The sequence below is a fragment of the Paenibacillus sp. Soil787 genome, assembly GCF_001429545.1.
In the GTDB taxonomy this organism is placed as follows: domain Bacteria; phylum Bacillota; class Bacilli; order Paenibacillales; family NBRC-103111; genus Paenibacillus_E.
In genome coordinates this window covers 228663-283081 of record NZ_LMSP01000046.1, presented here as the reverse complement: position 1 = coordinate 283081, position 54419 = coordinate 228663, and the positions used below count along the sequence as shown (strand labels likewise).

The 54419-nt window shown below is 45.9% G+C and carries 51 protein-coding genes, 1 pseudogene and 1 other annotated feature (1 of these 53 only partly in view); of the genes and pseudogenes, 3 read left to right on the top strand and 49 right to left on the bottom strand.

The features are described from left to right. Window positions 1-733 precede the first annotated feature (733 nt). Entirely contained in the window at window positions 734-2104 is a 1371-nt protein-coding gene (locus tag ASG93_RS31290; protein WP_056838692.1) for a class I SAM-dependent rRNA methyltransferase, read from the bottom strand. A 125-nt stretch (window positions 2105-2229) separates the two neighbouring features. Here ASG93_RS31290 and ASG93_RS31285 point away from each other — a divergent pair, with 125 nt between their 5' ends. Further along, window positions 2230-3258, top strand: a complete 1029-nt coding sequence (locus tag ASG93_RS31285; protein WP_056838658.1) for a Na/Pi cotransporter family protein — start codon at window positions 2230-2232, stop codon at window positions 3256-3258. Here ASG93_RS31285 and deoC read toward each other — a convergent pair. The 23 genes from deoC to gpr all read right to left on the bottom strand — a co-directional run bounded on the left by deoC (window position 3221) and on the right by gpr (window position 28527). Then, entirely contained in the window at window positions 3221-3904 is a 684-nt protein-coding gene (gene deoC, locus ASG93_RS31280) for a deoxyribose-phosphate aldolase (RefSeq protein WP_056838656.1), read from the bottom strand. The genes ASG93_RS31285 and deoC overlap by 38 nt on opposite strands. 131 nt (window positions 3905-4035) lie before the next feature. Further along, a complete protein-coding gene (gene mtaB, locus ASG93_RS31275; protein ID WP_056838655.1) occupies window positions 4036-5376 on the bottom strand; it encodes a tRNA (N(6)-L-threonylcarbamoyladenosine(37)-C(2))-methylthiotransferase MtaB in 1341 nt (446 codons plus the stop codon). A 5-nt stretch (window positions 5377-5381) separates the two neighbouring features. Next, window positions 5382-6149, bottom strand: coding sequence for a 16S rRNA (uracil(1498)-N(3))-methyltransferase (locus tag ASG93_RS31270; protein ID WP_056838652.1), 768 nt, complete (start codon window positions 6147-6149; stop codon window positions 5382-5384). Between the two features lie 108 nt (window positions 6150-6257). Then, entirely contained in the window at window positions 6258-6929 is a 672-nt protein-coding gene (locus ASG93_RS31265; protein ID WP_056838650.1) for a site-2 protease family protein, read from the bottom strand. A gap of 10 nt (window positions 6930-6939) precedes the next feature. Then, window positions 6940-7914: a 50S ribosomal protein L11 methyltransferase gene (prmA, locus tag ASG93_RS31260; RefSeq protein ID WP_056838649.1), complete on the bottom strand. Its 975-nt coding sequence runs from the start codon at window positions 7912-7914 to the stop codon at window positions 6940-6942. A 240-nt stretch (window positions 7915-8154) separates the two neighbouring features. Then, window positions 8155-8526 carry a hypothetical protein gene (locus tag ASG93_RS31255; protein ID WP_056838646.1) on the bottom strand — a complete coding sequence of 124 codons (372 nt, stop codon included), beginning with the start codon at window positions 8524-8526 and terminating at the stop codon, window positions 8155-8157. Beyond that, window positions 8526-8681 (bottom strand): YfhD family protein, encoded by a 156-nt coding sequence (locus ASG93_RS34660; RefSeq protein ID WP_082615203.1) that lies wholly within the window; start codon window positions 8679-8681, stop codon window positions 8526-8528. Before ASG93_RS34660 ends, ASG93_RS31255 begins: the two co-directional genes overlap by 1 nt. Window positions 8682-8765: 84 nt before the next feature. After that, window positions 8766-10181, bottom strand: a complete 1416-nt coding sequence (locus ASG93_RS31250) for a multicopper oxidase domain-containing protein (RefSeq protein ID WP_056838644.1) — start codon at window positions 10179-10181, stop codon at window positions 8766-8768. Window positions 10182-10261: 80 nt separating this feature from the next. Next, a complete protein-coding gene (locus ASG93_RS31245; RefSeq protein ID WP_235551026.1) occupies window positions 10262-12412 on the bottom strand; it encodes an alkaline phosphatase PhoX in 2151 nt (716 codons plus the stop codon). Window positions 12413-12637: 225 nt separating this feature from the next. After that, complete coding sequence (gene dnaJ, locus ASG93_RS31240; protein ID WP_056838642.1) at window positions 12638-13753, bottom strand: molecular chaperone DnaJ; 1116 nt, start codon at window positions 13751-13753, stop codon at window positions 12638-12640. A 281-nt stretch (window positions 13754-14034) separates the two neighbouring features. Further along, window positions 14035-15873 carry a molecular chaperone DnaK gene (gene dnaK / locus ASG93_RS31235; RefSeq protein WP_056838640.1) on the bottom strand — a complete coding sequence of 613 codons (1839 nt, stop codon included), beginning with the start codon at window positions 15871-15873 and terminating at the stop codon, window positions 14035-14037. 68 nt (window positions 15874-15941) lie between these two features. Beyond that, complete coding sequence (gene grpE / locus ASG93_RS31230; protein ID WP_056838638.1) at window positions 15942-16526, bottom strand: nucleotide exchange factor GrpE; 585 nt, start codon at window positions 16524-16526, stop codon at window positions 15942-15944. Between the two features lie 60 nt (window positions 16527-16586). Continuing rightward, complete coding sequence (locus ASG93_RS31225) at window positions 16587-18128, bottom strand: TCP-1/cpn60 chaperonin family protein (protein ID WP_056838636.1); 1542 nt, start codon at window positions 18126-18128, stop codon at window positions 16587-16589. Continuing rightward, entirely contained in the window at window positions 18125-19153 is a 1029-nt protein-coding gene (gene hrcA / locus ASG93_RS31220; protein ID WP_056838634.1) for a heat-inducible transcriptional repressor HrcA, read from the bottom strand. The genes ASG93_RS31225 and hrcA overlap by 4 nt, the downstream gene beginning before the upstream one ends. 111 nt (window positions 19154-19264) lie before the next feature. Beyond that, window positions 19265-19744 (bottom strand): N-acetyltransferase, encoded by a 480-nt coding sequence (locus ASG93_RS31215; RefSeq protein ID WP_056838688.1) that lies wholly within the window; start codon window positions 19742-19744, stop codon window positions 19265-19267. Window positions 19745-19908: 164 nt separating this feature from the next. Beyond that, entirely contained in the window at window positions 19909-21060 is a 1152-nt protein-coding gene (hemW, locus tag ASG93_RS31210; protein ID WP_056838632.1) for a radical SAM family heme chaperone HemW, read from the bottom strand. A 199-nt stretch (window positions 21061-21259) separates the two neighbouring features. Beyond that, on the bottom strand, window positions 21260-23074 hold the full coding sequence (gene lepA / locus ASG93_RS31205) for a translation elongation factor 4 (protein ID WP_056838630.1): 1815 nt from the start codon (window positions 23072-23074) through the stop codon (window positions 21260-21262). Window positions 23075-23148: 74 nt separating this feature from the next. Next, window positions 23149-23544 carry a hypothetical protein gene (locus tag ASG93_RS31200; RefSeq protein WP_056838628.1) on the bottom strand — a complete coding sequence of 132 codons (396 nt, stop codon included), beginning with the start codon at window positions 23542-23544 and terminating at the stop codon, window positions 23149-23151. 108 nt (window positions 23545-23652) lie between these two features. Then, a complete protein-coding gene (gene spoIIP, locus ASG93_RS31195; protein WP_056838626.1) occupies window positions 23653-24882 on the bottom strand; it encodes a stage II sporulation protein P in 1230 nt (409 codons plus the stop codon). 924 nt (window positions 24883-25806) lie between these two features. After that, a complete protein-coding gene (locus ASG93_RS35585) occupies window positions 25807-25974 on the bottom strand; it encodes a hypothetical protein (RefSeq protein WP_154669530.1) in 168 nt (55 codons plus the stop codon). Then, window positions 25946-26923, bottom strand: coding sequence for a TIR domain-containing protein (locus ASG93_RS31180; protein ID WP_056838620.1), 978 nt, complete (start codon window positions 26921-26923; stop codon window positions 25946-25948). Before ASG93_RS31180 ends, ASG93_RS35585 begins: the two co-directional genes overlap by 29 nt. Next, complete coding sequence (locus ASG93_RS31175; protein WP_052228179.1) at window positions 26920-27393, bottom strand: nucleotide-binding protein; 474 nt, start codon at window positions 27391-27393, stop codon at window positions 26920-26922. Before ASG93_RS31175 ends, ASG93_RS31180 begins: the two co-directional genes overlap by 4 nt. Before the next feature lie 135 nt (window positions 27394-27528). Continuing rightward, a complete protein-coding gene (gene gpr, locus ASG93_RS31170; protein WP_056838618.1) occupies window positions 27529-28527 on the bottom strand; it encodes a GPR endopeptidase in 999 nt (332 codons plus the stop codon). A gap of 288 nt (window positions 28528-28815) precedes the next feature. Between gpr and rpsT the strand changes: the two genes are divergently transcribed. After that, window positions 28816-29067 carry a 30S ribosomal protein S20 gene (gene rpsT / locus ASG93_RS31165; RefSeq protein WP_028557986.1) on the top strand — a complete coding sequence of 84 codons (252 nt, stop codon included), beginning with the start codon at window positions 28816-28818 and terminating at the stop codon, window positions 29065-29067. Between the two features lie 89 nt (window positions 29068-29156). Here rpsT and holA read toward each other — a convergent pair whose 3' ends face one another. From holA to ASG93_RS36060, 6 genes are all read right to left on the bottom strand, one after another. Then, on the bottom strand, window positions 29157-30176 hold the full coding sequence (gene holA / locus ASG93_RS31160) for a DNA polymerase III subunit delta (RefSeq protein WP_056838616.1): 1020 nt from the start codon (window positions 30174-30176) through the stop codon (window positions 29157-29159). Between the two features lie 214 nt (window positions 30177-30390). Continuing rightward, window positions 30391-31605: a zf-HC2 domain-containing protein gene (locus ASG93_RS31155; protein WP_056838614.1), complete on the bottom strand. Its 1215-nt coding sequence runs from the start codon at window positions 31603-31605 to the stop codon at window positions 30391-30393. Beyond that, a complete protein-coding gene (locus ASG93_RS31150) occupies window positions 31602-32150 on the bottom strand; it encodes an RNA polymerase sigma factor (protein ID WP_056838612.1) in 549 nt (182 codons plus the stop codon). The genes ASG93_RS31155 and ASG93_RS31150 overlap by 4 nt, the downstream gene beginning before the upstream one ends. 458 nt (window positions 32151-32608) lie before the next feature. Beyond that, window positions 32609-35173 (bottom strand): DNA internalization-related competence protein ComEC/Rec2, encoded by a 2565-nt coding sequence (locus ASG93_RS31145; RefSeq protein ID WP_235551024.1) that lies wholly within the window; start codon window positions 35171-35173, stop codon window positions 32609-32611. Window positions 35174-35643: 470 nt separating this feature from the next. Beyond that, window positions 35644-36156, bottom strand: a complete 513-nt coding sequence (locus tag ASG93_RS31135) for a deoxycytidylate deaminase (protein WP_056838607.1) — start codon at window positions 36154-36156, stop codon at window positions 35644-35646. 108 nt (window positions 36157-36264) lie between these two features. Then, window positions 36265-36957 carry a helix-hairpin-helix domain-containing protein gene (locus ASG93_RS36060; RefSeq protein ID WP_056838605.1) on the bottom strand — a complete coding sequence of 231 codons (693 nt, stop codon included), beginning with the start codon at window positions 36955-36957 and terminating at the stop codon, window positions 36265-36267. A 306-nt stretch (window positions 36958-37263) separates the two neighbouring features. Between ASG93_RS36060 and comER the strand changes: the two genes are divergently transcribed. Next, window positions 37264-38085 (top strand): late competence protein ComER, encoded by an 822-nt coding sequence (gene comER / locus ASG93_RS31125; RefSeq protein WP_056838602.1) that lies wholly within the window; start codon window positions 37264-37266, stop codon window positions 38083-38085. Window positions 38086-38117: 32 nt separating this feature from the next. Here comER and leuS read toward each other — a convergent pair whose 3' ends face one another. The 19 genes and pseudogenes from leuS to spoVAD all read right to left on the bottom strand — a co-directional run. Beyond that, window positions 38118-40595, bottom strand: a complete 2478-nt coding sequence (leuS, locus tag ASG93_RS31120; protein ID WP_056838600.1) for a leucine--tRNA ligase — start codon at window positions 40593-40595, stop codon at window positions 38118-38120. Window positions 40596-40682: 87 nt separating this feature from the next. Then, window positions 40683-40996, bottom strand: a binding site (T-box leader). A gap of 65 nt (window positions 40997-41061) precedes the next feature. Further along, window positions 41062-41820, bottom strand: a complete 759-nt coding sequence (locus tag ASG93_RS31115; protein ID WP_056838598.1) for a class I SAM-dependent DNA methyltransferase — start codon at window positions 41818-41820, stop codon at window positions 41062-41064. Window position 41821: 1 nt separating this feature from the next. Continuing rightward, window positions 41822-42715 (bottom strand): S1 RNA-binding domain-containing protein, encoded by an 894-nt coding sequence (locus tag ASG93_RS31110; protein WP_056838596.1) that lies wholly within the window; start codon window positions 42713-42715, stop codon window positions 41822-41824. Further along, window positions 42712-43059: a ribosome silencing factor gene (rsfS, locus tag ASG93_RS31105; RefSeq protein ID WP_056838594.1), complete on the bottom strand. Its 348-nt coding sequence runs from the start codon at window positions 43057-43059 to the stop codon at window positions 42712-42714. Before rsfS ends, ASG93_RS31110 begins: the two co-directional genes overlap by 4 nt. A gap of 18 nt (window positions 43060-43077) precedes the next feature. Beyond that, entirely contained in the window at window positions 43078-43644 is a 567-nt protein-coding gene (gene yqeK / locus ASG93_RS31100; RefSeq protein ID WP_056838593.1) for a bis(5'-nucleosyl)-tetraphosphatase (symmetrical) YqeK, read from the bottom strand. After that, a complete protein-coding gene (locus tag ASG93_RS31095) occupies window positions 43634-44221 on the bottom strand; it encodes a nicotinate-nucleotide adenylyltransferase (RefSeq protein ID WP_056838590.1) in 588 nt (195 codons plus the stop codon). The genes yqeK and ASG93_RS31095 overlap by 11 nt, the downstream gene beginning before the upstream one ends. Before the next feature lie 12 nt (window positions 44222-44233). Continuing rightward, complete coding sequence (gene yhbY / locus ASG93_RS31090) at window positions 44234-44527, bottom strand: ribosome assembly RNA-binding protein YhbY (protein WP_029193567.1); 294 nt, start codon at window positions 44525-44527, stop codon at window positions 44234-44236. 20 nt (window positions 44528-44547) lie between these two features. Next, window positions 44548-45408 (bottom strand): shikimate dehydrogenase, encoded by an 861-nt coding sequence (aroE, locus tag ASG93_RS31085; protein WP_056838587.1) that lies wholly within the window; start codon window positions 45406-45408, stop codon window positions 44548-44550. 17 nt (window positions 45409-45425) lie between these two features. Further along, entirely contained in the window at window positions 45426-46541 is a 1116-nt protein-coding gene (gene yqeH / locus ASG93_RS31080; protein ID WP_056838585.1) for a ribosome biogenesis GTPase YqeH, read from the bottom strand. An 8-nt stretch (window positions 46542-46549) separates the two neighbouring features. Further along, window positions 46550-47044: a YqeG family HAD IIIA-type phosphatase gene (locus ASG93_RS31075; protein WP_171643686.1), complete on the bottom strand. Its 495-nt coding sequence runs from the start codon at window positions 47042-47044 to the stop codon at window positions 46550-46552. A 118-nt stretch (window positions 47045-47162) separates the two neighbouring features. Then, window positions 47163-47675 (bottom strand): annotated as a pseudogene (locus ASG93_RS31070) (alpha/beta hydrolase); the annotation flags it as partial. Window positions 47676-47727: 52 nt separating this feature from the next. Further along, window positions 47728-49962, bottom strand: a complete 2235-nt coding sequence (locus ASG93_RS31065) for a DUF3488 and DUF4129 domain-containing transglutaminase family protein (protein ID WP_056838581.1) — start codon at window positions 49960-49962, stop codon at window positions 47728-47730. Next, window positions 49955-51241, bottom strand: coding sequence for a DUF58 domain-containing protein (locus ASG93_RS31060; RefSeq protein ID WP_056838579.1), 1287 nt, complete (start codon window positions 51239-51241; stop codon window positions 49955-49957). Before ASG93_RS31060 ends, ASG93_RS31065 begins: the two co-directional genes overlap by 8 nt. Before the next feature lie 4 nt (window positions 51242-51245). Next, window positions 51246-52205: an AAA family ATPase gene (locus tag ASG93_RS31055; RefSeq protein WP_056838577.1), complete on the bottom strand. Its 960-nt coding sequence runs from the start codon at window positions 52203-52205 to the stop codon at window positions 51246-51248. 358 nt (window positions 52206-52563) lie between these two features. After that, window positions 52564-52665, bottom strand: coding sequence for a YjcZ family sporulation protein (locus ASG93_RS36705; RefSeq protein WP_235551023.1), 102 nt, complete (start codon window positions 52663-52665; stop codon window positions 52564-52566). A 37-nt stretch (window positions 52666-52702) separates the two neighbouring features. Beyond that, a complete protein-coding gene (locus tag ASG93_RS31050; RefSeq protein ID WP_056838576.1) occupies window positions 52703-52969 on the bottom strand; it encodes a hypothetical protein in 267 nt (88 codons plus the stop codon). A 50-nt stretch (window positions 52970-53019) separates the two neighbouring features. Beyond that, window positions 53020-53130 carry a YjcZ family sporulation protein gene (locus ASG93_RS36700; RefSeq protein ID WP_235551030.1) on the bottom strand — a complete coding sequence of 37 codons (111 nt, stop codon included), beginning with the start codon at window positions 53128-53130 and terminating at the stop codon, window positions 53020-53022. A 255-nt stretch (window positions 53131-53385) separates the two neighbouring features. Next, window positions 53386-53736 (bottom strand): stage V sporulation protein AE, encoded by a 351-nt coding sequence (gene spoVAE, locus ASG93_RS31045; RefSeq protein ID WP_029193575.1) that lies wholly within the window; start codon window positions 53734-53736, stop codon window positions 53386-53388. Beyond that, on the bottom strand, window positions 53733-54419 hold the 3' portion of the coding sequence (gene spoVAD / locus ASG93_RS31040) for a stage V sporulation protein AD (RefSeq protein WP_056838573.1). 333 nt of this gene lie beyond the right edge of the window; 687 of the gene's 1020 nt are visible here — the last part of the coding sequence; its start codon lies beyond the right edge, outside the window — the gene reads right to left on this strand; its stop codon occupies window positions 53733-53735. Before spoVAD ends, spoVAE begins: the two co-directional genes overlap by 4 nt.

Below are 54419 nucleotides of genomic sequence, written 5' to 3'. Positions count from 1 at the left end.
CTCTGATTTTGAAAGATTGGGTTGTTTTCTTGATACATCCATTCTTCACAAAATTAATCTACGTTACGCAAAGTGGCAGTCGGTTTCGTTCATTATAACTATTTTGGCGTTTTACCGGTTTTTACGCCAGAATGCGGGAAATAGAGGATCCTCGTTCCGCGAAAACGTGAAATACTGGTTTTTGAGCAATATAAGACATCTACGTTCCGCAAAAACCTGGTGATGTCGGGTACGGGTTGAATTTCGATTAGGTACCCCCTACTGTCCTTCTTCATAAATCACGCTGCAGCTTACGAACAAAGAAATGAGTCGCCAAAATTAATGAAATGTTAGAATATCAACGATGTCAAGAGTACTAATCACATTCCGACCTAACCCCTTGTGAGGTTGCTTTAAAGTATTCATTTGTTGTTAGCTCCTTTGCCATTTGATGATTGAAGTGGACTCGAACGAAGTAAGATCAGTTGTTGATAGATTAATGTGGCTATCCGTTCCAAAAGTCATATTGAGAATTTTCAACTCCCACATTATGAATTTCGAAGCACGAATGCTACTTTTATTGGTTTAATCCAATAGAAGTAGGGATTTGACAGCCTGGAAGTATGAATTTCGTTCTGAATATCGAATTGCGTGTCCATAAGGTCAAAAACCTTAAAAGGGCCATCCTCAAGTAGATTTTCAACCTACTTTTTGGATAGCCCTTTCCAACGACATACTTTTTCATCTCATTACATTACTTACTCCGTACCTCAAAGATAGCAAACTTCAAGTAATGTCCCTCATCTACACCGAGGATGCGAGGATGATCCATACCTGCTTCACGGAACTCTATTAATCGCAGAATTTTACCTGCATCAGTCGCAGCTGCATGAATAGTTTCTAGGAACAACTCAGGGTGCATGTGATAGGAACAACTCGCTGTTACTAAGTAGCCGCCTTCGTTCACAAGCTTCATACCGTGCAAGTTAATATCCTTGTATCCGCGGCAGGCACCTTCGACGGCACTCTTCGTTTTTGCGAAAGCAGGAGGGTCAAGGATGACCACATCCCAAGTCCGTCCACCTTCTGCAACCGGCTTCGACGTATCCACTTTAGCTTTACCACTGCCAGCACTCGCACGAACCTTCCGCTCATCCAAGCCTTTGACTTGTGTACGCAAGTATTCGAAAGCATCTGCGACCACAAACTCTACGCGTTCTTCAAAACCGTTCAATGCAACGTTCGTCCGCGCACTTTCAATCGCATGCTCCGAAATATCGAGGCAGGTTACTTTTTTCGCACCGAATTTACAGGCATTTAACGTGAAGCTGCCAGTATGGGAGAAACATTCCAGCACAGACGCGCCATCCCAATATGGAAAGGAAACGACTTTGCCGTTCGCATTTACTGGGAGTGTCTGGCTCACGCCATCCTCCTCAACTTCTTTCAATTCAATTCCGCTGCGATAGCCCCATCCTGTCATTAGCGGAGCGATGGCTGCGCGATTCTCTCTTTGGTCAAAGAAATAACCGGTTTTCTGACCTTCTTCAATGTCAACGCGAATGCGCAGGCCATTTTCCAAAATATCAACATGCTTGGGACACTCGCCATACAGTAAGCCCTTGGTCTGTTTCAACCCTTCTAGCTCACGAATCGAAACATCACTGCGTTCAAATATGCCAGTTGGCTTCATAACCTGAACCAATGCAGCAACAATTTGTTCTCTGCAGCGGTCCATTCCCATCGTGAGAATTTGAACAACCAGCGTATCCTCAAATTTATCTACAATGAGCCCCGGTAAAAAGTCGGCTTCACCATAAACCAAGCGAAAAGATTGCGCATCTTTCACAAAGCGCTTGCGATGCTGTAAACAGCGTGCAAACCGCTCAACGAAAAATTCCGTTGTCATTGCTTCAAGCGGTTTATAGGATACGATTCGGACCGTAATTTGGGAAGCCTCGTTATAATATCCCGTTGCTAGGTATTGGCCGAGATGAGTTTGAACAGGAACTAATTGTCCTGGTTCGATCTCGCCATCTACACGCTCGATTTCACTTTTGTATACCCATGGGTGTCCTTGCTCCAAACGAGGTTTGCGTTTCTTATGTAAAAATATTGCTGTCATTATGCTTTTAGCCGTCCTTTGTGTGAAACCGTTCACTCTCATCAGCTTGCTTGTCATGCTTGTCTGTACGGTCACATATATTGGTTGAAAAATGATTAGCAAGCTCGCGAAGGAGATCATCTGCAATGATAACTACGATCGTACTGCCTGTATTGACAGGCTTAGCTCTATTTCTGTTCGGGATGAAGCTGATGGAAACCGCGCTTCAGCGGTGGGCAGGCCCCCGCCTCCAGCTCTGGCTGGAGCGGTTTACCCGCACGCCGGTACGCGGCCTCGCCACCGGCACTGTACTTACAGCGGCGCTCCAAAGCAGCACCGCCATTACCGTAATCGCCATCGGCCTCGTAGGCGCTGGCGTACTGACCTTCCCGAGAACACTCGGCGTCATTCTCGGGACGAACATCGGCACGTGCCTCACCACCGAGCTGATCGGGCTCAGCCTCGGAGGCATCGGCGTGCCGATGCTGCTCGCGAGCGCCGCCGTCTGGCTGGCGAGCTGGTTTGCCGGGCCGCTGTCGCAAGGCAGGGCCCCCGCTGCAACCGCCGCGCAGCCACTGGAGGCGACCGGCACGCCCGCCACCAGCGGCGGGCACAGCTGGCTGCGCAGCGTCCGCTACGGCTCGCTTGCGGTCAGCGGCTTCTCTCTCGTGCTGCTCGGCATCGAGATCATGCAAACCATCGGGCCAGCTTTGCAGTCCCGAGGTCTCTTCGCCTGGTTCGTACTTCAGGCGCAGCACAGTCTGCTGTGGGGCGTTATCGCCGGCGCCGCGGTCACGGCGCTTGTACACAGCAGCGCAGCTGTCATTGCGATGGCGATGGGCCTCGCAGCCGTGCAAGGCATTCCCGTCGAGCTAGGCGTAGCGATAACCATTGGTGCCAATGTCGGCACCTGTGTGACCGCACTCATCGCCGGGATGAGCAGTTCCCGCGCCGGGCGATACGTCGCCTGGTCGCATATCCTCCTCAATATCGGAGGAGCTATCCTTTTCTATCCCTTCATTTATCAGCTCGTGAGCCTTTCAGCTCTTCTTGCGAACGATGCTTCCGAGCAAATTGCTCGTTCCCAAACGATATTCAATATCGTTTGTTCCCTGCTCGCCTTACCGTTATGCTATCTTAATATGTGGAAGCGTCTTGAGTTCCGTTCACAATAGCAACACCTGAGCTAGTCCCTAATCTGGTTGCCCCTGCTTCAATCATAGCAATCGCAGTTTGCAAGTCTCTAACGCCGCCCGACGCTTTCACACCAATCGTTTCGGATACGTTTTGACGCATTAAACGAACGTCTTCCACCGTAGCCCCTCCCGGACCAAAGCCAGTAGATGTTTTAACGAAGTGAGCGCCTGCTTCTTCAGAAAGTCGGCAAGCTGCGGATTTTTGCTCATCATTTAGGAAACCTGTTTCCATAATTACTTTAACAATCGCTTTGCCCTTTACAGCGTCCACAACTTGTTTAATGTCAGAACGAACAGCGTCATACTGCCCTTCAAGCAATAAGCCAATCGGCAGGACAGTATCAATTTCAGCAGCCCCATTGTCTACAGCCTTAGCCGCTTCAAATGCTTTCACTTCGCTTAAGCTAGCGCCAAGAGGGAAGCCAACAACTGCAGCAACTTTTACTCCTGTTCCTTCTAGTGCTTTACTTGCCGTTCCAACAAACTGAGAATTTACACAAACACTAAAAAACTGGTGCTTTGCAGCTTCTTCACACAATTTGTGGATCGCGGCTGTGCTCGCATCTGGTTTTAATAGCGTGTGATCAATGTATTTAGCAATTTCTTTCCCGCTCAATGTACTCATTTGATGCACCTCATCTTTTTATTTTTGTAACCTTCCCTATTTAAACCCTTTAATGAGAAAACCTCTAGCGTAGTCATTCTAAGATGAGCGACTACGTGTAGAGGTAGGTTTTATAGCCTTAAGAAAATTCATTACAAATTCACAACATTAGCCGTTTCCAGAACACGAACCAGCTGTCCCTTGCTTTCATTCACGCCGGCTTCCGTTACCTTAACGCGGCAAACTTGGCCGATCATGTCTTCAGAGCCTTGGAACACAAGCTGTACATAGTTATCGGAATAACCCATGTACAATCCGCTGTCTGGAGCGCCTTTGTAGGCACGTTCTGGAATGACTTCAAGAACTTCGCCAACAAATTTTTGTGCATAAGCAAGCTGCATTTTCTCGGAAAGATCAATGAGCTCATGTACGCGGGCATTTTTGATTTCCTCATCCACTTGATCTTCCATCCGCGCAGCAGGAGTTCCTGTCCGTTTGGAATAAGGGAAAACGTGCATTTCAGAGAACTTCATTTGCTCCATAAACTTGTAGCCGTCGCGGAACATTTCCTCGGTTTCACCTGGGAAACCAACAATTACGTCCGTCGTAATCGCGACATCCGGCATGATTTCATGAAGACGTTCAATCTTACGAGCGAATTCCGCTGTTGTATATTTTCTGCGCATCCGAGCAAGAACTTGATCATCGCCAGCTTGCAGCGGGATATGCAGATGACGGCACATTTTGTCCGAGGACTTCAGAACTTCGATCACTTCATCTGTAATTTGGCTGGCTTCAATCGAGGAGATACGAATCCGTTTCAAGCCTTCGACCTTGTCCAAATCCCAAAGCAGCTTCGCTAGACTATAGTCCTCAATATCTTCGCCATATCCACCAGTGTGAATACCCGTCAGTACGATTTCTTGATAACCCGCAGCTACAAGCTGCTCAGCTTGCGCTATAACGCTTTGCGGTTCACGACTGCGCATCAAACCGCGTGACCACGGAATAATGCAGAAAGTGCAGAAGTTATTGCAGCCTTCTTGAATTTTAAGAAAAGCTCTTGTCCGATCGGCAAAATCTGGCACATCCAGTTCTTCGAACTGACGTGTTTTCATAATGTTGCGCACAGCATTGATCGGCTGACGATCTTGCTCAAATTGTTTCACAAGCGGAATGATTTTCTCCCGATCTTGTGTCCCGATCACCATATCCACACCTGGAATGGCCATAATTTCCGCTGGTGAAGTTTGTGCGTAACATCCAGTTACAGCAACAATGGCTTCTGGGTTACGACGAATCGCCCGGCGGATCATTTGGCGGCTCTTTTTGTCCCCTGTATTTGTAACCGTACATGTATTAATGACATACACATCCGCCGTCTGCTCGAAATCAACCTGATCATAACCCTCATTTTTGAAAAGCTGCCAAATGGCTTCTGTATCATAGAAATTTACTTTACAACCTAATGTATGAAACGCTACTGTTGCCATAACGCTTATCCTCCCATCTCTCCGGTTTCATAGAAAAGACACGTAAGACCTACCATTGCGGCAGTCTCCGTGCGTAAAATGCGTGCACCCAGCGACACGGAAGCGAAGCCAGCCTCTTCAGCCTGCTTAATTTCCTGTTCCGTAAAACCGCCTTCAGGGCCTACCGCAATCAGCACTTGTTTCCCTAATCCCAATTTACCGGCAGCTTGCGCTTCCTGAATCGCAGGCTTTAATTGCTGACCATCTTCCTTCTCATAGCAAATCCAAGCGACATCCGCTTCCTTCGCACGCTGCAGCAGCTGCTTCCAAGAATAAACGGAATCCACCTGCGGCACACGATTTCGGTGAGCTTGCTCCGCCGCTTCCTTAGCAATCTTCTGCCAACGTTCGGTGCGCTTAGCTTCTTTCTTTGCATCGTACTGCACAATCGTGCGTTCTGATAAAAAAGGAAGAAACCGGGCTGCCCCGATCTCGGTCCCTTTTTGAATAATAAGCTCCATCTTATCGCCTTTGGGCAAGCTCTGTGCAATCCACACCTGAACAGCCGCTTCAGCATCCATAGGCAGCTCTTCCACGATTTCCGCGGTCGCATGCCCTTTATCCAGCTCCGAAATACGAGCGAGCACTTCACGGTCTACGCCATTACTGCAAATTATCTTGTCTCCAATATCTGCTCGCATGACTCGAATCAGATGATGTGCGTCGTCTCCCTCTATGGTAACTGTATGTGTAGCTTCGTGAAACTGCTCAAGCGGGAGAAAATAACGCTGCATAGTCTAAGCCTCTCTATCTTCGTTCATTTCAATATTGAAGTGAAACTTCCACTCACCATCATACCTTTTTTAGGCATGGAAATCTACAATGGGTTGAATTTGGAATCGTTATATCCCCAAGATCCAGCCAATCGTGGTTGAGAACATTCGAATGATGTCTCCACTTAAATTTAAGTAAGGGTCCAAGGTCACTTGTCGTAATGGTCTTACAAATACAACTAACAGAAAAATAACCGAAGCCCATTGTTCAAACTTCTGAAGCGACTCCGTGTATCTAAGGTCCACAAGATCTTGGATAATGCGGTAACCATCTAATGGCGGAATCGGAATTAAATTGAATAGGAACAGTGTTAGATTTGTTTGGATCATTAATTGCAAAAAGATGAGGATCGCGCTGGCGCTCCCTTTGGACATCCCGTTTAACCAGCCATATTTCTGAAATAAAGCAAAAATAAAGAAACTGATAAAGGCAAGAATCAAGTTGCTGAGGGGACCTGCTGCCGTCACGATAATCCCCATCAAGCGAGGATTCTTGAAATTGCCGCGGTTCACAGGTACAGGCTTCGCCCAACCAAAACCAGCAATCAAGAGCATAATCGTACCGAAAAGATCCAGATGAACCATCGGATTTAAGGAAACTCTGCCGAACTGATAAGCCGTAGAATCTCCTAATTTATAGGCGCTATACGCATGTGCAAATTCATGAATGGTAAAAGAAAGAACAAGGACTAGAATAATAAACGGTAATGTACTCCAGTCATAAAACAATAATCCTCCCATGTATGGACACCTACAGCTTTCTAGCTACAATCACGACCCAATTCGAATCATAGTTTTTCTCTACGATCGTAAATTTGGCTGCAATTAGTGCTTTTTCGACATCAGCTTCTTTGTTTGTAATAATCCCCGAGGTAATATAATAACCACCTTGCTGCAAGACTTCATACACATCATCTACGAACAGTACAATGACTTCTGCCAAAATATTCGCAACAACCAGTTGCACTGGAATTGTGACACCCAGCTGCGCAGCGCCTTCGGTCTCACTTTCTTTCAATACGCCGAGCAAGTCGCTAAGTTTAACGGTAATCTTATCTTCGAGCTGATTCTGTTTGGTATTATCAAGCGCACTCGTCACAGCTACCGGATCCAAGTCAACAGCCAGCACATGCTTCGCACCTAGCTTCGCAGCTGCAATAGAGAGAATACCGGATCCCGTTCCCACATCAATGACGTCGTCACCTGGCTGTAGTACTTTCTCCAATGTTTTCAAACAAAGAGACGTTGTCGCATGCGTACCGGTACCGAAAGCCATCCCGGGATCAAGCTCCAAGATCAATTCATCAGGCGAAGCTGTATACTCTTCCCATGTTGGTTTAATCGTCAAACGGTCAGACACGCGAATAGGTTTAAAATACTGCTTCCAAGCATGCGCCCAATCCTCATCGTCTACTTCTATTAATTCAAAGGTTGGATTTCCAGTATCGATATCGAACTCTTTAAGCTGCTCGACAGATTCCATCAGGTTAGCCATTATGGGCTCCATATCAGTGCCATGGTAGAAGTAACCTTTAATGACGGCTCTTCCCTCTGGGATATCGTTAAAAGGTGTTTCGTACAATTGACCAAATGAGGTGTCTCTCTCTTTGTTTAAGGTCCCTGATTCTTCAATGGAAACGCCTCCGGCGCCCAGTTCATGAACAAAGTTCGTAATCATTTCTATTGCTTCTTCTGTCGTATGTACAGTTAATTCTTGCCAAAGCATCGGTATTGCTCCTCCTGTCGGTTATCACTTACAAATAAACCAAGCCCTAATCGGCTATTTGGGCTATTTTCACATTGCTTATTGTACTACACTTCGCTTCTTGGGTAAAATGGGGCAAAAAGCTGCAAAGCAACTCTAAAATGCAGCCTACCGGTTGTGAGGATGCATAATGAATCTATCCTAACAAAAAGCATCCCGTATAATGTGGCTTAGCACATAGTACGAGATGCTTTTTTAAGCTTACATAGTTCCGCCAGCACTTTGAATAACACGTACAGCCTGCTCATAGACAGAATCGTCGATGACAACAGCTAACACAGTGTCAATTCCCGTTACACCGCCGCCTCCGCCGTCGCTCAAACCGCTTGCCGCTGGGTCAGCTGCAATCAAGATCCCTTCATCCGGCGTAGACACATCCGAGGCCTGGGTTAACCTCCCCAAGCTGCCGAAATCGCCCGCATAAGGATTCATCACGGATTGGTATCCGCTGCCTGCATATTTGCCAAATCGATCTACCTGAACATCAATCGCACGCAGTGCTTTCAGCTTGGAAGCTGCTCCCTCTGCTTGCTCCGGTGAATGAAAATAGGCGAGAATATTTTTCTCAGCCATTACTGTTCTTCCTGTCTGTAATCCGCCGATTGCGCTCTCTCAGCCGCCTCGAAATCATCCTCGTCAGCAACTTCTGCCGCGAATTCAACATCTTCATTTTTGACGACAGGAAGCTGGTTGGCACCTTGCTGCTTCCGCTTGTTGTTCTCGCTCATGTCTGAACCTCCCTGAATCGGAATAAGTAAACCAATTTTATTATCCCAAAGAGATTCATTTTTATGCAAAGAAAGACTTAACTGTTACTCCGTCACTTTCAAAATTGTAATTAAACCACCCATTTCACCATTCGCCATCTCACCGGCATTCATTGTGTGGTCCAAAATATGGCAATGAAACATCCAATTACCTATTGTATCGGCAGTCAATGCGATATCATAGGTCTCACCAGGGCCAATCAGCACTGTATTCATCGTTTGCGGCTCCTTAACAGGATGACCATCCTTGGCAATCACTTTAAAATCCATGCCATGAAGATGCATCGTATGGACCTCCATGGTATCAATATTAGCCATGCGGATACGGACTGTTTCTCCTTTTTTCACCACAATTGGCGGTGTATCGGGATAACTTCGACCATTGATCGTGTAATAATCCTGATCTTCCTCATCCGAAGTGTTAACATGGAAGCCGCTAATCATCATCATATAATCATGGTCATATTTGGTTTCCGATGAGGTAATCTTAGGGTCAATAATAAATGCGCCATAAAGACCGTTCCCTATCTGCTTCATATCATCATAGTGGGAATGGTACATGAAAGTCCCTGGATGACTTGCTATGAAATCATATGTATAGTTACTTCCTACTTGTACGTTATCCTGCGTTAAGCCTGGTACACCATCCATCCCATTTGGCAGATGTAGACCATGCCAGTGTATAGCCGTCGGCTCAGGTAGTTTGTTGTCCAGCTTAATTCGAACATGATCGCCTTCTGTAACTCGTATTACGGGACCAGGTGCTTGTCCATTAAACATCCAAGCGTTCGTGACAACCCCTTTGACTGGCGACCAAGGACCGATTTCAGCCGTCAAATGAAATTCCTTCGCACCGTCTGCTGCAATTACGGGTACCATACCAACCCCATGAAAAGCATTATCTACTTGCTCTTGTTCTTTTTCAAACTGTGACGTCGCAGAAGAAACGATCTGCACCTTATTAAGCGCCTTATTCCATTTGACTTGAACATGAAAGGCTTTCTCAATGGTATCGGCTGAAACAAGCAGCGAGCCATTCATTCGGATTGGATCGATATCAGCTTGATATAGTACACCATCAAGTACGATTGGCGTTGGCTGCATCATCATATTGCCCATTTCACCCATAGATTGATGATCTTGATGAGACGAGTGGTCCATGTGATTCGAACTATTTTCAGGATAAAATGCACTATTGATTAGTACGGCTTGATGCTCGGCATCCCATCGAACTTCAGACCCCAGAATTTCTCCAATGCTGCGCAGCGGAAGCATCAATTCGGACATATCACTGCTGACCATTGCGCTTCCTTCCACCATTCTGCCATCAACCATTACTTGTAGAGAACCTTCTCCCTTTTCCTCGCCCATAGCTCCGCCATGCGCAGAAGAAAGTATCGGGGAGACCTGCACCATTAATGCTAATAGAGCAGCTATTAGACCTGTTTTTTTCATTGACATGATTGAATTTTCCTCCTAATAAAATGAAGAGACCATGGGTGCGAAGTGCACCGCAATGATCTCTTCCGAATTTATTGAAATTAACGACTCAGGAAACTGTTCAGAACTGATGTAGACATCATCGTTTTTTCGTTCTCAATACGAGATGCGTAAGGCAATTCAACGGATTGACCATCTACTATAGCTGAAGTATCATTAATTTTCACCATCAGAGAATGACTGCCTTTGGTAACTGTTACGCTTTGATCCGTCTCATTCCATTTTACCGTAGCGCCGTTAGCCTCAGCCGTATCACGGAGAGCAGATAGAGATTTATCCGTAGACATCCACTCCAGCATTTGACCTGAAGTCGGGATTCCACTAATGTAGCCTACGCTGCCAGCACGCTTATTGTCATAAGTTTTATTAATTACTGCATCAACTTGGCCTTTCAGCGGTTCCGGCAAAATCATTTCATCTCCGGGATGCTGCATATTGCTCATAACGTAGCTGAAGCCATTCAAGTTATCTACCACTTGCAGCCCAGTAGCTTCTCCACCAGCTGGAATGGAAAGAATACGAGAAAGCTTTTTCGTATCTACGTTATAAGCCCAAGTGAAGTTATTCGCATGCATGCCGCTGTCTTCGCCAATAAACAAAGTTCTTAGCTCTGCGGAGTAGGACAGGTTATCAGGGTTTGCAACAAGGTCCACAGCTGCCGTATTGCCTTTGCTATCGGCTTTTGCCAAGTCTTGACCAACAATTAGACCCTTCATCATAGAAGGAACGTATTCACTGTTTATTGGCTGCTTGCTGCGATCGATTTGTCCACCTTTCATATCAAGCTCATAAGTTACGCCTGCTTTGATCTTTTTGACTTGGATATCGTCTGTAGGATCAGCGGCTTTCGTATCTTTTTCCATGGATTTCTCTACATATGACATCGCTACGTAAACCTTATTATCCTTGGCGTTTACTGCAACGCCTTCCATTTTGTTGAATTCAGCTGTCGCTCCGACTACTGCTCCATAACGGCGAGACTCAAGGAAAGCAGCTGCCTTCTCCATACCTGGCTTCACTTTCAGCCATTCCACTTTACTGCTTGGATACGATTTGATTTTTGTAAATCCTGCTGTATCTTTGTCTGCTATTTCGAAAATATCGCTAAATTTCAAACCTTTATCCACATAACTTTTTACTTCAGTATCTGTTGCATGACCGAGCGGAATCCATTGAAGGTTCGCTGCTCCTCCATTCTCATCACTCGTTTGGATCCATTTGGCAGCATAAAGTGTTCCGGCTGAAAGATCTTTCGCTTTGTCTGCGACATAAAGGAACAACATTGTATTCCCGCCATCATCGCCGAAGAAGACGGTTTTCATATCAGGTGCAACACGGCCAAGCTCGTGTGAGAAACGACCCATACTATAATGCTTTACTACCGTAGTTGTGTTATCTGCAAGGACAGTAACTTCAGGAATATAACCATTCGCATAGGGGTTTCCTACTTTTTTATCATCTTGGGAGAACGCTCTAGCAAATGAATTTACATAGGTTTGTGTAGGATCTGCTTCAAAAGCACGTGCATCAGCTTCATATTCTTCACTACTTAAGTGTGTATTCCACGGTGTTAAGGAACCGTTACAAGGAATCCATAACCCGTCTACGCCACTAAAATCCACTTTTTTCAAATCTGTAGCCGCGAGCTCACCCGTTGTTTTATTTTGATCTATCGTAGTCAGTGACATAGAAGCAGGAACCATACCATAAGCTGATTTTCCCGCATTGTTTAAGGTTATATATTCATAGTGAGTAATTAAAGAGAGTGGATTGCCGCCTTTCGCCGTCGCCTTAGCGCCATCTACTTTAAATAAAGAGTTGGAATCCGGTGCATCGGAGACAAACGGAGTTGGGCTGTTAGGGATACTTGTGTCCATAATCGCTTTACCGTTCTTATCTTGAGCTACGCCAGCAATTGTGCCATTAATGGATTCATCTGTTTTAAACAGTGTTTTATACGTTAAAGGGAAAGATTTCACCGTACCATCGGTATATGTAACGTGAACAGAAGCGCCAGAGTACATTTTCGCCATATCTTGCGGGGTAGTAGGTGCAGCCATTCCAACGAAATCAACTGATTTCACTTTGACTTCATTAGCAGCGTAAGCCATATTCGGAAGTACACTCGGAGCCAAAAGAGCAAGTCCTAAAGCTGGCATTAGCATTTTGCGGGTTTTAAATTGATTCTTCAATGTAATCTACCTCTCCCTATTAAAATAATTCTATTCATTTAAAGCTTACAAGTCTTTTGTAAAGGGACTATAGGGTAAATTGGCGTTTTGTGTTAAATTCACATGAATTTTTTGTAAATATCCTTCTAACGAAACAAAAAACACTCCGTTTCATAGAGCTAGACTAAAATCAAACTTTAGTCTATATCTAAAAACGAAGTGTTATTATTCCAGTTATAACTCTCTTTAATCGCCTAAGAACGCTCTTTTCATACGCTCGAAAATAGATTGGTTCTGCTCGTGCGTATTCTCGCCGCTTTGTTTACCGAATTGACGGAGCAAATCCTTTTGTTCTTCGCTCAAATTCGTTGGCGTCATCACGATCACTTTCACGTGCTGATCCCCTTGACCGAACCCGCGAAGGTGAGGAACCCCTTTACCTTTTAAGCGGAAATACGTATCGGTTTGCGTACCAGCAGGAATTTTGAGCTTAACCTTCTCTGTCAGCGTTGGAATTTCGATCTCATCACCTAACGCCGCCTGCATGAAGGTTAATGGAACTTCACAGTAGACGTCATTGCCTTCACGTTCGAAGAATTCGTGTGTTTTCACACGGATAACGACGTAAAGGTCGCCAGCAGGGCCTCCGCGAGTTCCGCCTTCACCTTCGCCGGATACACGCAGTTGTGCGCCATCATCAACACCAGCAGGAATCTTGATGTGAATGGTACGCTGTTTTTTCACCTTGCCAGCGCCATGACACGTTCCGCATTTTTCTTTGATGATTTTCCCTTGGCCATTACATATCGTACAAACACGACGGTTAACAATACGGCCAAACGCTGTATTTTGTACCACTTCCTGCTGCCCAGTACCCTGACAACCGCCGCAAGTTTCCGGCTTCGTACCTGGCTTAGCACCGGATCCGTTACACGTATCACAATTTTCAGTTCGAGGAATATGGATATCGGTTTCTTTCCCGAAAATCGCTTCTTTGAACTCAATCGTCATCGTGTATTGCAAATCGTTTCCGCGCTGCGGAGCATTCGGGTTGCGACGATTTCCACCGCCGCCGCCGCCGAAGAACATATCAAAAATATCCCCAAAGCCGCCGCTGAAGTCTTGGCCGCCCATACCTTGGTTAGGATCTACATGACCAAAGCGATCATATTGGGCTTTTTTCTGATCATCGCTCAAAACATCATAAGCATCTTTCGCTTCTTTGAATTTATCTTCCGCATCTGCGGCTTTGTTCACGTCAGGATGATACTGACGAGCCATTTTACGGTAAGCCTTCTTGATTTCATCTTGCGATGCATCTTTGCCTAGCCCAAGCACCTCATAATAATCACGTTTACTCATTGTTCCACTCCCATGTTCAAGACTACAAACGGAAAGTCAAAGCCACGGAGAAACTCCTCTGGCTTTGACTATTCGTTGATTAATAAAATACAGGTTTAAAAATTGGCTTTCAGAACCGAGAAGATTGGACGAAAATTGGTGAAGGAGGAACGGAGCGTAGGCAAACCTACGTGAGTACCGGACTTCCCGATTTTCGTTCAATATTCGATGCCGAGATACTTCATGAAAAAACATCGTTATCAAAGTCAACTTTTTAAACTTCATATTTAATTAGGATATGTTTATTTTTTTTGTTCGTCAACTACTTCATAGTCCGCGTCGACAACATTTTCTCTGCCTTTAGGGGCTTCGCCAGCGCCAGCATTGCCTTCAGCGCCTTGCCCTTGAGCAGCTTGCTCATACAGCTTAACGGAAAGTTGTTGAATAACCTCTGTCAACTCTTCAGTTGCTTTTTTGATCGCTTCGAGTTCGTTGCCAGCTAGAGCAGCTGTCACTTTCTCTTTTGCAGCGTTCGCTTTATCGATCTCGCCTTGGTCAACTTTATCGCCAAGATCTTTGATCGTTTTGTCAACGGAGTATACAAGTTGATCCGCTTCGTTGCGAGCTTCTACAAGCTCTTTACGGATACGGTCTTCCTCAGCATGAGCTTCCGCATCTTTCACCATTTGTTCAACTTCTGCATCGCTTAAGCCGCTTGAAGAAGTGATCGTGATTTTTTGGCTTTTGCCAGTTCCTTTGTCGAGTGCAGACACGTTAACGATACCGTTCGCATCGATATCGAAGCTAACTTCGATTTGTGGAACGCCGCGCGGAGCTGGAGGAATGTCACCAAGCATGAAACGACCTAGTGTTTTGTTCCCGCTAGCCATCGAGCGCTCACCTTGAAGCACGTGAATCTCAACGCTAGTTTGGTTATCTGCATAAGTGGAGTACACTTGTGATTTCGTTGTAGGAATCGTTGTGTTGCGGTCGATCATTTTCGTGAACACACCGCCAGCTGTTTCGATACCAAGGGAAAGTGGTGTTACGTCAAGAAGAACAACGTCTTTCACTTCACCTGTTAATACACCTGCTTGAACAGCTGCACCAAGGGCAACAACTTCATCTGGGTTTACGCCTTTATGAGGCTCTTTACCTGTTAATTTTTTGATCGCATCAACAACCGCTGGAATACGTGTGGATCCACCAACTAGAACAACTTTGTCGATTTGGCTAGTTGATAAACCGGAATCCTGCAGTGCTTGACGAGTTGGTCCAAGAGTTCTTTCAACAAGATGAGCGGTAAGCTCTTCGAACTTCGCACGAGTTAGGTTCAACTCCAAATGCTGAGGAACGCCGTCAGCTACAGTAATGAACGGCAGGGAAACGGTTGTTGTTAGAACGCCGGAAAGCTCTTTTTTCGCTTTTTCAGCTGCATCTTTCAAACGTTGTACCGCTGCTTTATCTTTGGAAAGGTCGATGCCTTGCTCTTTTTTGAATTCAGCAACGAGGTAATCGATGATAACTTGGTCGAAGTCGTCGCCGCCAAGCTTGTTGTCTCCGCTTGTTGCTTTAACTTCAAAGAAACCATCGCCTAATTCAAGGATGGATACGTCAAATGTACCGCCCCCAAGGTCATAAACGAGAATCGTTTGATCTTCTGTTTTTTCCAAACCGTAAGCAAGTGCTGCTGCAGTTGGTTCATTGACGATACGAAGAACTTCAAGACCTGCAATTTTACCAGCATCTTTCGTAGCTTGACGTTGGCTGTCATTGAAATAAGCAGGAACCGTAATAACCGCTTGTGTTACTGTTTGGCCAAGGTAAGCTTCCGCATCAGCTTTCAGCTTTTGCAGAATAATAGCTGAGATTTCTTGCGGCGTGTAATCTTTGCCATCGATGTGTTCTTTGTAGTTAGTACCAATGTGACGCTTGATGGAACTAATTGTCTTGTCTGGGTTAGTGATTGCTTGGCGTTTTGCTGTTTCACCAACAACACGCTCGCCATCTTTCTTGAAACCAACAACGGAAGGGGTTGTACGGTTACCCTCCGGGTTAGGAATTACGACGGCTTCGCCGCCTTCCATTACGGCAACGCAAGAATTTGTTGTACCTAAGTCAATACCAATTACTTTACTCATGTAAAGCTGCCTCCTTTTGCTCCTATGGAACATTTCGTTTATTTGAATGTTGTGGAAAATAAGATCTCTTATACGCTAACTTTGACCATCGCAGGTCGGATGACTTTATCCTTAAGAATATAGCCTTTTTGCAGTTCTTCTACCACGATACCTTCTTCGTGCTCTTCGGATTCAACCTGCATAACCGCCTGGTGGAATTCAGGATTGAACGGTTGGCCTACGGAATCGATCGGTTTAAGCCCTTCTGCTGTTAGCAGTTGATCGATGCCGCGGTTCGTCATATCCAAGCCTTTCACCAAAGCGTCGAAATCCTTCGTCTCTTTGCTTGATGACAGCGCGCGATCGAAGTTATCTACAATCGGTAAAAGCTGTTCAATCAATTTAAGCGAAGCGTATTTCGCGAAGTCTTCCTTCTCCGCTCTAGCGCGGCGGCGGAAGTTGTCGAAGTCCGCTTGAACGCGTAATAAACGCTGATAGTTTTCTTCTGCTTGCATACGCGCCGTTTCCAGTTCGCTAACTTCTTTGGTTTCTTCAGAAACCTCCGCTTGCGAATCTTGGCTCACCGCTTCTTGCTGTTCAGCGGCTTGCTCGTTATCGGCTGCGTATGTAGTGTTCACGTCTTGCTCGGCTGTTTTGTTATCTCCAGTACTCAATTGTCCTTCACCTCCTAAAAATAATACATCATTATCTCTCTGACGTCAGTTTGCCCATCTTTAGGCCTCTTCAAAAGGCTGTTTCATCTTAATAACCGTATGAATACGCAGCACAGCGGCAGCGACTTCTCCAGCCGCTTGCAGAGCGTGAATTTTCACATCAGCTGGATCCACAATGCCGGCTTCTAAGAAGTCAGTTACTTGTCCGGTATCGCAATCGATACCGAGACTGTCGGTTTCCAGCGCAATCTGCGCGGCTTTCAGCTCTTCAACTTTCTCGAGCGGATTGTAGCCCGCATTAACGACAATCTGGGCAACCGGCTTGCGAAGCGCCCCTGCGACAGCGGCAACACCGAAGCCTTCCATGCCCTTCATCGTCTCGCGGACGCGCTCGAGATCATGGGCGACCGCCATCTCCGCGGCGCCTCCTCCGGGCAAGTACCCGCCGCGCACGGCGGCTTGAACGGCTGAAGCAGCGTCCTTAGCGATGCGCGAGCGCTCGTGCGCCGCTTCGCGTGTCGCGGCGCCGACGATCACCGTCACGTGCTGATGCCCGTGACCTTGCGCTACGCGCACGCGCTCCAGCCGCTCGTCGTACGCGGCATAGCCCGCGTGCCCGAGGGCGGCGCCGAGCTCCGGCGCGCTCTTGCGCAGCGCCGTGCGCCGCACCGGCCTAGCGCCGGTATGCTCGCTAAGCAGCTGCATGTCCCTGCGGGACAGCCGCTGCAGCACGAGAATGCCATGGTCGGAGCAGAACTGCTCCGCCTCGGGGTCAACCCCGCGGTCTGATGCGATCAGCCCGACGCCAAGCTCCAGCAGCAAGCCTAAGCTGCTGCGGAACTGCTCCCGCAGCTGCATGTAACGCTGGAAGCCTGCCTCGGTGACCAGCGCTTCCTCGCTGACCGCTTCAGGCTCAAGTGCATCATGCAGCACGAGGATCCGAGCATCTCGCTGCTCGTGCTCAAGATGCAGGTTCATCGGCTTCTGATTCAGCAGAATGCCGGTCCATACCTCGCTGCTCGCCTCTTCGTGGGCGAGCACACTGTCCGCGAAGCGATAGCCGTCTTCGCGAAGCTTCGCCTCGCCGACCGCTTCGGCTGCCTGAACAATGAGCTTTGCGATGTCCGCTTGCTCCCTACCGGCTGTGATAGCAATGCGCTTCAGCGCGCTATCACTTAAGCCGACAATCGCGCGGCTTCGGCTCTGTAAGCTTTTGACCGCCAGCTCGATGCCTTGCAGCATGCCGCTGACGACCTTCGCAACCGGTACGCCGCGCGTCACCTGAGCGACGCCTTCTTGCACCAATGCGCCGGCAAGAACCGTTGCCGTCGTTGTACCGTCGCCGATTTGGCGCTGCTGGCTGCGTGCGACCTGAATCATCAACCTGGCCGCGGGATGGGTGACGTCCATTTTTTCCAAAATAGTTACACCATCATTGGTAATAATGACTTCACCCTGCCCGCCAACCAACATGGTATCGAGCCCTTTGGGTCCAAGTGTCCCCTCGACGGCCGAACAAATCGCTCTTACAGCAGCAGCATTGTTGACCAGCGTAGAGTAACGTTCCTCACCCTCGCTATGAACTGTTTTCATTCCGCTCATTTGCCATACCAACGCCCAAGAACGACTTCGAGATGCTTCGACAAATGCTCCATTAAGCTAATGACCCTGCCGTATTCCATTCGGGTTGGACCCAGAATCCCTATCGTTCCAAGAGGCTTACCACCGATCGAATAGGAGGCCGTAATTAAGCTGCAATTATTGATAGCTTCAATACTATTTTCAGCACCAATTTTAATCTCAATGCCTTCATTTGCCGAAGTAAACAATTTGATAAGGGTTGGTGCTTCTTCCAATAGATCAAAAATGCTCTTGACCTTGTCAACATCCTTGAATTCGGGTTGGGTCAACATATTCGTCATACCGCTTAGGAAGACGCGATCCTTCTCATTGCTTTGAAGCACGCTTTCCACAACGGCAAGAAGCTCTTGATACCCATTCACATATTTGCTTAACTCGCTCGAAATTTCATTATAAAGCCTGGATTTAAACTCTATCAACGGTACATTTTTAAGCTTTGCATTCAGAATATTAACGACCTTCTCGATCTCAGACATCCGTATGCCTTCAGGAATGGAAACTGTTTTATTCTCCACATGACCCGTATTCATAACAATAATGGCTACGGCAGTTGTCTCTGTAAGCGGGATAATCTGTAGATGTTTCAGCGTTGTACTGAATACCTCAGGACCAAGCACGATCGATGTATAATTCGTAAGACTGGAGAGCATTCCCGCAACATGCTGGATCACACCTTCCATCTCTTGAATGCGTTCGGCAAAAGCACCCTTCATGGAGACCAAATCGTTATTATGCAAGGTACCATGCCCAAGCAAATGATCGACATAATAGCGATAACCTTTGTGCGAGGGTATACGACCTGCGGACGTATGGGGCTGCTCCAAATAACCCATTTCTTCGAGATCAGACATCTCGTTACGGATCGTCGCCGGACTGAATCCGACATTGCCCCGCTTCGAAATACTTCGCGAACCAATTGGCTCTGCTGAACGAACATAATCATCAATGATAGCACTTAAAATCATGCGCTGACGTTCCGTCAACATAAGGCACCCCTCCTCTTCACAAATCACTATTTGCCACTTTCGTTAGCACTCGTATTTAGTGAGTGCTAAATCCTAATACAAAAATAACAGACCCTAAGGTCTGTTGTCAAGTCAATCCAAACGTTTAAGTACGGCGATTTCGTCGCAGCAATACTGTTTTTTGCAATGCATACAATCTTTCCAAACCTTCTCCGGAAAAATCTCTTTTGGCACGAGGGTAAAGCCGTTTTTTTGAAAAAACGCGACTTCATACGTGAGTGCCATCACTTTAATAATTCCTTGACTCCTTGCCTCTTCAACTAAGAAGTTCACAAGTTTCCCGCCAATTCCTTGTCCCTTGTAGCCTTGGGTCATCCCAAGTGAGCGAATCTCAACAAGATCAGGCCCAAGCCGTGTAAGGGAGCCGCAGCCAATCAGCAAGCCATCCGATTCAGCGACAACGAAAGTGTCAATCTGCTCCTCCAGCATCTCTTTGCTCCGCGGCAGCATAATCCCCTGCTTGGCATAGCCTTGTATAATATCATGCAGCTTCTCAATATCACTTATCGAAGCTTTTCTAACGGACACTGTAGTTGATAGATTCACTGTCATCCCACCAATCGCAACAAAAATGCATAAAACCCACGCTAGCGCCACTACGGCTTTGCCGCTGATTCGCCTGTGGATTCTTGTATAAATATACAATAAACCGTATATTTGCACAAGAGTTTTTTGCATCAAATTTTCATCAAAACAGGTCTCTCTACGTTATTCGCTTAGGCAAGGAATGAAGCAAAGACTTCGTTCCCAAGCAGGATACCATGTTTGGACAATCGATACCCATCTGACGTTTGTTCAAGCAGCTGTTTTCGCAGCCAGCCATTCAAGGTTTCTCCGAATTGTGATTCGATGGTGGTTCCGAATTGATCTATAAAATCCGCATTCCGCACACCTTCCAGCAATCGTAATCCAACCATCATGAAGTCTTCCATAGCTTCCTGCCGCGTTACCTCAAATTGTTCCATGATCGGTAAGCCTACCTTTGAAGCATCGATATAAGGTTGAATTCCCTTCACGTTCACATGACGCTGGCCATTCATGTATCCATGAGCCCCTGCACCAAGTCCATAGTAGGAACGATTGCGCCAGTACATCGAGTTGTGTCTGCTCTCTCGACCCGGTTTAGCAAAGTTGCTGATTTCATATTGCTTATAACCCGCTGCTTCTAGCCTCTTCATGATGAGTTCGTACATATCGACTTCTTCATCTTCACTCGGAAGAGGCAGTTGATTTTTATTGAACAAAGTGTGAAATAACGTATTCTCTTCTACTTTTAGGCTATAGATGGAGTAATGCTGCAGATCCAGAGATAAGGCCTCATCTAAAGTAGTCTGCATGATCTCCACGGTTTGTTTGGGTAGTCCGAACATCAAGTCAATGGAGAGGTTATCGAAACCTAGCTTTTTGGCATTCGCGATGCTTCTATGCACGTCATCTGTGTTATGAATGCGCCCAATCGCAGCAAGCAAATCATTATTGAAAGATTGCACACCGAAACTAATCCGGTTAACGCCGCCTTCTTTCATAACGGCCAACTTATCCTCGTCCGTCGTTCCTGGGTTTGCTTCCATGGAAAACTCAACTTCTGTGCTATCTGCTGGAAAATACGTACGAACCATGCGCAGAAACCGCTCCATTTGATCTGGAAGCAGAACAGTGGGTGTTCCCCCTCCCACGAAAATCGTCTCCACCTTGATCGGTGGATTATTCCTAACCGTAAGTTCCATCTCGCGCTCAAGCGCATCTAGATACTCCATAACGGGCTGACCTTTGAGTACATAAGAGTTGAAATCGCAATAATGGCATTTGTTTGTGCAAAAAGGGATATGAATATACACAGCGGTTGGGGCAGCATTGGCTACTAACATAGGGGTATTTCCTTTCTAACTAGGATAAATAACTCCGCCGGTCTCAGGGACTGGCGTTTTGTCAAGGTTGATGCTAAGCAACGTATAAAACTTATACTTTGTATAACTTTGTATCAACTAAGAAAAAGCCAAGGGGCAGAGTTACTCTGCCACCCCAGCTTCTCATTCATTTCCATCTATTCTTCGATTTCATTACAAGCTATTCGTCGATTTTGAGAACAGCCATGAACGCTTCTTGCGGCACTTCTACGCTGCCGACTTGCTTCATGCGTTTCTTACCTTCTTTTTGCTTATCGAGGAGCTTACGTTTCCTTGAAATGTCACCGCCGTAACATTTGGCGAGTACGTTTTTACGCATCGCTTTAACCGTCTCACGCGCTACGATCTTTTGTCCAATCGCCGCTTGAATCGGCACTTCGAACATTTGCCGCGGGATCAGTTCCTTCAGCTTATCACAAATAATTTTGCCACGATGATACGCGGTATCACGATGAACGATAAAGGAGAGAGCATCCACCTGCTCGGCATTCAAAAGAATGTCCATTTTCACGAGATTCGATTTCTTGTAGCCGGATACTTCATAGTCAAATGAAGCATAGCCCTTTGTTCTTGACTTCAACATATCGAAGAAATCATATACGATCTCGGATAATGGAATTTCGTACGTCAATGTCACACGATTGGTATCCAGATATTCCATGTTCAAATATTCACCGCGTTTGCCTTGGCAAAGCTCCATAATCGTTCCAACGTAATCATTCGGAACAATAACCGATGCCTTGACATAAGGCTCTTCGACGAAGTCAATTCGCTGTGGATCTGGATAGTTCGATGGATTATCGATCTCCATCACATCGCCATTCGTTAATGTGATGCGGTATATAACGCTTGGCGCCGTCGTAATTAACGGAATATTGAACTCACGTTCAATCCGCTCCTGAATAATTTCCATGTGCAGAAGACCCAAGAATCCGCAGCGGAAGCCAAAACCTAAAGCTGTCGATGTTTCCGGTTCAAAACGCAGAGAAGCATCATTCAGCTCCAGCTTCTGCAAAGCTTCACGCAGATCGTTGTAATCCGTTGTTTCGATCGGATACAGTCCGCAGAACACCATCGGGTTGATCCGGCGATAACCTGGCAGCGCTTCTGAAGCCGGGCGATCCGCTTCCGTGACCGTATCCCCGACTCGTGTATCCCCTACGTTTTTGATACCGGCTACAACGAATCCTACATCTCCAACCTCAAGGGAAGGAACGGATGACATTCTCGGTTTGAAAGCTCCGACTTCAATGACTTCAAATGTCTTGTTCGTCGCCATCATTTTAATTTTGGAGCCCGCTTTGATCGAACCATCAACGACGCGCACATATACGATTACACCTTTGTAGCTATCGTAATGAGAATCGAAGATCAATGCTTTGAGCGGGTTGTCCGGATTTCCTTGCGGAGCCGGTACTTTTTCGCAAATTTGCTCGATGATCTCTTTAATCCCAATACCGGCTTTCGCGGAAGCATGGACAGCCTCGCTGGCATCTAGTCCGATAACATCCTCGATTTCCTGCTTTACTTTATCAGGATCAGCACTAGGCAGATCGATTTTATTGATAACAGGTAAAATTTCTAAATTATTTTCCAATGCCAGGTACACGTTAGCAAGCGTTTGCGCTTCGATACCTTGTGCAGCGTCTACAACCAGCAGAGCCCCTTCACAAGCTGCAAGGCTTCGGGATACCTCGTAAGTAAAGTCTACATGTCCCGGTGTATCAATTAAATTAAGAATATAATCGATGCCATTGTCAGCACGATAAGCTAATCTAACCGCCTGAAGTTTAATCGTAATTCCGCGTTCCCGCTCCAAATCCATCTGGTCCAGCACTTGCTCCTGCATCTCACGCGATGATAACGCGCCCGTATATTCCAGTATGCGGTCGGCAAGTGTTGACTTGCCATGATCGATGTGAGCGATAATTGAAAAGTTGCGAATTCTTTGTTGTCTTTCTCGAATGTCCGTCATGCTAAAGACTAACCCCCACTACATGCAAATAATTTTCATTATAGCAGTTGTAGGAAGTTGCAGCAATGTACCCCTTAACCTTTCCCTAAGATGGCATCGAACAAGGACACGAATAACTTAATTCCGTGATGCGAAGCAATCTGCAGAAAGTCCCCTAATTTATTCCCGACATGATTCAATGAATTATCGTGATCAGCAACCGGTTCCGTCTTCTTTTCAGCTTGCGGTTTTACGGCAGTATTAGCTTTCGCTGCTGCGTCTCCTTTGGGAGATGGCGTTGGCGACGTCTTAACTGTGGTTACATTCCCAGGTGGCGTTTTGACAGCAGGCTCCTGTGCAGCTTTAGAGGTTGGCTGAGGCCCTTGTATACGGTCCATACCGCTCGACGCCAAGCTGACTCCGAATAATATACAGAACAACAGCAAGAGTCCAAACAAGCCTGCTTTCACATAAAAATGCCTCAGCCTCATTTTGAGATCCTCCTTAAAGTTTTGCTTTAGCAAAACTGACATCGAAAGCATATGCTTAAGTTTTCGTAAAAAACTGGCATCGTAAGCATATTCCTTAAAGTTTTGCTTCTACGACTGCTTTGGGGTAACCGCAGGTGCATCCACTTTCTTCGCATTCAAAATGACTTCTGAAATTGCATCTGCCAACCAATCTGTTGTTCGATAGCACTCTTCGAGTGAATTGTACGGACCGCCGACTTCGATCAATATATTATTAGGCGAAAAGTTCTGATTATATAATCCGTTGCCTTCACTGGCTTCTTTCGCATGAATGCCTTTGGATATGCCGGGATGCTTGGCTTCTAACGCCTGATGAATCTTGCTCGCGAATTCCTCATTCTTTTTCCAATTCGGATTTTTACCGCCAATGATGAAATATACCTGAGCATAATCTTTGCCGTCGAAGGTTGCGGTCGTTTTACTACGAGCAGCGGAATCCCGATGAATATCGAAATAGTATTGCAAATCCGGATGAGAAGCAGCAGCTTCCTGCAGCGTTTTCAAGGAATATTTGTAGGAGTATGGATATTCGAAATTTTTGACTATACTTGGATAGACCGTCTTTGAATGTACGGCTCCGATGCCGTCCTTCTCCAAATTTTGAGCTAATCGTTGACCTACAGAAATGACATTCACCTTATCGCTATAAGCCTTGTCAGGATCTGTAACACCTCTTAATTCCGGCAAAAAAGACTCATTGCTATGCGTTTGATAAATGAAAGCTATATTTTCCCCCGCGGTTCTGGGCGGTTGTCCGGTTGGGTTTGTGATTGGGGAGGCACCACCAACAGGTGAGGGTTCTGGTGATGGAGTCAGCTGAGGATTCTTCGCCTCTGCCTCTAAATCCTGGGAGTTTGGATTGTAATCAATAGGATCGCTGGGATTCGATTCAGTCCCCTTCACCAAGACCGTCGTTTTATTTGCATCCATACCTGGAACTTCACTAGCCACGAGACTTTTGGGATCGCTGGGATTAATGTCCGTCATGAACTGAAAAGCGAAATGAAACACATTATGCTGAGAAAATGTAAATTTCTTCTGATCTTTATGTAGATGAGGCACTTCCATGCCCAGCATATCGATAAAAAATTGATTTGTGACAGATGCAGCTAAGCTCTTCATAGATGAAACTGGCGAAGTCGTCATAACTCTATTCTGCAAGAAGCCACCTACGCCAATAAGAAAAAATAAAGCTAAGGTGCCGAAACTAAGTAAAATAAATGTTTTTCCGACGGAACTTGCGCTCTGAAACGTTTTCCGAACATGGCTGAGATTCAAAGTAGCTGATGTCCATTTCATAGTTTGATTCCTCCTAATCTATCTTACTTAACTCTATGAAACGAGCTCCGCCGATAGAACCAAAACACTAGAATTTTTCTGATAGAGGGAAATGCTTCTGCCTTGTCAGAGCGCAAACCCACTAACTTGCCTTCATTCAGCAGCTGAGAGGTCCTTTTCAGACGTCTCACGCCACTTTCACTCCATACGGGCCTTCGAGACGGCCTTTTCTGCTTTCTCAGGGCGTAACCCACCAACTCGATTACTCTCAGCAGCTGAGAGGTCCTTTTCAGACGTCTCATGCCACTTTCACTCCATACGGGCCTCCGAGACAGCCTTTTCTGCTTTCTCAGGACGCAAACCCGCCAACTCGATTACTCTCAGTAGCTGAGACATCCCTTTCTGACGTCTCACGCCACTTTCGCCCCATTCGGGCCTTCGAGACGGCCTTTTCTGCCTTCTCAGAACGCAAACCCGCCAACTCGATTACTCTCAGTAGCTGAGACATCCCTTTCTGACGTCTCGCGCCACTTTCGCTCCATTCGGGCCTTCGAGACGGCCTTTTCTGCTTTCTCAGGGCGTAAACCCACCAACTCGATTACTCTCAGCAGCTGAGTGGTCCTTTTCAGACGTCTCACGCCACTTTCACTCCATACGGGCCTCCGAGACAGCCTTTTCTACTTTCTCAGGACGCAAACCCGCCAACTCGATTACTCTCAGTAGCTGAGACATCCCTTTCTGATGTCTCACGCCACTTTCGCTCCATACGGGCCTTCGAGACGGCCTTTTCTGCCTTGTCTGGGCGCAATTTAGCGGTGAATACATCCGTTTTCGCAGCGGCTCAATAAATAAGGGGTAAGCTTCGCTTACCCCAAATCCAACATTATTAATGCTTAAACGCAAAAAAGAACCCCTCACGGGGTTCTTACGTTTATCTTATTACTGCTACGCGAGGGATTCAAAATCAAATGACCCTTTGGCCACAATCGTAACCCCGCTTGTTTTATTCAGAACAGTGGGTCCGTTATATAATTTGAGCAGCGTCTTGTCACTCTGTTTATGTTTATTGTCTGTGGTTGGTCGGTTACGAACTTTCTTCATGTGCTTCAGCATAAATAATCCTTCCTTTCACAATGGATTTGAGTGAAGACACGAGCTTCGCATTTCTTTCCGATAACTCCATCATAACTTGATGAGATTTAAGCGCAGGAATATCCGTCCTTGTTTTGAAATGTATGGATGAAACAATGGTCGGATGCAGCTTAATGCAGTAAATGTATTCAAACTCACCATCTTCTTTATCCTTGGCTTGCCCCAGGTAGATGTTCGTATCCTTGCCCCGGTAACATTCGGCTAGATAGCTAGTTGGGTCATTGACGTTGAAACTATGGTTGTTGCTAACCTGACCGGCACGGCCAAACTGCTGCAAGGTGACACCATCCTCGAGAAGCTCAAATAGCGTTGCCGCTGTCACTTCTTGAAGCTCAATTATACCACAATTGGTATCAAATGTCTTATGGAATTTATCCAATACACGGTCATAATCCACACTAGAAACACTAAGCGAATCTAAGGCGTCGAACAAAAAGCTGCGTATCGCATCGTTCTTTTTCATATCGGATAACTTGAAACGAATCTTATGAACACCAATACTATGCTTTATCGGGTAAAGGTGAGGGCCTGCAAGCTCCGCGATTCCCGAAACGTCCTGTTGATCATCGATTCGCAGTGGATTATAACCCTCAAGATACTCTGGCAGTTCACAATCCTTAGACATCACAATGAACGTGCGGCTGTGGCCCAATTCTCCGATACAAAGCCCTATCAATACGAGTATATTCCCGTAAACCAGGGGATCATGACAATCCGCATGCGTGATAATAAGAAGGGCAAAGTCCGTCTCTTCGATGTGCTTTTTTAGCATTTTCAATTTATGATTGGACGCCGTAAGCACACCCTGATTAATAACCGTAACCTCGGATGAAGAGGACAACTGCGCTTGATAGAATTCAGCCCATAGTGAACTTGAAGGGGAGCAACCTATAAATATCTTTGGTCTCATTTCTCTCTCAGCCCTAACTCTTTGAGCATTTGCTTCACGACGAAAGTTGCCGGTCCAAGGCCAGCCATTAGCCCAGAGGAATGATTCGCATCATAGGTAAGCGGGGTTAGGCCGATTAAATCGGAGGCTATGTGTAATTTTTCTTTTTCCGGAATAAGAAAATATGTACGCTCTAGACCTATTTGTCCAATAAATAGACCCAGTTCCAAAATAACATTATCACGTACGGTGCTAACCAGTGAATCTCTCAAAAGCGTCAAATCATTCGGTTGAAAGACAAAGATAGCAAAATCACTAGACTTCGCCTGCTTAATAAGCGGAGCCAAGGTTGTATGTGAAGGAGGGAACAGCAATTGACTCCAAACCGTTACATCAAATGAAAAATGGAGATTAGATTGCAAAGCCTCTGCTACTTCAACACTTTCAGCAGAAGACCCTATGAATAGCTTCGCTTTATGTGCGCTGCTCAACAGAACCACGTCCTCATTTAAGTTGATCGTCCTTTATTTCGACGCCCCCCTTCTTATTCCTTCCAAATTACGTAAAAATGGACAAAAAGAAAGAACTGCCTCCAACAAACTAGCGGACTCAGTTCTTACAATCATTTAGTGCGTATAGGCTGCTACATTATCAACACTTACAGCATCGTGTAAGGCAGCATTTAAGCCGCTAGCAATAATATTGGCGATGTCTTCAATAAACTGGTCGATCTCCTTCGGCGTGACAAGCAGATCGTGTCCTACGGGGTTCAGCACCTCTTTAACCAGCAGTAGCCGCTCATCTTCGTGGATATTGTCAAGAAGTCCTAGAATCTGCCCTGTGTTGCTTGTTTGCTGGCTAAAATGCTTGTGCATCAAGTCAAAAGCATTATTCACGATGGTCGATGCGTACACAACGGTCGGGACTCCAATAGCTACCACAGGAATGCCAAGGTTTTCTTTGGTTAACCCTTTGCGTTTATTTCCAATACCTGAACCGGGATGAATGCCTGTATCTGCAATTTGAATGGTTGTATTGACCCGATCTAAGGATCTGGAAGCCAACGCATCGATGGCAATAATGAAATCAGGTTTGGACATATCGACAATCCCCTGAACGATGTCACTGCTCTCAATCCCCGTTGTTCCTAGCACTCCTGGCGCTACCGCGCTAACCGCTCGATACCCAGGACTAACGTCTTCTGGAACTAGTTCAAAGTAATGACGTGTAACCATCACGTTATCCACAACTAAAGGACCGAGCGCATCGGGCGTCACATTGGAGTTGCCTAGACCGATAATGAGCGCTTTTGCATTCTTGGGGATGCCGATTTCACGCAAAAACTGTTCAAACTCTTGAGCCAATTTCGTAGCGACGCGGTCCTGTAATTGGCTATCTTTCTCCCGCAGTGCTGGCACTTCTATCGTTATATAATGTCCGAGAAGCTTACCAAGCGCTTTGGAGCCCTCTTCGTTTAGAACGTTGATCTTGGTAACTCGTATCCCGTTTTCACGCGTCGACTCCTGTTCAATGCCAGGTATCGGTTGCCCCTGATTGGCTGCATGAGCCATATCCCTTGCATCTAACGCAAGATCCGTATGTGTTGTAAAAGAGCCTAATTCCATTGAAGTTCCCCTTTCTCAAAATATAAAAATTTATATGTTTCACATGATAAGCTTTGCATATTTCTGGGTAAACGCGCCTGTCCTTGGAGGACAGCTTAGCCGTTATCCTTGGGTGCATTGCATCCCTTATTGTGCTACGATTTACAACCGCTTATGCAAAAAAGCAGACCACTGAAAACCTATTGACAGGTCTTGCATTTTCAATTGTTGCATGGTAGAATACTTAAAGTTGTCAGCAAACATACAAATGTAACGTTGAACGTGTTTTGTAAGTAGGAGGTGAATTTCATGCCAAACATTAAATCCGCTATTAAACGAGTAAAAGTTAGCGAAAAGCGCCGTCTTCGTAACGCTTCCCAAAAGTCCGCTCTGCGTACTGCTGTGAAAGCTTTCGAAACTGCTGTAAGCCCAGAAGCTCTAATTAACGCTTCCAAGAAATTAGATAAAGCAGCTTCTAAAGGTTTAATCCATAAAAATGCCGCTAACCGCAAGAAGTCCCGTCTGGCTAAAAAGCTGAACGCTCTTACGGCTCAAGCGTAATAAAACGGACATAAAGCAAAAGTCCAGTTCTCTATCACAGAGAGCTGGACTTTTTACTGTTCGAAAGGCTGTCCTCCTAGGCAGCAAACCTAAGAAGCAAGCCTAAGAAGGAACAACTCTAAACCTAACACTTTATCGATTTTCCCTGTTTTCATTTGGAAATCAAGATCCGCAAGCTGCGACATGATCCGGCTCAGCTTCTCAATATCATATTTACGTGCCTGCCCTTCAGCCACCTTCACGGCAAAGGGATGCAAACCGATCTGTGAAGCCATTTGCTGCTGGGAATAGCCCTGTTTACTTAACTCCTTCACCTGCAGCATAATGCGGAATTGTCTAGCGATGAGCGCCGCGATCTTGATCGGCTCCTCACGCTGCTTCAGCAGCTCCTCGAGAATAACGAAGGCACGTTCCAGCCTGACATTTACAATGTCCTCTATCAGAATGAAGACGTTCTGTTCTGTACTGCGGGCCACCAATTGATCAATGACATCAACCGATGCTTCAGCACCGGCTCCTACATATAAAGAAATCTTCTCAATCTCTGCCGATAAGGATTGCAAATTCCCGCCGGTGTATAAGATCAGTTGGTCGGCGGCTTCCCTCGTGAACGAAAAACCCAGCTGCTGGGCTTGTTTGGCTACCCATTGCTGCAATTCTTCCGGGCTCAGTGATAAGAAGGGAACCGCCGCTTCAAGGTCCTTGAGCGCTTTCACAATCTTCTTACGCTCGTCCAATTTATCTGCATCTACCGTAAACACCACAACCGTATGTTCCGCTGGAGATTTCAAATAATCCGTCAAACGATCCAAATGATGTTCAATCTTCGAACTTTCCTTCGCCCCTGTGAAAAACAGCGCATTCTTCGCGATGACCAGCTTCTTCGGAACCATAAAGGGAAGGGTCTCCGCATCCTCCAGCACCGCAGAGAGACTAATTTCGCTTAAATCAAATTTACTCACTGCAAATTCTTTGTGTTCGGGCTCAATGAGCAAATCCGTTAGAACCTGAATAAATTCCCTCATCTTATATTTCTCAGGGCCGTAGCACAAATAAACAGGTGCAGGGCGCCCTGCTTGTATATCTTTCAATGCTCTCTTTGCGTCCATAGCTAGCGTTCACTCCTTGCTTACATTTTACCAACAACAAAGGGATTACGTCAAAGCCCGAAGACCTTGAGGTAATCCCTTTGTTTGTCTATTTAAACACCGGTTAAAGGCTCTAGAAACCTTATACCGTGTGGACAATCCACCAAAGCATTGCCGCTTCCTTATCATACAACATACGCTAGAAGCGTTACTTTGGTGCATTCGCCTCACAAATTTACTTAGCTGCTTCCTCTTTCGTATTTAAATCGATGAGAAAAGTTTGAAGAGAGCCTTCGCTTTGAACTTGGTAAAATAATTTGTCATCCTTAGACCATTCCACTAGCGTGATAAGATCACCCGTCTTCCAAACTTGCTTGGACGCCAAAACAACTTCTTTGGTAGTGCTGTTTCGGATTACGACATGCTGCTCTTCAACAAAAGCCTCGAAAACGCCTGTAGTTGATTTCAACGAATTCGCACTGTTCGGAGCGGTCAAAGAATATATGCCTCCGACATCACTCGTTGCTCCACCATTCTTAGAAGCTGACGCAGGTGTTGGATCGGTAGATTTCAATACCTTCTGCTCTTCCGGTACCTTATTTGAAGTTATACTGCCCTCTGGCGGATTCGTCGATGCAGGGTCCGATTCATTCTTCCTATTAGTCCCCGTAGAAGCCGGATCTTTGAGCCGTTCAGGCTCTGAGGTAGAAGGTGCTTGGCGCAAACCATCCGTACCTTTCTTGGTCTCAGATGAACTCAGCGTTCGCGGCACCTCCAACTTCGCATCTGTTGTAGCTTGCGGCCCTACTTGCCCATTTCCCACTGTTGCTTCTGGCTGTACATTCACTTGCCCATCTGACTTAGCAGCTGGGGCATTTGGTGCCGCCTGCTTCGTGTCTGCACGATCTGCCGCCTTCTTCTTGCCAGCATCCTGTGCAGCGTTTGAATCGGAGGCCGTCGTGCTTTGCATTTGTCCGGCACTATGTTTTTCAGATGCAGCCTTTGGCTGCAGCCAACCATCTGCTTGATCCAGAATAGGATGCTTCAGATTGAATGCGAAGAAACCAAGGATGAGACCAGCGGCAACGACACCACCTGCGAATTTCCAGGAGAACTGTAATCCTAAACGGCGTGTCCAAGGGAGTTTGGGAGGCTGCACAGATGTTGTCTGGCTGGCATTAGTACCGAAAGCAGCCACCTTGTCGGTAATGGACGCCGCGGCATGTCTATCTATATCAGCTAGCTGCGGCATGATAGCATCGACCAAACTGTATGGAGGAATGACCTTCGGTAACTGGGTCAGTTCATCGGACAATCTTTGTAAACGTTCAAACATCTGTGCACAGTCCAAACAATGCATCAGGTGAGCATGAAGCTCATCTTCCTCTTTTGCATCTAAATCCCCATCCAGCTGTCTTTGCATAAATTCCATCACCTCTTGACAATTCATCCCCGAACACCTCCTTTCTGATATTCTTGGAGCAGCGACTGTAATTGCTGTCTAGCTCGAAATAAGTAAGACTTCACCGTATTTAAGGGTAGGTTGAGAGATTCTGCAATTTCATGATACGAAAAGTCCTGCAAATAACGGAGAACAACAACAGATCGATGGTGTTCGGGAAGCTTTTCGATTGCTTCTCTAATATCTTTGGCTAAGTAGCCAATTAACATTTCCTGTTCAACATTATGCTCCGCTGTAAAGGTCATATCATGCTCATCAATCGAAACCGTTGGTTTCGCTTTGCGAAATTTATCGATGCAGATATTCGTTACAATCCGCTGTACCCACGTCTTGAAGAGCGCTTTTTCTTCATAGGAATTAATTTTTGTATAAATCCGAAGGAGTGCCTCTTGTGAAGCATCGAGGGCATCCTGTTCATTATTCAAAATATAATAAGCGGTTCGATAAACGTGAGACTCAATTTCTCGCAATAGGGTAATGAGAGCATCACGATCACCGGCTTGTGCAGATCTTACCAGTTCGGGTGCTACCACTGGGATCCCTCCCTCTTGCAATCTTACAGACGCAGCAGCGTCTCATAAGGTTGCAACTCTTTTAGAATAAAAAAACGATGGCAATCTTGCAACTACCAGAATAACAAACTTCCTGAAATAAATACACTTGTTATTAGACGTATGCCAGACCGATTAGTTTCAACTTCGGCTCACAAACCGCTCTCCCCTCTCTCTCATCCATCAAATTACTCTCCATTGTAAGCTTTTTTAAAAGAAGGGAAAGTACTATGTTTGGGTAGTACCGCCTAAGAAAATGCCATAACCGATTAATTCTTACCAATAGCAAATGATTGGGACCAGGGATTCCCTTCGGAATTCATTGGATATACAAAGAGCTGCATATGCATGGTGATCCACCATGGAAGCAGGAACCTATAGGGGAAGAACATAAAGATCCACATTCGAACAACTCTGGGTAGAGATCATTCAGATGTCGTTTAATCCATTATTTTTATACGGGAGTAAATACCCTCTTTGCGGACTTCAAGCTGCACTTCCCCCATTTGATCTGTACGTAACACCTGCACCTCATTTTCTTCCAAACGCCTTAACACATCAGGTGCTGGATGACCATAACTATTCATACTGCCTACGGATATGACGGCCCATGAAGGCTTCCAATAGTCCAGCCACCCTGGTGTCGTGGATGTTTTGCTGCCATGATGAGCAATTTTCAGTACATCGACCTTATGATTTATATGTTGATCTAGGTCAATTAACGAAGGATGTTCTTTTAAATAATCGACCACAACTTCTTCAGATTCTTTCTCCATATCCCCCGTAAATAACCAACGCGTCCCCTGCATCTCGAGCAAGAAAACAACGGACTGCGCATTCTGTTCTTTGACAATTTCGATAATTCGATTATCTCTTTCCAAAGGGTACAGAACCTGCAATCTGGTAAGCGGATCAATCTGAATCCAATTGCTTGCATTCGCAGGCAAAAGCGGCACTTTTCGCTTTAGCAGAGTGTCAAATAATTTCTCTAGGCTTGCCCCTGGCTTGAGCGTTCCATTAAAGAGAAACTGCTTGACGGGCATTTGCGCAATAACAGCCTGCAGACCGCCACTGTGGTCCGCATCTTCATGTGTGAGAACTACGAGATCTAGTTGATGAACACCACGTTTCTTAAGCAGCGGAACGAGCAGCTTTTGGCCAACTTCATACGGATCTTCACGAATTTTCCAAGCTTCGCCAGGTTTCCTGAATGTAAGCGTCCCTCCTCCATCAACCAGAATATGTCGGCCATAAGGCGTTCGAATCAGAATAGCATCACCTTGACCTACATCGATAAATTGAACGAGACCGGATCGATCGAAGCGCTCTGGCGAATACCCCATCCAAAGCAATAGGAGGAAACCTCCTGTCGTACAAACTAACCATTTCGATAAGTTCATTTTCTTTTTACCTTTGATACTTACCAAAATAATCGGAGCCTCTCCTCCAGCATCTTGCGACAAGCGCTGACATAATCCATAAAGCAAAATGAGAAAAGCATAATAAAAGGCAATCCAGGGTAAGCTTGGCGACGGCCACAGCGTCTTAAACTGGTTTAAATGCTGAAGCTTGTCTGTCATCGAGAAAATCACTTCGTTTAACCAAGAAATAAGCAAACCTATGCTTTTTCCAGCAGGAACATAGACTATTCCCAGAACTAAAGCAAGCAGGCCAGCGGGGAATACAATCATGCTAATAACAGGAACCAAGACGGCATTAGCTAGCCAAGACAATAAAGAAAACTGATTAAAATAATAAATGGATATAGGAAAAGATACCATTTGGGAAACCAGCGTGATGGAGGCCGTATTTCTAATTATTCGGGAAGAAATCCAAGGAATGAATAAATCATTGACTCTTTGTACCCCAACAATGAGACCCAGTGTAACCAGAAAAGATAACTGAAAGCTGACATCCAGCAGGAAGTATGGATCCCACAAAAGCATGATCCATGCGACAATCGCCATAATATGCAATGCATCCTTTAACAGACCTCGCCGAGCTGCATAGAGGGCAATAATTGACATGAGTCCGGCCCGAACAATGGATGGCGAAGCACCAGTCAGCAGGATATAGAACGGCAATAACCATATACAGATTAGCAAATAAGTCTCCTTCGCCAGCTTTAATCGGCGCATGATCCAAATGCAAACACCAAGAAATACAGCAATATTCAAGCCGGATATCGCTAAAATATGGGTCAATCCCAGCTCTGAAAATTGCTGGAAACGCTCGGGATCGAGATCGTCCGTCTGACCGATCAGCATGCTCTTCATGAACCCCGCCTGCGGCGCGGGGAAGATAAGGTCCATACGCCTGCTGAGGGCACCGCGCAGCTCGTCGTTCCGGCGCAGCAGCAGCTGGACGACGCTTAAGCGCGAAGCCGCAGGCTCGACCTGCGCCTGATCCACCCCTTTGGCTGATAGCAGCCAATGTGTGTGGTGAAGGCGCAGGTATCGGCGGTAGTCGAAGCCGCCGAAGTTACGGGCCGGGGACGGGCTGCGCAGCGTCCCGTGCAGCGTCAGGGCGTCGCCTCGGCGCCAGCCCGACGCCACTGCCTGCTGCTCCTGCTGAAGCAGGCGCAGCGAGACCTGCACGCTTTCCCCGCCGAGCGGGAAAGCTTCCGCGCCCTGGAAGCGGATGGACTCCGCTTCCATCGTGAAGCTGGCCCTGTCGCCGTCTACGGTGACAGGGCTGGAGAATCGGCCGAGCAGCGTGACCTCGCTGCCGTCCAGGCGCTGCTGCTGCTGCGCCAGCGGCAGCAGCGCAGAGACGTTGCGCTGGTCGGTCCATTGGAAGTAGCCATAGGCTACTCCGACCAGCAGGAAAGCGCACAGCGGCTGTCTGCCAGGCAGCCGCAGTACGAAGATGACGATAAGCGCGGCTAACAGCAGCGCGCTCGTCATCAAAGATAACCACCGCAGGTCCGTATATAGCGCCAGCGTATAGCCAGTTATCCACAGACAACAACCTATAACAACTGGTCGTTTCATTAGCATTTGCATATGTATTTGCTCCCGCTCCTCTTGAATGTCATAAAATCGATTTTAATTATGCCACTTCAGAAATAGTAGGAATGACTCATAATCCGATTTTAGAGTCTTATTGCTGTTTTTTCAGAGGTAGATAGTCTAAGTTGGTTACCAATGTTGTATTTCCTGCAACAATTTACACGCCAAAAGGCTATTTTGCTACTTAAAGTTGCATTTTGTACAACATATTCGACCCATTTGTTACGAAATAGCCTGTTTAGGACCAAATTGTTGTACAATATGCAACAACAAAGGAAGAAGGCGAGATTTAGGCAGAAATTGTTGCACTTTCTGCAACATCATGGATTCATTCAGAGGAAATCTCAATTGAGCGTATTTGACGTTGAATCCCAATTTTAGTACAAACAAAAAAACCTCTTCCCAGATCAGCCCCATAGGCTGCTTCTAGAAAGAGGTTCTTCCTCTTACTTCAGTAGATCTATTTAATTCACGACATCTGATACAGTACCAGGCGGAGGTTCATATCCTTCCATTCTACGGAAAACGATACCTCTGTCCTCCATCAAATGGCTTACTTTCTCATGATCCTTAGGGTATCCGCGATGAAAAACGATTTCCGTCACACCGCTGTTGGCCAGCATATTCGCACATGTCCAGCAAGGCTGATCTGTCACATAGACAGTCGATCCTTCGCGATCTTCGCGATCCGTAAACAGCAGTAGATTTTGCTCTGCATGAATCGTACGAATGCATCGTTGTTTACGAATAACTTCCTCGGTATCATCCACCACTTTCAGCTCAATTTCTTCTACAAGCATGCAGCCTGCCTCAGTGCAATCGGGTACACCCATGGGCGCACCATTGTAAGCTGTTCCAAGAAGCTTCTTACCCTGAACCAACACTGCGCCCACATGCCTGCGATTGCATCTTGATCGTGTTGATGCCATGTAAGCTATATCGAGGAAATAAGTATCCCAATCTTTTCGGTTGCTCATAACGGATGCTGACTCCTCCTTCCGAAGACCCCTGTAAAATCATCGGATCCTTATTTTCATTTCTAGTATTCTCTCATATTTCCTAGCAAAATAAAAGAAAAGAAAGGACTATGGCGAAGTTACATAAAGAAATGCTTTCAACTTCTCGAGCATTTTGTCCCCGATGCCCTTTACCTCCACCAGCTCTTCAATCCGGCTAAATCGCCCCTTCTTCAATCGATAGTTCATTATAGCCTTTGCCTTGATCTCTCCAATTCCCGGTATCCCATCTAACTGCTCGATAGTAGCTGTATTAAGATCCAATTGACCAGCAGACCGCGCTGCTGGCAAACTAACTTCCTGTTTTTCATTAGATACCATAGAATGCGTTGGTATTGCTGAAAACGCAGGTATTGTTGCATTCGGTTCTATGTCTCCCGTTGCTTTCGGTTCAGTTTCTATGGTTGTCTTTGGTTCAGTTTCTATGGTTGTCTTTGGTTCAGTTTCTATGGTTGTCTTCCGATTTGTGTCTATGGTTGCTTTCAATTCTGAGTCAATCGTTGTCTTCGATTCAGCGTCTATGGTTGCCTTCGATTTTGTGTTTATAGTAGATTTCAGGTCTGATTTTCTTTGCTTCACCTCAGGTACCGGCTTCTCACCATTTTGAGAAATCATAGCTTGCATTTGAGTGTTCATAGGCATAAAATCTGTCTGAATCAAAGATCTGCCTCCACGAAGGAATGGCCAAACGACAAAAGCAAATAAACAGATCACTGCCATCATGAGCAATATCCTTCCTCTTTTGGAACCTAAAAAATCCACGAATTCCCTCCTCAGAGTTTTGCTTTAGCAAAACTAACTTCGTAAGCATGAACTTTAGAGTTTTGCTTTAGCAAAACTAACTTCGTAAGCATGAACTTCAGAGTTTTGCCTTAGCAAAACTAACTTCGTAAGCATTAACTTTAGAGTTTTACTTCATCAAAACTTGCATCTTAAGCTTTCCAAACATAATTGCTGACATATGAACATATACATGAAAAAGCATCCGAATGGCATGGCAATTAAAACGAACCCCGTTCCATAAACTATGAAAGAAAGTGACTGATTTTTTTCGGGAGGGATTACTGGATGAAAGCAGGATTCATCGGTACTGGGAGTATGGGAAGTATTCTGATTGAAGCGTTCATTCATTCTGGAGCTTTCAATCCGGAGCAAATTATTGCGGGAAATCGAACGATTCGTAAAGTTGAGCTGCTTGCGGAGACATATCCTGGACTACATGTTGCCGGGTCGAATAGAGAAGTCGTACTGGGGAGCGATCTCATCTTTCTATGTGTGAAGCCGTTTGAATTCAAGAAGGTTATTGATGAAATCAAAGAGGACGTGCTTCCCTCTCAACTCATCGTATCCATCACAAGCCCTGTCCTGCTCAAACATTTGGAAGGTCTTCTGCCGGCGAAAATCAGTAAGATTATCCCAAGTATCACGAACTATGTGTTAAGCGGTGCTACACTATGTATTCATGGGAATCGAATGCAGCCCGAGGACAAAGAATGGCTTGAGAACCTGTTTGCGCATATTTCCTCACCAATTCGTGTTTCCGAAAATTTTACGCGGATCTCTTCTGACATATCCAGCTGCGGTCCCGCATTTCTTGCCAAATTTCTGCAATCTTTCATTGATGCAGCTGTCCAGGCAACCGGTATTTCAATTGAGGAAGCTACCTTACTTGCCAGTGAAATGACGCTAGGCACAGGAAAGCTGCTTACGACCGGAGGATTCAACCCTGTTACTCTGCAAAAACGCGTATCGGTACCCGGTGGAATTACAGAGGAAGGATTACGTATTTTGGACGACGAGCTTGCGGGAATATTCTCGAGTGTCATCTCTGCTACACATGCCAAATATGAAGAAGACATTGAGAAGGCTGAGCTGCTGTTTACTTTGTAGCAGCAGCCTTCCCAAATTGCCACCTTCCCTTGTTATCCTACAACAATATTTACTAATTTGCCTTTTACAACAATCAATTTGCGAACGGCCTTTCCGGCGGTCGCTTCTTTGACTTTATCAAGGTCAAATGCGATTTTCTCCATCGCTGCTTCATCTGTATCTTTGGAAATCAGCACACGATCAACAATTTTACCATTGACCTGTACAACAATCTCAATTTCATTGTCGACTGTCCACGCTTCATCGTAGGTTGGCCATGGCTGATAGGTAATTGATTCTGTGCCGCCGAGCTTCTCCCAAAGTTCTTCAGCCAGATGCGGTGCAATTGGAGATAACATCTGAACGAAATTTTTCATCGCTTCAAGCGGTAAACGTTCTGTTTTATAGGCTTCGTTAACGAAAATCATCATTTGACTGATCGCCGTATTAAACCTAAGGGCTTCGAAATCCTCGGTTATTTTTTTGATCGTCCGGTGCCAAGTACGTTTGAATGCATCACTGCCCAATGATTCGTCGGCGCTAATTTTAGTGTTTATTTGACCATTCTCGTCAACAAACAGCCTCCACACACGATTCAAGTAACGATAAATACCATCCACACCTGTTGTATTCCATGGTTTTGTAGCTTCAAGAGGTCCCATGAACATTTCATAAATACGCAGTGTGTCAGCCCCCTGATCGTTGACGATATCATCCGGATTAACAACGTTACCGCGAGATTTACTCATTTTCTCCATGTTTTCGCCAAGAATCATCCCTTGGTTTACGAGCTTATGGAAAGGCTCTTTGGTATGAACAAAACCAAGATCATAAAGTACCTTATGCCAGAAACGCGCATACAGCAAGTGAAGTACAGCATGCTCGGCTCCACCGATGTAAAGATCTACAGGCAGCCATTGCTGCTGAAGCTCATGCGAACAGAACTCTTTATCATTACGCGGATCAATAAAACGCAAATAGTACCAGCAGCTGCCGGCCCATTGCGGCATGGTATTCGTTTCACGGCGAGCTTTCATGCCGGTTTCTGGATCAATCGTGTTTACCCATTCGGATACGTTCGCAAGCGGTGATTCTCCTGTACCTGATGGTTTAATTTCATCGACCTGTGGCAGCAAGAGTGGCAGTTGATCCACGGGAACAGGCTTCATTGTGCCATCTTCAAGATGAAGAATAGGGATCGGCTCTCCCCAATATCTTTGACGACTGAAGAGCCAATCTCTCAAACGGTAGGTTACTTTGCCTCGGCCTTTACCATTTTGCTCTAACCAAGCGATCATATGGCTGATCCCTTGTTCAATGTTCATGCCATTAATCGGACCGGAATTGACGTGTTCGCCATCCCCCGCATAAGCTTCCTTCTCAACATTTCCGCCTTGTACGACTTCGATAATCGGCAAATCAAACTGTTTCGCAAACTCCCAGTCACGTTGATCGTGTCCTGGAACAGCCATGATTGCTCCCGTACCGTAACCGCCAAGCACGTAATCAGCAATCCAAATTGGCACTTTCGCGCCATTTACCGGATTGACCGCATACGCCCCTGTGAAAACACCCGTTTTGTCTTTGGCCAAATCCGTACGCTCGAGATCGCTTTTGCGAGAAGCTTTTTCTTGGTACTCCTTGACCGCAGCAGCTTGATCGCCAGTTGTAATTTGCTGAACCAGCTCATGCTCAGGTGCCAGTACGCAGTACGTAGCGCCGAACAACGTATCTGGACGTGTTGTAAATACCGTCAGACTCTTCTCATCGTGTCCTTCAATCGCAAATTGAACTTCTGCGCCTGTTGATTTACCAATCCAGTTACGCTGCATATCTTTAATACTTTCGGACCAATCCAGCTCCTCAAGATCTTCAAGAAGACGTTCAGCGTACTCAGTAATCTTCAGAATCCATTGACGCATCGGCTTACGAATAACGGGATGGTTACCGCGCTCGCTCAGACCGTCAATCACTTCTTCATTTGCAAGAACAGTCCCCAACGCAGGACACCAATTTACGGGCACTTCATCCACATAAGCGAGTCCTTTATTGTACAACTGGATGAAGATCCATTGTGTCCATTTGTAATACTCTGGATCTGTTGTACTAATTTCACGATCCCAATCGTACGAGAAACCTAGTGATTTAATTTGACGACGGAATGTATCAATGTTCTTCTTGGTGAATTCTCGCGGATCATTTCCCGTATCCAATGCGTACTGCTCAGCAGGAAGTCCAAAAGCGTCCCATCCCATTGGATGAAGGACGTTAAAGCCTCTCATCCGTTTGAAACGTGAAACGATATCCGTTGCTGTGTAGCCTTCTGGATGTCCTACATGAAGACCAGCTCCAGATGGGTATGGGAACATATCCAGCGCATAAAACTTCGGTTTATCCGAATTTTCTAGCACCTTAAATGTTTTCTTCGCATCCCAATAAGCTTGCCATTTCGGCTCAATGGCTTGTGGATTATAACCTTGCTGCTCTTTTGTTTCTTTTGTTTCTCTGGTTTCTTTCGTTTCCTGTGTCATGTGCAAAATCCTCCCTGTGTACAGCCATCCTCTTCATGATTCAAAGCGCTTTAAGCGCCAAAAAACCCCTCATCGCTAGCGGATATCGCTAGGGACGAGAGGTTAAATTCCCGTGGTACCACCCTAGTTAACACGAGGGCATTCTTTGCCTGTGTTCACTCTGCCCCTTAACGCGGGTGAGACGATCCGGCTAGCACCATTTATAGGGATCTTTGAACGTAGTTCAAAGTTCAATCCGCTTTGGGATCTTCGAGCTTTGCTCAAAGTCTCTCCGCTTTAAATGGCGATTCACCTTCTAGCTCCAAGGCGAGTTCACAAGACTGACATCTACCGGCTTCCACCCTACATCCGGCTCTCTGAGAGATGCTGTACAAGTTACTAATCCTCTTCTAAGCTTTAATCTAATTAGCTTTGATTATATGTAAAATAATGCCGCACTGTCAAGCCGCAATGGACTTCATTGTCGTTATTTCTTTGCAATAAAGAAAGCTCGCTCCGTCATAAAGGTAGGTTGCTCCCAAGTAAAGTCGGCAGCCATATGCACCTCAGTGAAGCCAGCAGCAAGCAGCATGTCCTTAAGCCATTGCAAAGAATAAGCTCGCTGCTGATGAGTTTCATCGATGCGTCGGAAAGTATTCATGCCGCTATCTTTGACAAATATGGTCAACTCGTGCTCAATCTGCACTCTTTCTACATCCAACTCGCTTGTCCATATGTAGGCAACATCTTCTTCATTCAGGAAAAAAGGCTGAGAGTCTGCATAAGCGAACAACTGCTCAGGTGTATGCACATCGAAAAGGAAAAGACCGCCTGGCTTAAGCCCCTCAAAGGTTTGGCGGAAAGCATCCACGATATCTTCTTCCTCTAACAAATAGTTGAGACTGTCACAGATCGAAAGCGCGACATCTACTTGTTCACCGAGGTCCCATTCACGCAGATCCTGTTGTACCCAATGAATGGCTCCACCGCGCAGCTGGCTTCTTAGCTCCCCCGTCTTTTGCTCGGCGACTGCCAGCATGTCTTCAGATAAATCGATACCTGTCAGCTGGTACCCTTCCATGGCTAAAGGAATCGTCAAATTCCCGGTACCACAGCCCAAATCAACAATCGTAGATGGTTTCATACCAAATCGATTGAAGCTTTCTTTAACGAAACGAAGCCAATCTTCATACGGCATGCTATTCATCAAACGATCATAGGTGTACGCGAATTTTTCATAACTCATCTTAACCTTGAGTCTCCTCTTGCTTCAGATAGGTCCAATCATCTTCCTGATAAATGAGCCCGTCCTTCATAAGCTTGCCTAATGCGCGTTTGAAAGCCGCTTTACTTAGGCCAAATCGATCCTTGATGACATCTGCTGACGTTTTATCCGAAAATGGCATCGCATTGCCAGGCCGTTCTTGAAGAACACTCAAAATGCGCTCTGAATCTTCATCGCGCCCTTTCTCCTTCCGAAGCCGCATCGATAGATTGACCCGCCCATCCTCTTCTCGGACGAAGGCGACTCGTACTTCAACTAACTCACCTACACGCAGCAAGCGTGTCCGTTCTGGAGCAGCGATTAGTCCAATAACACCGTAGCCAAGGACTCCTGCTTCGCAAATGACAAAGGTACCAATTTGCAGCGGTCTGTACACACGTGCTTTGACCCATTGATTACTCCAACTCGAGGGTGCACGAACGCAAAGAGGAGCCAGATCCTCCTCTAGAGCCAGCTTAGCAATCAAACGTCCTTGTCGATCATGAGCTAATGTTGCAAAGACTTTATCCCCTACTTGAGGACGCAGCTCTTCGAGCTCCGGCACATGTCGGTAAGGAAGCAATAAGTTGCGACCCAGTCCCATTTCCAGAAAATATCCAAATCTAGGGTGAATATCGACAACTTCCAGAAGCCCTACTTTACCCATGAGAAGAAGTGGACGTTTCATTGTAGCCATCAATCGATCCTGCGTATCGTGGAACAAGAACGCTTCAACTTGATCACCGGGCCCAATCTTGCCTACGATTTCTGCATAAGGCAGAAGAACATCCTGCTGGCCGTCTGTAAGGAAATAACCATTAGGAGGAACCTCCCTCGCTACCTCAAGGGTACCAAGGGATCCTGCTTCCATTCTCATACGCGCTCCACAACTTTGGCATCGGACCAAAGTCTTTCGATATTATAATATTCACGATCATCGCGGTGGAAGACATGAAGAACAACATCCCCTAGATCAAGCAGAACCCATCTTGCTGTATCAATACCTTCGTAGCCTCTGATATTAACGCCGTGCTCATGCGCTTTCTTTCTAGCTTCGCCGGCAATCGCTTGCACTTGTGTTTCGGAATTCCCGTGACAAATAACAAAATAATCGGCGATTAAGGACACGCCTTTCAAGTTCAGGGTTACCACCTCTGCCGCTTTTTTATCTTCAGCAGCCTCAACAACAAAAGCCAAAACTTCTTCTGGGTTTTTACTCATTCAATCATCCTCCAAGGTTTATGTGTTTAATTGTGTAATCAAATCGTTTCGAGTCAAAATAGTAAGCGGATAAATCCGTTTGCCTTTGGCAATTAAAAAGCTAATCGTGGAATCAAAACCAGCGACCAGCGCCTTCTCTAGGCTTCGCTTAGCGAGTTCGCGAATGAGATCAACACCCGGAAAATCACGTCCAGGCTCCATATAATCTGCTAAGCATACGATTTTGTCCATTAATGTCATCTGAACACGACCGGAGGTGTGATACCGGATTGCATCCAGTATCTCCTCATCATGGATGCCAAATTGCTCCTTAGCGATAAAAGCACCAGCATGCGAATGCCATAGCTCCTTCTCATAGTCCAGTAAGTCCTGGGGCAATCCGTTCTCGCGGATAATCTTAGCTTGCTCCTGAATGGGCCAATACTTGCAATAATCGTGTAAAATAGCCGCCAGTTCAGCTTTGACCGGGTCTCCACCAAAACGCTTCGCCAAAATGATGCTAGTTTCCATGACACCGAGTGTATGCAGCCAGCGTCGTTCAGGCATTTGTTCCTTTACCGCCGTTATCAGTTCTTCACGATTCATACAACCGGTTCACCTCCATATAAAGATTCACCGAGTCTGGGACAAGGTAACGGACAGAACCGTTCCTTTGCCGTTCCTTTCGAATAGCTGTTGACGAAATTTCAACAAGCGGCATCGGTACAATCGTTACACGATTACGAATGTTAATAGGCATATGTGACATATCAAGTTCATAGCCAGGTCTAGCTAATCCAATAAAGCGAATATGCCGCACGATGTCATCAATGCGATGCCACTGCGGCAAAAATTGAACCATATCGGCACCTATAATATAAGCAAATTCCGTACCTGGATATTCCTTGGTGAGCAGCTCAATCGTATCGATACTATATGATACGCCGCCTTTGCTGATTTCGATATCAACTGGACGAAAAAAAGGATTGCCTTCCGCAGCAAGACAAACCATCTCCCAGCGCTGCTCCGTCGTTGCTTTCGGCGCATTTGGCTTATGCGGCGGCACATTTGCCGGCATCAACCACACTTCGGCGAGATCTGCTTCCACCCTCGCTCTTTCCGCCGCGATCAGATGACCGCTGTGGATAGGGTCGAAGGTGCCACCCATTATTCCGACAAGCATATATCCACCTCTTTAGCGCGGCAGTTCAATCTTCTTCTTGTCACGCGATTCTTTGTAAAGCACGACGATTTTACCGATAACCTGCACGAGCTCTGCGCCAGACTTTTCGGATAATTCAGTGCCGACCTCGTCGCGGTCTTCTCCACTATTGTTGAGCACAGTAATTTTAATCAATTCACGAACTTCCAAAGCTTCTTGAATGTGACGGATTAAATGATCGTTCACGCCGCCTTTACCTACTTGGAAGATCGGATCTAAATGGTGCGCCATTGAGCGCAAGTAACGTTTCTGTTTGCCTGTTAACATGGATGTCCCTCTATTCATTCTTATTCAGTTAAAGACTGTTCTACCACCTGTCTCATGGCCGCAACGGGCGCAGGGGTGCCAGTCCAATATTCAAAGGCAAAAGCACCTTGATAAATAAACATACCGAGTCCGCCATGTATGCGGGCTCCTCTTGCTTCCGCTTCACGAAGAAATCTTGTAATTCGCGGATTATAAATGAGATCGCTGACCAGATGATGCGAACGTAGAAGTTCAAGCGGTAACGGAACTTCATCAACATGAGGATGCATACCGGCCGAAGTTGTATTCAGAACGAATTGGACCTCATCTACAATAGGTCCTAGCTCGTCTATGCCAAGTCCAATCGCCTCCGTGTAGCTGCTAATCGTATCAGCAAGCTCCAAGGCGCGTTCTTTGGTACGATTCGCGATATAGATACGGCGAGCTCCTTCTTTGGCAAGCGCATAGGCAACGCCCCTGGCAGCTCCACCAGCCCCAAGGAGAAGAACGCTTTTCCCCTTCAGTTCAATACCCGTCTCTTCCTTGAGCGATCGCACATAGCCAATACCGTCCGTATTGTAACCGATGAGCTTGCCAGCTTCATTAACGATGGTATTCACCGCCCCAACGATCCTAGCCCCTTCATCGATTTCATCCAAGTACTGCATAACTTCCACCTTATGCGGAATCGTTACGTTGATACCTCGATATCCTAATGCCCGTATCCCGCGAACAGCTTCCCCTAGTTCATCAGGACGAACGTGGAAAGCAGCGTAAACTGCGTTAATGCCCGCTTCCTGAAAAGCCCGATTCAACATAATCGGGGAACGGGAATGCCGTATTGGATCGCCGAAAACCCCGTATAGAATGGTATGACTATCAATCGTCCGGATTTTCTCCATGTTCTCCACTTGTCCCCCTAAATCAACGACTCACGCGTGATAACCTTAATCCCCTTCGGCGCATGAACGGCAAGCTGAGCTCCAGCTAAGCTATTCACTTTAATCCAGCCTAAACCAGAGATCAGCACATCCATCTGTTTCCCCTTCGGAATATGCAGCGGATGCTTCACAAGCTTAGGCAGCTCGTCCAAGTCCGCTAGGTTTGGTGGCGCAAGCATGACACCTTTATGTTCTACATACAAATCATCAGCCTTTTCGAGCTTCGTGCGATGAATTTGAATGGCATTGGACGTGTAGCAAGTGAATGATTGATGTTCACCGCTAATAAAATCAAATCGAGCTAAGGCGCCAAAAAATAACGTTTGCGCTTCATTTAATTGAAACACCATCGGCTTAAGCGGTTTGTCTGGCATGATTCTAGCTAAATCACGTTTTTTCACGACTTCAGTTAAACGATGAGTGTGCACGATTCCTGGTGTATCCACAATAAACCGACCATCATCCAGTGGGATTTTGACCAGATCAAGTGTTGTACCAGGGTACTGTGACGTCGTAAGCTCCGACTCCAAATCACTGTAATCACTGATTAACCGATTAATGAGCGTCGATTTACCGACATTCGTTGCACCGACCACATAGACATCCATGTTGCCGCGGTATTCCTGTACAGCTGTTATAACACGATCGAAGCCAATGTTTTTCTTCGCGCTGCAAAGAACGATATCAACAACCTTGAGGTTCTCCTCCTTGGCTCTTCGCTGTACCCAGTTAATAATCTTGTTTGCGTTCGTCACTTTAGGCAGCAAATCAATCTTGTTTACGACTAACAGAACAGGATTCGTACCCACAAAACGTGCAAGACCGCTAATCATACTGCCTTCAAAGTCAAAAATATCTACGATTTTCACAACTAGCGCTTTGGTTTGACCGACATGTCCAAGTAATTTAAGGAAGTCGTCCTGCTGCAGAGTGATACTAGAAGATTCATTATAATGCTTGATGCGATAGCAGCGTTGACAAATAACCGGTTCCTTCTGCATCGCTTCAGCCGGGATAAAGCCCAGCTTGCCCTTTTCTTCCGTTTGCAGCAATACGCCGCATCCCGCACAATGATTAATCGTTTCTGTACTCATGAATCCTCCTATTTCTTCATCCTTGCTAAAGCCCATTTCTCAATACGGCGATTGATTTTCGTGAAAAAACCCTCATCCTTAATTGAAATGGGTTGTACAAGGATCGTGTATAGCCCCATCCGATTGCCTCCAAGAACGTCTGTTAACATTTGATCACCTATGACAGCTGTTTGTCTCGCATTCGTACCAAGCAGCTTCATGGCTCTGTGGAATGAAACGTTCGTTGGTTTCTTAGCCCGGTGAATGAATGGAATGCCAAGCGGCTCCGCAAAGGCCGAAACCCGTCCATGGTTATTATTGGACACGATGACGACCTTGAAGCCCATTTTTTGCAAACGATTCAGCCACTCTATTAACTCCGGAGTCGCATGCGGATCTCGTGCGCCTACGAGTGTATTATCGAGATCTGTTATAATACCGCGAACACCAAATCCCCATAGGTGATTGGCATCAATATCGTAGATCGTATGTACAGATTGTCTGGGCACTAGCTTTTTCAGCAAACAAATTACCTCCAACTGCTTCCTCGCAAAGCTGAGAGACTTTGAACTACGTTTTATATACGTGAAACTATACCATAGTGATCCATTTGTTGCAAAAAGAAAAGAACATATTTTCCCACTAGGAACGGGCTGGAAACGGCAGCCAATTCAATACGTTTTGAATTTTACGATCCCAATAGCCCCACTCATGTTCGCCTTGCTCTTCTTCATAGGTCAGATTCAAGCCCAATTCGCGGCAATAATCTCGGAATCGAATATTATCTTCATAAAGGAAGTCTTCCGTACCGCAGCATTGATAGAGCTTAGGGGATTGTCTAGTCGCGCCTGACAGCTGCTCTGCCAAATAAAACAAATCATTCTCGCTGCCTTTGATCTTGGACACATCTTCATAAATCAGTTTGAAATCGTCAGGGAAATTCAATGCTCTGTAAGATATATCTAATGCCCCCGATAAGCTTGCCGCTGCTGCAAACCGGTCCGGATGTGAAAGTGCCAGCTTCATCGCGCCATAGCCACCCATGGACAAGCCTGCCACATAATTCAATTCTCTTTCCTCAGCTAGCGGGAAAAATGATCGCGCTAAGGCAGGCAATTCTTCGCTAATAAACGTCCAGTATTTGGGCCCATACGCCTCTCCTCTCATAGGAAAACCACCCCCTCGAAAGGTGAGTGGCTTCTTTGTCCTATTTCATTTGTTCTTTTAATCGAATAATAGATTGACTAACGGTCTGGTAGTCGACTTCAGTGGAATTCTGCTGACTGTACTTCGCGCGCTCAAACAATTCGAGCACTGTTTCCAGCTCTTTTTTCATCCACTTGCTTTGGTTCGACCACCTTGTCGTCGCTTCCCGCACGGTTTCATGCTCATGTCTCGTGTAACCCTTGCGACGGCTTAGCCGCAGCAGTTTTTCGAATTCAACGATGATTTTCTGATTAAAATTAACGGCTTGCTTTTTCTTCCTGCGGGTTCGCCATGCTCTCCGGTAGTCGCTTTTCAAGATAAAGAATAGAACTACTGCAATTAGCGCAGCAGCTGCTATACCACTTAATGTCAACCACAACCAAGTAAAGCTCGGAGCTGCTTTCGTTTCGTCAGGCAAAGCAACAGGGTCACTTCCCGTTGATAGGTCAACAGGTGGCGGTGTTTGCTCAGGGAACACAGTCGGCAGTTTGAACCCTGAGGTCGGTTCAAAAGGGATCCAACCAAAACCTTCAAAATACACTTCAACCCAAGAGTGCGCGTCTGAATTTCTAACGGTATAGGTACCTGCGCCATTCACATCGGTTTCAGAACCCAGTTGACTCAAAATCCCTAAATCCCTAATTTCCGCTGGTATCGGTGAAGTACCTGAAGAATAACCTTTCACCCAACGAGTTGGAAGACCAATAGAACGGGCGAGTACTGCCATAGACGATGAGTAATAATCACAATACCCTTGCTTCACTTCAAATAAGAAACGGTCTACGAAATCCTTGCTCTTGCCCTTGCTTTCATCTGGATTATTCGTATATGGATAATGATCGGATAAATACTTCTCGATAGCTTTCGCTTTGTCATAAGGGTTCGTCGCTGCCTTGGTAATTTCTACAGCCAGCTGCTTCACTCGTTCCGGAAGGTCGGCAGGTACTTGAAGATACTCCGCCCATTCCAGTTGATTCGTATAGTCTGATTTGACTTTTCGCAATAACGCTTCTTCCAGGATAGGTTCCTGGGTAACGATTGTGTAATCTTTAGGATAATTATTTCTTCCTACATAACGCAGTTCAGACTGGCGCGGAGACCATATTAGACGTTGAAACGGGTTTTCGCCTTTATTCACTTCAACAATCTTCTGGATGGCGAATCCCCCGAATAAAACGGGAAAAACTTCCTCCCTATCCATGACAATCGTTTGTGTCACTTCTTTGGTTTTCAAAAGCGACAGATCAAATCGCGGATCTAGCGGCAGCGGATTGCCATTCACTCGATTGACTGGCAATTTACGCTCCATCGGGCTAAGCTCCCAGCCTTTTCCGTTATAAAGCGATCTCGTTTCACCTCGGAAATAGGTCCTCTTGCTCGTTTCAACGGTCATAACCGGCGTATAATCATAACGAAAACCGCCGCCGAGCCGGCTGTCATCCCGACTATAGCCGGAAGAAGCATCAGCGTTTGAAGATGACGTGACGCTGACTCCTTTACCAAGTAGAGGAATAGCTTCACCATGGCTTACTTTCCAAGCAGTGTAGGGATCCGTTAATATCGGATTCACAGTTGGGGCTAGTAGACCAACTAGAAAAGTGATACCGACAATCAACAGAACGGGAACAACAAGGGTTGACGGGTAATCCGTAATCGTTTCCCAAATGACCGGTGCCCGCCTCTTCAGTTGACTAAAATGCTGCACCATCAACAGTGAGAATCCGCAAAATATGACCATAGCAACTTGCGGCCACAAAAAGATCACACTGAACGAATCACGAATAGCAAAAAATAAAATACTGACAAAAATAAGGACAAATACACGCATTCTCGATTGGATAGACCACATCGCAAATAAATAAGTAATCCATGCAGTTAAACTAAACCAAATGTACGGTTCCAACTGCCCTGCATTCAGTGCAATCCATTTCACCGCAGCTTGCCATCCTGTCACTTTAATCGCCACAAAATGATAGTTCATACCAATGCCGTGCAGCCATATTATCAAACCGAATTGAATCAAGGAACGCCAGCTGCGATGCAAGTTCGGTATAAGGTATGTAACCGCTACAATGAAGAGGCTTCCTGTCACAAACGCGACCGTTTCTGGCAACCATAGCCCATCCTCTTTCATGATCCAGATGACAAATTGATAAAGGTAAATACCAGTAAGAATTGCGGTGACACGCTGTGACCAATCTGTCAGTAAAATCCTTTTCCATAATACGTTAGGCATAACGTTTCGCCCCTCCCAACAGGTTAGGCAAGTCCGTCAACTGACTAACCTCATAACCCATATAACCTTGTGAGCGAATCGCCTTTATCCAATCCTCTTGATTACCTTCCATGTCCGCACCTTGCGGTTTGAATGCATGGTTGGACTTCGTATGAACCCAGATATGGCATGGATTCATCTGAAGATGTTCCAGGTGATGAATCACCTGAATCATCGCTGAGCCCTTTTGCGGAGAAATAAGTACAAAGAAGCAGCCTGCTGGCCATTCCCGCGAGCGTTCCTTGATGATTTGGTGAAGGGAGTGATAACCATCTGCCTCTACTCCGACCAAATGCTGAATGATTTGCTTATGATGATTCTGACTTTGCTTCGGCTCAAAATAAGAAGATTCCTTCCCAATCGAGAGTAATCCAAGCGCTAAGTCACGACTCGCTCCGTAACGGAATAAGGAAGCTGCAACAGATACCGCCAGTTCAAATTCAGCAGAATCCCGATAGGCACGGGCACTCCGATCCAATAAAATAATCGTCTTGGGCAGGGATTCTCGCTCGAATTCTTTGGATTTCCATGTACCTGTCTTCGCCGTAGCATTCCAATGTATTCGTGATAAGCGGTCCCCATAAATATATTCACGGACACCATTAATTTGCGTCGTTTCACGATGTGCTCGCGTCGTTGTGGAATGATGCTGCATGCCTTTCAGCATTTGATGAAATTGCGCCCATTCCCGAATAGCTACCGTTTGTGGATACACAGTAATAGGCTGCTGAAGCTCCAAACGTCCCTTATGCTGGAAGAAACCAAAAACATCCTCGGTTAGGCACTCCGTTGCTCCAAAGCGATAATACCCTCTTCTTAATGGTGGTGTACTGTAAAGTAACTCACCTCTACGTTTCCAATCCGGAACAATGGAGCCTTCGAAAATGGTCTCTTCCCCATTCTGTCGAATAAGCTGATCTTTAATCATCATATAGGGAATGGGCCAGAATCCCGGAATCTGCACGCCAATACCGATCTGCAACGATTGCCCGGCTTCTATTTGAGTTTCTTGCCCTATATTTGCAAGCTTGCGTGAACCTTGCGCACGTTTGATTCCACTCCAGTTGCCAGAGAGTAAATAGGCCGACAATAATGTGATAATGATAAAAAGCATAGAGGCCAGCTTCCCACCTTGAAACAACAGGAACAATAAACTAGCTGTGAAACAAGAAATAAGAAGCCATAAAGCTGCCGGAAACCGGGGAAGCTCCCCGAATCGTTTGAATACCGGTCGATTCATAGGCTCACTTCTCCAATCGTACCGGCACGCGTACTTGTTCGAAAATCGCGCCGAGAACTGAGGAAACCGTGGCTCCGTCCATACGGGCTTCGGAATGAAGAATCATTCGATGACCGAGAACATAAGGAGCAAGGTATTTAATATCATCAGGAATCACATAGTCTCTTCCATGGAGGAACGCAAAAGATTTGGAAGCTAAAACCAAGGAAAGCGTTGCCCTTGGACTGGCTCCGAGGAATACGGCCTGATGTTCACGTGTTTTTCTTGTAATGGTCACTAAGTAATCGGCTACTGCTTCATCTAAGTGGACAAGACGAACCTGTTCCTGGATGGCTAGTACCTGAGACATATCCATAATCGCTTGCAGAGCTTCCATCGGATGCACTTTGCTCTGGGATGTGATCATTTTCTTCTCGGCAGCTTCACTCGGATAACCTAATCTAAGCTTCATCATGAATCGATCAAGCTGCGCTTCAGGCAAAATATATGTGCCTTCGAAGTCAATCGGGTTCTGCGTCGCCAGCATCATAAATGGTGAAGGAAGCTCGTGTATATCACCATCAACGGTGATATGTTGTTCTTCCATTGCTTCCAGCAAAGCTGACTGTGTTTTGGTTGTTGCCCGATTAATTTCATCGACAAGCAAAATATTCGTCATAATCGGTCCTGAACGGAACAGGAACTTCTCTTCTTTGGGATGATATATAGAAACACCTGTTATATCGGAAGGTAATAAGTCCGGATTACATTGAATGCGGCGAAATTGTCCATCTATGGATCGAGCAAGTGCTTTAATCAGTACTGTCTTGCCTGTACCCGGCACATCTTCAAGCAACACATGCCCACCGGCCAGCATCGCAGTTAGCAGCAATTCAATCTCAGAGCTCTTGCCAAGAATGCATGATTCTAAATTCGCTTTCAACCTAGCTAGAACTTCTACATGATGATGGGTGGCAGTTTCCATGTGTGATCCTCCTTAGAGTTTTGCTCAGCAAAACTTTCTTCGAAAGCGTTACTGAGTTTTCGTAAGAAAACTTACGTCGTAAGCGTAAGCTGAGTTTTGGAAAGTTTACGACTTAAGCATTCGCTGCGTTTTTGTTGCCATTTATGGTGAAAATACTTCCATAAGTCCGTATTCTTCAAAAATGATAGGAAAATGAGCGTAAATCTAGTTTACAGTAAAGTTTTTCGTCCGTATACTTGTAAATCCTCTAAATTTATTTGTTAAATTTAACCATCCATAGCAGTGACCGAGAGTACAAAGAAAGAGACCCACAGCAACCTGCTGTGGATCTCAAATTAATATATTCTATAGCTGCCTATCATATTACAAAAGTCATAGTAATAATAACCAACAAAATAAAGAGAACCAACACTGCTGCTGCACTACTACCACCATATCCTGCTCCTGCTGCATATCCCATAAAGTAGTCACTCCTTTCAAGTGATTCAGATTAGGTACTACCAAAAGAAAAACGGAGACCTACGGAAGAAAAATGGAGACTCCTCAATGGCCAACAAATCAAAAAGAACAAGTGGAGTGACGGGGTTAAAGAATGGGCTGAACGGTATAAATGCACTTGTGCTTACGGAATTGGCATTTGAACGAAGATAGATTTTGTCACGCGTGCTCTTATCCAAAATTCCTTCTAAAATTTGCCCTTGGCGTGTCATAACATAAACATGTTTGCCCTTAAGGGATTTTAGCCGATTATTGTCGATAGACATTCCTGTAACCTCCAATTGGTGCATTCTCTAAGCTTGAGGTGTGTTGTGAATTACCATACAAATGTACTGGTAATAATAACCAAAAGAATAAAGAGAACCAAGACAACAGCCGTACTAGTACCCAAACCACCAGTATAACAACCTCCTGCAGCATAACCCATTCCATCTCGCTCCCTTCTGCTATCAGATGGTTTATTGTATTTCAATGGCATTTGAATTGCATGGACAATTGTCAGATAGTAAAAGCCTGTTTTATGATTAGGGTTAATGCTGTTATTAGAAATTAAAAAAGATGATCCCCGAGGAATAGGAACCATCTTTTAACAACTTAATGTTGGGTCTTTCTGTTAAGGGAAGGGAAGAGAGGCATAACTTCCAAAATAGATTTAAGACATTCCATCGCGCATGCATTCATCTTATCCTTTGGGTTTGACAAATACGGCAGCTATGAAGGAGAAAATGATCGCCGCGGATATGCCCGCGCTGGTCACTTTAAAAATACCGGTGATGATCCCTATATACCCGTCCTTATGAAGTTCTTCTAACGCACCATGTACCAAGGCATTGCCGAAGCTGGTAATCGGAACGGTTGCACCAGCACCGGCAAATTCAATGAACGGATCATACAAATTACAGCCGTCTGCTATAGCTCCCAGCACGACAAGCGTGCTCATGGTATGAGCGGGCGTCAGCTTGCCTACATCCATCAAAAGTTGGCCCAATACACAGATGGCTCCGCCAATCAGAAAAGCCCAAAAAAAGTTCATGCGTACAACCCTCCAGACTCAATTGAAACAGCATGTGCAATGCAAGGAATGCTTTCCCCTTGTTGAAAAGAAAGCGGTGAGAGCAAAGCTCCAGTCGCCACAACTAGGATTCGCTTCAATTCGCCACTCTTTATGCGCTTAAGGAGATGAGCATAAGTGACGGTGGCCGAGCAGCCACAACCGCTTCCTCCCGATTGGACAGCCTGCTTCTCGCGATCATAAATGATCAAGCCACAGTCGTCATATGTCGTTTGATCAATTGGAAACTTGTGCTTATGGAATAGTTCGCGCGCAATGTTAACACCCACTGTTGCCAAATCACCGGTGACAATTAGATCGTAGTAACTAGGCTCAATATTCAATTCTCGGAAGTGAGTTTGAATGGTGTCTACCGCTGCCGGCGCCATCGCAGCACCCATATTAAACGGATCGGTGATGCCCATATCGACGACCCGCCCGATTGTGGCCGAGGTAACGACGGGACCGTCACCGGTCTTGCCAAGCACAGCCACCCCAGCGCCGGTGACTGTGTATTGAGCTGTCGGTGGCTTCTGCGATCCATATTCCGTCGGGTAACGGAACTGCTTCTCCGCCGTACAGTTATGGCTGCAGGTACCGGCCATCACGTAGTTGGCGGCTCCCGAATTCACCAGCTGCGCGGCTAGCGCGAGCCCTTCCATCGA

Coding starts and splice junctions, on each gene's coding strand:
- ASG93_RS31290 (WP_056838692.1), bottom strand. CDS start 2,104: ATGACAGCAATATTTTTACATAAGAAACGCAAACCTCGTTTGGAGCAA.
- ASG93_RS31285 (WP_056838658.1), top strand. CDS start 2,230: ATGATAACTACGATCGTACTGCCTGTATTGACAGGCTTAGCTCTATTT.
- deoC (WP_056838656.1), bottom strand. CDS start 3,904: ATGAGTACATTGAGCGGGAAAGAAATTGCTAAATACATTGATCACACG.
- mtaB (WP_056838655.1), bottom strand. CDS start 5,376: ATGGCAACAGTAGCGTTTCATACATTAGGTTGTAAAGTAAATTTCTAT.
- ASG93_RS31270 (WP_056838652.1), bottom strand. CDS start 6,149: ATGCAGCGTTATTTTCTCCCGCTTGAGCAGTTTCACGAAGCTACACAT.
- ASG93_RS31265 (WP_056838650.1), bottom strand. CDS start 6,929: ATGGGAGGATTATTGTTTTATGACTGGAGTACATTACCGTTTATTATT.
- prmA (WP_056838649.1), bottom strand. CDS start 7,914: ATGCTTTGGCAAGAATTAACTGTACATACGACAGAAGAAGCAATAGAA.
- ASG93_RS31255 (WP_056838646.1), bottom strand. CDS start 8,526: ATGGCTGAGAAAAATATTCTCGCCTATTTTCATTCACCGGAGCAAGCA.
- ASG93_RS34660 (WP_082615203.1), bottom strand. CDS start 8,681: ATGAGCGAGAACAACAAGCGGAAGCAGCAAGGTGCCAACCAGCTTCCT.
- ASG93_RS31250 (WP_056838644.1), bottom strand. CDS start 10,181: ATGTCAATGAAAAAAACAGGTCTAATAGCTGCTCTATTAGCATTAATG.
- dnaJ (WP_056838642.1), bottom strand. CDS start 13,753: ATGAGTAAACGTGATTATTATGAGGTGCTTGGGCTAGGCAAAGATGCA.
- dnaK (WP_056838640.1), bottom strand. CDS start 15,873: ATGAGTAAAGTAATTGGTATTGACTTAGGTACAACAAATTCTTGCGTT.
- ASG93_RS31225 (WP_056838636.1), bottom strand. CDS start 18,128: ATGAGCGGAATGAAAACAGTTCATAGCGAGGGTGAGGAACGTTACTCT.
- hrcA (WP_056838634.1), bottom strand. CDS start 19,153: ATGTTGACGGAACGTCAGCGCATGATTTTAAGTGCTATCATTGATGAT.
- ASG93_RS31215 (WP_056838688.1), bottom strand. CDS start 19,744: ATGACAGTGAATCTATCAACTACAGTGTCCGTTAGAAAAGCTTCGATA.
- hemW (WP_056838632.1), bottom strand. CDS start 21,060: ATGTTAGTAGCCAATGCTGCCCCAACCGCTGTGTATATTCATATCCCT.
- lepA (WP_056838630.1), bottom strand. CDS start 23,074: ATGACGGACATTCGAGAAAGACAACAAAGAATTCGCAACTTTTCAATT.
- ASG93_RS31200 (WP_056838628.1), bottom strand. CDS start 23,544: ATGAGGCTGAGGCATTTTTATGTGAAAGCAGGCTTGTTTGGACTCTTG.
- spoIIP (WP_056838626.1), bottom strand. CDS start 24,882: ATGAAATGGACATCAGCTACTTTGAATCTCAGCCATGTTCGGAAAACG.
- ASG93_RS35585 (WP_154669530.1), bottom strand. CDS start 25,974: ATGCTGAAGCACATGAAGAAAGTTCGTAACCGACCAACCACAGACAAT.
- ASG93_RS31180 (WP_056838620.1), bottom strand. CDS start 26,923: ATGAGACCAAAGATATTTATAGGTTGCTCCCCTTCAAGTTCACTATGG.
- gpr (WP_056838618.1), bottom strand. CDS start 28,527: ATGGAATTAGGCTCTTTTACAACACATACGGATCTTGCGTTAGATGCA.
- rpsT (WP_028557986.1), top strand. CDS start 28,816: ATGCCAAACATTAAATCCGCTATTAAACGAGTAAAAGTTAGCGAAAAG.
- holA (WP_056838616.1), bottom strand. CDS start 30,176: ATGGACGCAAAGAGAGCATTGAAAGATATACAAGCAGGGCGCCCTGCA.
- ASG93_RS31155 (WP_056838614.1), bottom strand. CDS start 31,605: ATGAATTGTCAAGAGGTGATGGAATTTATGCAAAGACAGCTGGATGGG.
- ASG93_RS31145 (WP_235551024.1), bottom strand. CDS start 35,173: ATGCAAATGCTAATGAAACGACCAGTTGTTATAGGTTGTTGTCTGTGG.
- ASG93_RS31135 (WP_056838607.1), bottom strand. CDS start 36,156: ATGAGCAACCGAAAAGATTGGGATACTTATTTCCTCGATATAGCTTAC.
- comER (WP_056838602.1), top strand. CDS start 37,264: ATGAAAGCAGGATTCATCGGTACTGGGAGTATGGGAAGTATTCTGATT.
- leuS (WP_056838600.1), bottom strand. CDS start 40,595: ATGACACAGGAAACGAAAGAAACCAGAGAAACAAAAGAAACAAAAGAG.
- ASG93_RS31115 (WP_056838598.1), bottom strand. CDS start 41,820: ATGAGTTATGAAAAATTCGCGTACACCTATGATCGTTTGATGAATAGC.
- ASG93_RS31110 (WP_056838596.1), bottom strand. CDS start 42,715: ATGAGAATGGAAGCAGGATCCCTTGGTACCCTTGAGGTAGCGAGGGAG.
- rsfS (WP_056838594.1), bottom strand. CDS start 43,059: ATGAGTAAAAACCCAGAAGAAGTTTTGGCTTTTGTTGTTGAGGCTGCT.
- yqeK (WP_056838593.1), bottom strand. CDS start 43,644: ATGAATCGTGAAGAACTGATAACGGCGGTAAAGGAACAAATGCCTGAA.
- ASG93_RS31095 (WP_056838590.1), bottom strand. CDS start 44,221: ATGCTTGTCGGAATAATGGGTGGCACCTTCGACCCTATCCACAGCGGT.
- yhbY (WP_029193567.1), bottom strand. CDS start 44,527: ATGTTAACAGGCAAACAGAAACGTTACTTGCGCTCAATGGCGCACCAT.
- aroE (WP_056838587.1), bottom strand. CDS start 45,408: ATGGAGAAAATCCGGACGATTGATAGTCATACCATTCTATACGGGGTT.
- yqeH (WP_056838585.1), bottom strand. CDS start 46,541: ATGAGTACAGAAACGATTAATCATTGTGCGGGATGCGGCGTATTGCTG.
- ASG93_RS31065 (WP_056838581.1), bottom strand. CDS start 49,962: ATGCCTAACGTATTATGGAAAAGGATTTTACTGACAGATTGGTCACAG.
- ASG93_RS31060 (WP_056838579.1), bottom strand. CDS start 51,241: ATGAATCGACCGGTATTCAAACGATTCGGGGAGCTTCCCCGGTTTCCG.
- ASG93_RS31055 (WP_056838577.1), bottom strand. CDS start 52,205: ATGGAAACTGCCACCCATCATCATGTAGAAGTTCTAGCTAGGTTGAAA.
- ASG93_RS36705 (WP_235551023.1), bottom strand. CDS start 52,665: ATGGGATATGCAGCAGGAGCAGGATATGGTGGTAGTAGTGCAGCAGCA.
- ASG93_RS31050 (WP_056838576.1), bottom strand. CDS start 52,969: ATGTCTATCGACAATAATCGGCTAAAATCCCTTAAGGGCAAACATGTT.
- ASG93_RS36700 (WP_235551030.1), bottom strand. CDS start 53,130: ATGGGTTATGCTGCAGGAGGTTGTTATACTGGTGGTTTGGGTACTAGT.
- spoVAE (WP_029193575.1), bottom strand. CDS start 53,736: ATGAACTTTTTTTGGGCTTTTCTGATTGGCGGAGCCATCTGTGTATTG.